Below are 56,655 nucleotides of genomic sequence, written 5' to 3'. Positions count from 1 at the left end.
TCAGCGTGCCTTCGAGTCGATGCGCTCCGAATTGAACGGCCTGCGCGAGCTGCTGGAAGTCCAGCTCGGCTCCCTGGCCTGGACCCAGTTGCAGGGCAGCCGTCCGCAACAGGCCAACCTGTGGCGTCGTCTGCAACGCGTCGGTCTGTCCGGCCCGTTGTCGCGTGACCTGCTGTCGATGATTCCGGATATTGACGAGCCCCGTCAGGCCTGGCGCATGCTGTTGGCCCATCTGGCGCGCATGATTGCCGTGCCCGATGTCGAGCCGCTGGAGGAGGGCGGTGTTATTGCCATGGTCGGTCCTGCCGGTATGGGCAAGACCACCACGCTGGCCAAGCTGGCCGCCCGTTACGTGCTGAAGTACGGCGCGCAGAACATCGCGCTGGTCAGCATGGACAGCTTCCGCATCGGTGCCCAGGAGCAGCTCAAGACACTGGGCCGTATTCTCAACGTGCCGGTGACTCACGTCGATCCGGGTCAGTCGCTGGCACAGGCCCTCGAGCCTCTGCTGCGCAAGCGTGTGGTCCTTATCGACACCGCCGGACTGCAAGCCAGTGATCCTGCGTTGCGCATGCAACTGGAAAGCCTGGCGGGTCGCGGCATCAAATCGCGTAACTACCTGGTACTGGCCACAACCAGCCAGAAGCAGGTACTGACAGCGGCTTATCACAGTTACAAGCGTTGTGGCCTGGCCGGATGCATTCTGACCAAGCTGGATGAAACCGCCAGCCTGGGTGAAGTTCTTAGCCTGGCAATCAGTCACGAATTGCCGGTGGCCTACCTTACGGACGGACCACGGATTCCTGACGATTTGCACGTTCCGCGTCGTCACCAACTGGTGAGCCGCGCGGTCAGCGTGCAAATGCAGGATGAGCCTAGCGAAGAAGCGATGGCTGATATGTTTGCCGACCTCTATCACTCACCTGGCAAAAGGGTAGGTTAAGTGATGGAGACTATTGGAATGTCCCTGCATCGATGGTCTGCCAGGCATTGTTCGTTCGCGAACGTGCAGCCCCCAATGTGGCTTCGGTCTACGCAAGACAAGGTAAAGAAATAACATGGGCAGCATGCATCCCGTACAGGTTATTGCGGTGACCGGCGGCAAAGGTGGCGTCGGTAAGACTAACGTGTCAGTGAACCTCTCACTGGCCCTGGCTGAACTCGGTCGACGCGTCATGCTTCTTGACGCCGATCTGGGTCTGGCCAATGTCGATGTTCTGCTTGGGCTGACACCCAAACGCACGCTCGCCGATGTCATAGAGGGCCGCTGCGAATTGCGCGACGTGCTTCTTCAGGGGCCGGGCGGCGTTCGCATCGTGCCTGCCGCTTCCGGCACTCAGAGCATGGTTCATCTGTCGCCTGCCCAGCACGCGGGTCTGATCCAGGCGTTCAGCGAAATTGGCGACAACCTCGATGTGCTGGTGATCGACACGGCGGCAGGCATCGGTGAATCGGTGGTCAGCTTCGTACGCGCCGCGCAGGAAGTCTTGCTGGTGGTCTGCGACGAGCCCACGTCCATCACGGATGCCTACGCACTGATCAAGTTGCTCAACCGCGACTACGGCATGAATCGCTTCCGGGTGCTGGCCAACATGGCCCAGAGCCCGCAGGAAGGCCGCAATCTGTTCGCCAAGCTGACCAAGGTCACGGACCGCTTTCTGGATGTGGCGCTGCAGTATGTCGGGGCTGTGCCTTACGACGAATGCGTGCGCAAGGCCGTGCAGAAACAGCGTGCCGTCTACGAAGCCTTCCCGCGTTCCAAATGCGCGCTGGCATTCAAGGCCATTGCCCAGAAGGTCGATACCTGGCCGTTGCCGGCCAATCCAAGGGGTCACCTTGAATTTTTCGTTGAACGACTCGTTCACCAGACCAGTGCGGGGCCTGTCCAATGACAGCGAGCGGCTACCAGATGTACAGCAAGGCTTCCCGGAATTCGCAGTATGAGCTGATCGAGCGTTATGCGCCCCTGGTCAAGCGCATCGCCTATCACTTGCTGGCCCGCTTGCCAGCCAGCGTGCAGGTCGAGGATCTGATCCAGGCCGGCATGATCGGCCTGCTGGAAGTCTCTACCAAATACGACTCCACCAAGGGTGCGAGTTTCGAGACCTATGCGGGTATCCGTATTCGTGGCGCCATGCTCGACGAAGTGCGCAAGGGGGACTGGGCGCCTCGCTCGGTCCACCGCAATACGCGCATGGTAAGCGACGCAATTCGCGCAATTGAAGCGAAAACCGGACGTGACGCTAAAGATCACGAGGTTGCTGCCGAACTCCAGTTGAGTCTCGATGATTATTACGGGATTTTGAATGATACCTTGGGCAGCCGCCTCTTCAGTTTCGACGACCTGCTTCAGGACGGCGATCATGAAGGGCTGCACGAGGACGGTGCCAGCGGTTCGCTTGAACCGTCACGGGACCTGGAAGACGAGCGCTTTCAGGCAGCCCTGGCCGATGCGATTGCCAATTTGCCGGAGCGTGAGCGTCTGGTCTTGGCGCTGTACTACGACGAAGAGCTGAACCTCAAGGAAATCGGAGAGGTCCTGGGTGTCAGCGAATCGCGGGTCAGTCAGTTACACAGCCAGTGCGCAGCTCGTTTGCGAGGGCGTTTGGGGGAGTGGCGAGCGCGTTGACAGTCAAGGTGCGGCCTGGTCCGCACAATGACTTCAAGCCGGCTGTGCAGAGCGTTACGTGGTAACAGGATAGACAAGGCAGGAGCCTGTCGGGCGGTGCCTCGATGGGCTGTTCGTTCAGGTCTGTACCTGTCGTTTTGCCAAGCCCGTCGTCGTTTCGTACAGCCGGGGGTGTGCTGTGCCAGTATTGAGTGAACAGCGTGTTCAGGTGCTGAACGCGTTAAAGACTGCTTGGAGGTCGAATTGGACAAGAACATGAAAATCCTCATCGTTGATGACTTCTCAACGATGAGGCGGATCATCAAGAACCTGTTGCGTGATCTGGGGTTCACCAACACATCGGAAGCGGATGACGGTCTGACCGCGCTGCCGATGTTGCAGAGCGGTGCCTTTGACTTTCTGGTGACGGACTGGAACATGCCTGGCATGTCCGGTATCGATCTGTTGCGCCAGGTCCGTCAAGACGAGCGCCTCAAGAGCCTGCCTGTGCTGATGGTCACTGCCGAAGCCAAGCGTGAGCAGATCATTGAAGCTGCACAGGCCGGTGTTAACGGTTACGTGGTCAAGCCATTCACGGCTCAAGCGCTGAAAGAGAAGATCGAAAAGATCTTTGAACGCGTCAATAGCTGATGCATGCCGCGAGGGCGCTATGGATAACAATGATTCGATGGCCGACTTTGAGTCGACCCTGAAAAGACACGCGCAGGAACTCGTTACCAGCCTTGAAAAAGGCCGTTTCGGCGAAGCTGTGCAACTGATCCATGAGCTCAACCAGACACGCGACCGCGGCCTCTATCAGGAAGTGGGCAAGCTGACTCGTGAGCTGCACAGTGCAATCGTCAACTTCCAGATCGATCCGCACATGCCTCAGGCCGAAGAGGTATCGCAGATCACGGATGCCACCGAGCGTCTGGGTTACGTCGTGCGACTGACCGAAAATGCGGCCAACCGCACCATGGATCTGGTCGAGGAAAGCACGCCGGTCATGAACGGTCTGAGTTCCGACGCCAAGGCGTTGAGCGAAGACTGGGGACGTTTCATGCGCCGCGAAATCGGTGCCGAGGAATTTCGCGATCTCGCCAAGCGGGTCGATGGTTTTCTGACGCGTACCGAGAAGGAGACCCACGAGGTTTCCGCTCACCTCAATGACATTCTGCTCGCCCAGGATTACCAGGACCTTACCGGTCAGGTGATCAAGCGTGTCACGCAGTTAGTCACTGAAGTGGAAGGCAATTTGCTCAAACTGGTGCTCATGGCCAGCCATGTCGATCGCTTTGCGGGTATCGAACATGACGAAGAATCCATCCTTGCGGAAAAAGATCCTAAAAAACATCTCGCCAAGGGTGAAGGTCCGCAGATTCATGCCGATAAACGTGAAGACGTCGTATCCGGACAGGATGATGTAGACGATCTGCTATCGAGCCTCGGCTTCTAGGTCTGTTGACGGTTAATTTTAGGGAGCACCCCCATGAGCTTCGGCGCCGATGAAGAAATCCTTCAGGATTTTCTGGTAGAGGCCGGCGAAATTCTGGAGCAGTTGTCAGAGCAATTGGTCGAGCTGGAAAGCCGACCGGATGATGCTGATCTGCTCAATGCAATTTTTCGCGGTTTTCACACTGTAAAAGGGGGCGCCGGCTTCCTCCAGCTTCATGAGCTGGTGGAGTGCTGCCATATCGCCGAAAACGTGTTCGACATCCTTCGCAAGGGTGAGCGTCGCGTTGATTCCGAGCTCATGGACGTGGTCCTGGAAGCATTGGACACCGTCAACAGCATGTTCGGCCAGGTGCGCGAACGTACTGACCTGACGCCTGCGACGCCGGAGCTGCTGGCGGCGTTGTCCCGTCTGGCTGAACCACAGTCCAATGACGAAGTCGCAGTTGCCGAGCCTGAACCTGTGGCTGAAGTCGCCGAATCGGCGGCTCCGGTTGCCGAGGCGGCTGGCGGCGACGACATCACGGACCATGAATTCGAACAGTTGCTCGATTCGCTGCACGGCTCAGGGCCGATTGCGCCACCTGCTGCGGCCCCGGCCGCTCAGGCCTCATCGAGCGACGAGATCACCGATCAGGAATTCGAATCCCTGCTCGATCAGTTGCACGGCAAGGGCAAGTTTGCCGCCGATGCCGCTCCAGCACCGGCCCCTGCGGCCAAGGCTGGCGGCAGCGCACCGGCCAGTGACGAGATCACTGACGACGAGTTCGAAGCATTGCTGGATCAACTGCATGGCAAAGGGTCGTTCGACGCTGCTGTCGTTGCGCCGGTGGCTGTCGAGGCCGTTGCGGCCAAGGCTCCAGCGACGGCAAAGGCTGCGGCTTCCGACGAAATCACCGACCACGAATTCGAAAACCTGCTGGACGAGCTGCACGGCAAGGGCAAGTTCGAGCCTGACGCGGTCGTCGCCAAGGCGCCTGCGCCTGTTGCCAAGCCTGCCCCGGCCCCCGCTGCCAAACCTGCTGCTGCGCCTGCCCCCGCTGCAAAGGCCGAACCTGCGCCAGCCAAGGCTGCCGCACCTGCACCTGCACCCGCTCGTGCTCCTGCCCCAACGGGCGAAAAGCCGGTCGCGACCGAGGCCGAAACCACGGTGCGCGTGGATACTGCGCGCCTGGACGAGATCATGAACATGGTCGGCGAACTGGTGCTGGTGCGTAACCGCCTGGTGCGCCTGGGTCTTAACAGTGGCGACGAAGCCATGTCCAAGGCCGTTTCGAACCTGGACGTGGTGACCGCCGACCTGCAGACCGCGGTGATGAAAACCCGCATGCAGCCGATCAAGAAAGTCTTCGGCCGCTTCCCGCGTCTGGTTCGTGACCTGGCTCGCCAGCTCAAGAAAGAGATCAATCTGGAATTGGTGGGCGAAGAGACCGACCTGGACAAGAACCTTGTCGAGGCACTGGCCGACCCGCTGGTCCACTTGGTGCGCAACGCGGTCGACCACGGTATCGAAACCCCTGAGGAACGCGAAGCCACCGGCAAGTCCCGCGGCGGCAAGGTGATCCTGGCGGCAGAGCAGGAAGGCGACCATATCCTGTTGTCCATCTCGGATGACGGCAAGGGCATGGACCCGAACGTGCTGCGCTCCATCGCCGTCAAGCGCGGTGTCATGGACAAGGATGCTGCGGACCGTCTCAGCGACACCGACTGCTACAACCTGATCTTTGCGCCGGGCTTCTCGACCAAGACCGAGATTTCCGATGTCTCCGGTCGTGGCGTGGGCATGGACGTGGTCAAAACCAAGATTTCCCAGCTCAACGGCTCGATCAATATCTACTCGACCAAGGGCCAGGGTTCGAAAATCGTCATCAAGGTTCCGCTGACGCTTGCGATCATGCCGACCCTGATGGTCATGCTGGGCAATCAGGCTTTTGCCTTCCCGCTGGTCAACGTCAATGAGATCTTCCACCTGGACCTGTCGACCACCAACGTCGTCGATGGTCAGGAAGTGGTGATCGTGCGTGACAAGGCCTTGCCTTTGTTCTACCTCAAGCGCTGGCTGGTCAGTTCGGCCGCGCACGAAGAGCAGCGTGAAGGGCACGTGGTGATTCTGTCTGTCGGCACCCAGCGCATCGGCTTTGTCGTCGATCAACTGGTCGGGCAGGAAGAAGTGGTGATCAAACCGCTGGGCAAGATGCTGCAAGGTACGCCGGGTATGTCGGGCGCCACTATTACCGGTGACGGTCGCATTGCCTTGATTCTCGATGTACCGAGCATGCTCAAGCGTTACGCCGCACGGCGTATTTGATTCTGGGGTTGCGGGCAGCTTCGGCTGCCTGCGGCGCCTATTGGAGTGTTTATGGCAGTCAAGGTCCTGGTGGTGGATGATTCCGGTTTCTTCCGCCGCCGCGTTACGGAAATCCTTTCTTCGGACCCCAACATCCAGGTTGTCGGCACGGCAACCAATGGCAAGGAAGCTATAGAACAGGCCCTCGCGCTCAAGCCTGACGTGATCACGATGGACTACGAAATGCCGATGATGGATGGCATTACGGCGGTTCGTCACATCATGCAGCGCATCCCGACTCCGGTATTGATGTTCTCCTCACTGACTCACGAAGGTGCCCGCGTCACGCTGGATGCACTGGACGCCGGTGCGGTGGACTTTTTACCCAAGAATTTTGAAGACATCTCGCGCAACCCGCAGAAGGTCAAACAACTGCTGTGCGAGAAGATCAACAGCATCTCGCGCAGTAACCGTCGTTTCAGCGGAGCAAGTTCCACCTCCGCCGCTCCGGTTTCTTCCTCCGCTGCGCCCGCTGCCCGTACCGCGGCACCTGCATCGACAACGCCGGCGCGCACGGTTGCGCCGCGCACTGCAGCGCCTGTGCCTCATGCAGCCCATGCCCAGCCACATGCTCATGCGCCAGCCCATCCGACCACCTCGGGAGCGCCCAAGCGCAAGGCCTACAAGCTGGTTGCCATCGGTACCTCGACGGGTGGTCCCGTTGCGTTGCAACGTGTGCTGACGCAATTGCCTGCCAGTTTTCCGGCACCGCTGGTGCTGATCCAGCACATGCCTGCTGCGTTCACCAAGGCTTTTGCCGAGCGTCTGGACAAGTTGTGCAAGATCAGCGTCAAGGAAGCCGAGGACGGTGATGTGCTGCGTCCGGGCCTTGCTCTGCTGGCACCCGGTGGCAAGCAGATGATGGTCGACAGCCGTGGCATGGTGAAGATTCTGCCCGGTGACGAACGCCTCAATTACAAGCCGTGCGTGGACATCACGTTCGGATCGGCCGCCAAGTCCTATGGCGACAAGGTGCTTTCAGTCGTGCTCACCGGCATGGGGGCCGACGGCCGTGAAGGCGCTCGTCTGCTCAAGCAGGCAGGCAGCACGGTCTGGGCTCAGGACGAGGCGAGCTGTGTGATCTATGGCATGCCGATGGCCATCGTCAAGGCTGAGCTGGCGGATGCGATCTACAGCCTGGACGATATCGGTCGTCATCTGGTCGAGGCGTGCCTCTGATGGATGTACTGAGTCTGATCGGACTGATCCTGGCGTTTGTGGCGATCATTGGCGGCAACTTTCTCGAAGGCGGACACCTCAGTGCGCTGCTGAACGGCCCGGCAGCGCTGATCGTGATCGGCGGTACGCTGGGAGCGTCGCTGTTGCAGGCGCCCATGAGCGCGTTCATGCGCGCCATGAAAATCATTCGCTGGGTGCTGTTCCCGCCGCGTGTCGATCTTCCCGGTGGCGTTGACCGCGTGATCGGCTGGAGCATGACTGCCCGCAAGGAAGGCCTGTTGGGGCTGGAAACGGTTGCCGACGCCGAGCCTGACAGCTATGCCCGCAAAGGCCTGCAGTTGCTGGTCGACGGCGCCGAGCCGGAAGCGATTCGCAGCATTCTGGAAGTGGATTTCATCACCCAGGAAACCCGTGACATCCAGGCCGCCAAGGTCTTCGAGAGCATGGGCGGCTACGCGCCGACCGTGGGCATCATCGGTGCGGTCATGGGGTTGATTCACGTGATGGGCAATCTGGCCGATCCGAGTCAGCTGGGCAGCGGCATTGCCGTGGCCTTCGTTGCCACTATCTACGGTGTCGCGACGGCCAACCTGATCCTGCTGCCGGTGGCCAACAAGCTCAAGGCCATCGCCCACCGTCAGGCGCGTTACCGTGAAATGCTGCTCGAAGGTCTGCTGTCCATTGCCGAGGGTGAGAACCCGCGCTCCATCGAACTCAAGCTGCAAGGCTTCATGGAGTAACACCTCATGGCTCGACGTCGTCAGCCCGAAGAACACGAAAATCATGAACGCTGGCTGGTGTCCTATGCCGACTTCATTACGCTGCTGTTCGCGTTCTTCGTGGTGATGTACTCGATTTCGTCAGTCAACGAAGGCAAATACAAAATTCTGTCGCAGGCCCTGGTCGGCGTGTTCAACGACGCCGAGCGCACCATGAAGCCGATCCCCATCGGCGAACAGCGTCCGGTCTCGGTCAAGCCGTCCGAGCCGTTGCTCAAGGACAGCGAGGAAACCGACGCCGGTATCGCCTCGTCAGCCAGTGACCCGTTGCAGACCATTGCCCAGGATGTACGTGACGCGTTTGGCGATCTGATCAAGTCCGATCAGATGACTGTGCGTGGCAACGAGCTGTGGATCGAGATCGAGCTCAATTCCAGTCTGCTGTTCGGCAGTGGTGATGCCATGCCCAGCGACAAGGCGTTCACGATCATTGAAAAGGTCGCTGGCATCGTGAAACGCTTCGACAACCCGATCCATGTCGAAGGCTTCACCGATGACCAGCCGATCAGTACGGCGCAGTTTCCGACCAACTGGGAACTGTCGTCGGCGCGTTCGGCCAGCATTGTCCGCATGCTGGCCATCGACGGCGTCAACCCGGCGCGTCTGGCGTCAGTCGGCTATGGCGAGTTCCAGCCCATTGCCCCGAACACCAGCGCTACAGGGCGTGCCAAGAACCGGCGTGTGGTGCTGGTCATATCCCGTAACCTGGATGTCCGGCGCAGTCTGACCAGCACCGGCACCGCGAATGCGCAGCCGGATGCCGCGTTGAAGCGTGCTGGCACACAAACTGCACCGGTGCCAGCAAAGCCGCCGGTACGTGCGAACACTGTCAATTCTCCGTCACCCGCTCCCTAATATTGTATCGGTACGGTCGTCGCTGTACGGAAGGAAATCATCAATGAGAGTCTGGGCAGTAGCCAACCAGAAAGGTGGAGTCGGAAAGACCACCACGACCATTGCCCTGGCCGGTCTGCTGGCCGATGCGGGCAAGCGCGTGGTCGTGGTCGATCTGGACCCCCACGGCTCCATGACCAGCTATTTCGGGCACAACCCTGACGAACTGGAACACAGCGCGTTCGATCTGTTTCTGCACAAGGGCGCCGTTCCCGACGGGCTTCCGGGCCAGCTCCTGTTGCCGACCAGCGACCAGCGTATTTCGCTGATTCCATCCAGTACGGCGCTGGCGACTCTGGAACGACAGTCGCCAGGCCAGAGTGGTCTGGGTCTGGTGATTGCCAAGAGCCTCGCCCAGCTGTGGCAGGATTTTGACTATGCGCTGATCGACAGTCCGCCGTTGCTCGGGGTATTGATGGTCAACGCGCTGGCTGCGAGTCAGCAACTGGCGATTCCCGTACAAACCGAATTTTTGGCCGTCAAAGGGCTGGAGCGCATGGTCAATACCCTGACCATGATCAACCGCTCCCGCAAGGTGCCGTTGCCTTACACCATCGTGCCGACATTGTTCGACCGCCGTACTCAAGCCTCCATGGGCACCTTGAAGCTGTTACGCGACAGTTTTCCCGAGCATGTCTGGCAGGCCTATGTGCCGGTGGACACGCGTTTGCGCGACGCCAGCCGTGCGGGTCTGACGCCGTCGCAGAACGACAGCAAGAGCCGCGGTGTGATCGCATATCGGGCATTGCTCAAGCATATGCTCGCCGAGCAACTCAATGCTCAGGTGGCCTGACATGTGCGCATATTCTTTCTCTGCTGTCAGCTCAAGTGATGCCTCAATGCGGCCGATAACTCTATCAGGCTGTACTCGCTCCATTTTTTGTTGGGCCCCGGTATGAACCGCCCTGTAGAAGTTGCAACACGACCCAAGCTGGCCCTGCAGTCCTATCTGGACGCGTTGCTTCAGGACGCGACCGAAGAACCGGAGGTTCCGGCCAGCACCATCGACGAGTTTCAGGCGGCGGTGCTTGAAGAGCAGGCATTCGATGCGCGCAGGCAGGCGCAGATAAAACCGGTCGCGGTGGCTGTTGCCGCCCCTGCCGCAGTGGCGGTGCCTGTGGTTGTCGCTGCACCGGTGGTGGCGCCGGTGCTGGACGTTGCACCGGTGATCGTGGCTGAGGTCGAGGCGCAGATTCCGGCAGTCGAGTTGGTCGAGCCGGTTGCCGAGCTGAGCACCATGGTGCCGCAGCGCACGCCCACGCCGCCGCCGACCCGCGATGGTCGTCCGGCCTGGGCTGCCGAGCCGTTCGAATGCCTGTTGTTCGATGTGGCGGGTCTGACACTGGCGGTGCCGTTGGTGTGCCTGGGGTCGATTTATCCGCTGGCAGGGCAGGAGCTGACACCTCTGTTCGGTCAGCCGGACTGGTTTCTCGGGATCCTGCCTTCTCAGGCGGGCAACCTGAAAGTGTTGGATACCGCGCGCTGGATCATGCCTGATCGCTACCGCGACGATTTTCGCCAGGGTTTGCAGTATGTGATTTCGGTTCAAGGGTACGAGTGGGGGTTGGCGGTGCATCAGGTCAGTCGCTCTTTGCGTCTTGATCCGAATGAAATCAAGTGGCGCACACAGCGTGGTCAGCGGCCATGGCTGGCGGGCACAGTGATCGAACACATGTGTGCGTTGCTGGACGTTGCAGAGTTGGCCGAGTTGATAGCCAGTGGCGCGGTCAAGCAGTTGAACAAGTCGAAATAATCATGGGTCGTCGCCAGTCGCGTCGCCCGCAGAGTACACACGTGAGGGGTTAGGGGTATGAATAAGTCGTCTGCACAGGGTTCCGAAGATCCTATCCTGCAATGGGTTACGTTCCGCCTGGACAATGAGTCCTATGGCATCAACGTGATGCAGGTCCAGGAAGTGCTGCGCTACACCGAAATCGCTCCGGTACCGGGTGCGCCAAGCTACGTGCTGGGCATCATCAACCTGCGCGGTAATGTCGTGACCGTGATCGACACCCGTCAGCGCTTCGGCCTGGCGCCGGTTGAAGTCAGCGACAACACACGTATCGTGATCATTGAAGCCGACAAGCAAGTGGTCGGGATTCTGGTCGACAGCGTGGCGGAAGTGGTTTACTTGCGTCAGTCCGAAGTCGAAACCGCACCTAACGTCGGTAACGATGAGTCGGCCAAGTTCATTCAGGGCGTCTGCAACAAGAATGGCGAGCTGTTGATTCTGGTCGAGCTGGACAAGATGATGTCCGAAGAAGAATGGTCCGAGCTGGAGAGCATCTGATTGATTCTTGAGGTTGCAGTCGTCTTTCTGGGCATTCTCTGGGTGGTCACCCTGGGAATGTTCCTGACCCATACCAAGCGTCAGCGCAAGCTCGACGCCGAGCGTGACGAGGCGGCTGCCTTGCGTGATCAGCGTATCAAGGAGTTGGCCCGGCGCGTGGACAACTTCCAGAGCGGTACGGTGCGCATGGGTGAGGATCTGCACGAACTGCGCGCTATCGTCGCGCCGTTGCCGGACAAGCTGACGGCACTGGAACAGCGCGATCCCTCCACGCTGTCCTTTGCCCAGGCAGCGCGTCTGGTCGGCATGGGTGCCAGTATTGACGAGCTGACTCAGTCCTGCGGACTGACTCAGGCCGAAGCGCAGTTGATGACCAAGCTTCACGGCAATCCGGCGAGCTGACTGCTGTCAAGCCTGGTCCATTCGCGACCAGGCTTTTTCCTTCCCTTGATTTTCCTTTCGGCTCGGTCCTGCTGCAGCGATGGCTTACTGTTCGTCCAGCGCGAATTCAGTCAGGCAGAAGGTCGGGATCGCCATGGCCTGAAGACGTTTCGAACCGCCCAGTTCCGGCAGATCAATGATTGCAGCGGCTTCATGAACCCGGGCGCCCATGCGGCGAATCAGGTTGGCGGCCGCGATCAGCGTTCCGCCCGTAGCGATCAGGTCATCGAACATCACAACCGAGTCGCCATCGCAGAGGCTGTCGGCGTGAACCTCCAGATATGCCTCGCCGTATTCGGTCTGATAGCCTTCGCTGAGTACGTCAGCCGGCAGCTTGCCCTGTTTGCGAAACAGCACCAATGGTTTGTTCAGCGCATAGGCCACGACCGAACCGATCAGAAAGCCGCGTGCGTCCATGACGCCGATGTGGCTGAAGTCGGCCTCGATATAACGCTGCACGAAGCTGTCGATCACTTGGCGGGTGGCCTTGGGTGACTGGAAGAGCGGAGTGATGTCGCGGAAGACGACGCCTGGCTTGGGGAAGTCCACGACCGGGCGTATCAGGGATTTGAAGCTCAATTCATCGAAAATCATCAGAAAGTGATCCGGGGCAAGATTGGCCGACAGTTTAAGCCGACCGGCCCCGGATCGCACGTATCAGCTTTGGATGGCGCCACCGGCCAGTGCGCAGAGCTGGATCGGGTCGAGGATATGCACCTCTTTACCTTCTGCGGTGATCAGCTCGTTCTGCTGAAAACGGGTAAATACGCGGGAAACGGTTTCGACCGCCAGGCCCAGGTAATTGCCGATTTCATTGCGCGACATGCTCAGGCGGAACTGGTTGGCGGAAAAGCCTCGCGCCCTGAAGCGTGCCGAGAGATTGACCAGAAAGGTCGCGATGCGCTCATCGGCGGTCTTTTTCGACAGCAGCAGCATCATTTGCTGATCGTCGCGGATCTCGCGGCTCATGACGCGCATCAGTTGCCGACGCAACTGCGGTAACTGCACCGAAAGTTCATCCAGACGCTCGAACGGGATTTCGCAGACCGACGTGGTTTCCAACGCCTGCGCGGATACCGGATACGCCTGTGCGTCCATCCCGGACATGCCGACCAGTTCGCTGGGCAGGTGAAAACCGGTGAGCTGTTCTTCACCCGCATCACTGATGCTGTAGGTCTTCAATGCGCCGGAGCGCACGGCGTAGACGGACTCGAAGGTATCGCCCTGGCGAAACAGAAACTCGCCTTTTTTCAACGGGCGGCCGCGCTTGACGATCTGGTCAAGCGACTCCATATCTTCGAGGTTCAGCGAGAGGGGCAGGCAGAGCGGGGCGAGACTGCAATCCTTGCAATGAGCCTGGGTTGAAGCACGTGACTTGGCGGGCTCGGACATCACTTAATTCCTTGTGGGAAAACACACATAAGTCGTAAGGGTAACTCACCCAAGGCAAGTAGGGCCAGCCTCGCAGTTCTGGTCAGGCATCAAGGTTCTTCCTGGTCTGCCGATACCGGTGTACTCATTCAACGACAGCGGGACGTCCCATCATGACCCTGACCACTTCACCTGTAGGCGCTATTACATTGGCCGTCGCCACACCAGCGGTGACTTCCCGGTCACCGCAGGAGGTCAAGGTCGACGCCGCGCCTGTTGCGTCAGAAGGCGTGAAAGTCGACCTGTCGGCTGCAGGAAGGGCAGCCGCTTCGTCCTCGTCCAAGGATGCGGACATCGAGCAGAGCGGTTTGCCGTCGTCGGTTCAGAAACTGCTCAAGGCCATTCGCGAACTGCAACGACAGATCGCCGAGCTCACCGTGCAGATCCAGCAGACCCTCAAGGATCCGAGCCTCACTGACGAAGAGCGCAAGAGTAAGGCTGCGGGCCTGCAGGCGGTGATGAGTATGCTGCAGGCGCAGATCAGTACATCCAGCGATGACCTTTCCTCACTGATGAACAAGCTCAAATCCAGCAACGACGACAAGGTCAAGGCGGGCATGCTGATCATGACCAAAATGTAAGACGCCTGGCTTGCCTAGATCACCTTCGAAAATTGTTGCGGGTGCTGTCGGGGCAGGTAGGTGTCGAACACTTTGCACACCGCGCGCACCAGCAGCCGTCCCGCAGGCAGCACGTCAAGTCTGTCGGATCCCAGAGCGATCAGCCCGTCTTCGGCCATCGCCTCGAGTTGCGGCCAGATATCACTGAAGCAGGATTTGAAATCGATGGTCAGGGCCTGTCCGATCTTCGCGAAATCCAGGTGGAAGTGGCAGATCAGTTGTTGAATCACTGCGCGTCTGATTCGGTCATCCTCGTTGCAGAACAGCCCCCGTCTGGTCGCTAATTGATCGCTTGCCAGCAGGGCCTGGTAGTCGTTCAGATCGCTGCTGTTCTGACTGTAAAGATTCCCCACCTGACTGATTGCCGAAACCCCCAGCCCGAGCAGATCGCAATGTCCGTGCGTGGTGTAGCCCTGAAAGTTTCGATGCAGTGTCAGTTCTTCCTGCGCGACAGTCAGGTCATCGTCAGGCAGGGCGAAGTGGTCCATGCCGATGTGGCGATAACCCGCCTGAGTCAGTTGCGAAACCGTACGCTCCAGCATCGACAGCCGGGTTTCAGGACAGGGCAGATCGACGCTTTCGATGCGCCTTTGCGGCATGAAGCGCTCAGGCAAATGCGCGTAGTTGAACACCGACAGGCGATCCGGCTGCAGCCTGATGACCTCGTCGACTGTACGGGCAAAACTGTCGAGAGTCTGTTTGGGCAGGCCATAGATCAGGTCGATATTGACCGAGCGAAACTGCAATGTCCGTGCGGCTTCGACCAGCGTCCGGGTTTCCTCAAGGCTTTGCAGGCGATTGATCGCACGCTGTACCGCAGGCTCCAGGTCCTGTACGCCAAGGCTGACGCGATTGAAGCCCAGTTCACGCAGCAAGCCCATCGTCGCCCAGTCGGCTTCACGAGGGTCGATCTCGATGCTGTAGTCTCCCGAGTCGTCCTGCAACAGATTGAAGTGCGCACGCAGATGCGCCATGAGTTGCCGCAATTGGTCATGGCTGAGAAATGTCGGCGTCCCGCCGCCCAGATGCAATTGCTCGACCGCCTGACCGGGATCGAGATGGCAGCCGATCATCTCTATTTCATGCATCAGCCGCTGCAGATAAACCTGCGCCCGACCGCGATCCTTGGTGATGACCTTGTTGCAGGCGCAGTAGTAGCAAACGTTGGCGCAGAACGGGATGTGCACGTACAGCGACAACGGCCGCCGGGCCTTGCGACTGTCACGCAGCGCGTGCAACAGGTCGAAAGCGCCAACATCGGTCCTGAACTGCACGGCCGTCGGATACGAGGTGTAACGCGGGCCTGTGAGGTCGTAGCGGCGGATCAGGTCTGAATCCCAACGAATGACGTCCAGCATGCGCATGTTTCCCGGATGGGGTGATGAGGGCCGGAGCATACGAGGGGCGTGTTTATGGGGTGTTGACGTGGGTCAAGCGGGCTGACAGCGAACAGGTCCGGTCAATCAATGGCCCATCAGCCAATGCTGATGAGGCCCCGGCATTGTCCAGAGTCCGAACAGGATCACCAGCACACCACCGGCCGCGCGGACGCTGCGTTTGCGCAGCAGTGCGGTGGTGCGTTCGGCGGCCAGGCCGGTGGCGAGCAGCACCGGCCAGGTGCCCAGCCCGAACGCCAGCATCAGCAAGGCGCTGTCGATCGCGTTGCCCTGGCTGGCAGCCCAGAGCAGGGTGCTGTAAACCAGTCCGCAGGGCAACCAGCCCCATAATGCGCCGAGCAACAGAGCGCGGGGCATGCTGGAGATCGGCAGCAGGCGCGTAGCGAAGGGTTGCAAGTGGCGCCAGATGCCTCGTCCCAGGCGTTCGATGCGGGTCAGACCACTCCACCAGCCGGCGAGGTACAGGCCCATGGCAATCAGCAGCAGTGCGGCGACCACGCGCAGGGTCGTCGCTCCCGGACTGTTCGCCACTGCCCAGCCGACCAGTCCGCTGAAGAAACCGGCAATCGCATAGCTGATGATGCGACCCAGGTTATAGGCCATCATCAGCCGCAGTCGGCGTGTGCGTTGTTCTCGGGGAATAGCCAGGGTCAATGCACCCATCAGCCCGCCACACATGCCAAGGCAATGGCCGCCACCCAGCAGTCCCAGCACCAGGGCGGAAAGCAGCAGGGGGATGAGGTCAAGCATGCCGGGCTTCAGGCATCGGGCGCTTCGTCACGATTCTGCACCTTGGGTTCGGGAGAGCTGCGTTGCGCCGCAGCCTGATGATCGGGGTCCTGATCATCGAACAGGATGCTATGGGCCGGACCATCCATGTCGTCGTACTGACCACTGTCCACCGCCCAGAAAAAGACGTAGATCGCGACGGCTACCAGCACCAGCGCGGCGGGGATCATGATGTAGAGCGCAGGCATGAAACCTCCGGAGCGAGCTGTTGCCTGGAGCCCGGAATACGGGTCAGGCGCAGGGCGTTGAGCACCACGATCAGCGAGCTTGCTGACATGCCGATGGCAGCCCAGACCGGCGTGATCCAGCCCAGTGCCGCGAACGGCAGCATCAGGCCATTGTACAAGCCGGCCCACAGCAGATTCTCCCTAATCACTCGGCGGGTACGTCGCGCCAGACCGAACGCTTCGATCAGGCTGTGAAGGCGGTTGGACAGCAGCACCGCGTCAGCCCCGGTCTTGGTCAGGTCGGTGGCTGAGCCCATTGCCACACTGACAGTGGCTGCGGCCATCGCCGGTACATCGTTCACGCCGTCACCGATCATCAATACAGCGTGTCCTTGCGCCTGTAACTGCTGCACTATGGCCAGCTTGTCCTCAGGTCGCAGACCGCCGCGCGCATCGTCGATGCCCAGCGCGGTTGCCACCGTCTGCACCATCGGCGAACTGTCTCCGGAAAACAGCAGGGTTTTCCAGCCGCGTGCCCGGCAGGCTTGCAGCAGTTCAACGGCACCGTCGCGCAGTCGATCATCCAGGGCGAACCAGGCCAGCGGGCCTTCGGTGTTGCCTAGCAGCAGCCATTGGCCGGTTTCGTCCGGCATTGTCAGGACGCGGGTATTGCTCAACGCGCAGACGAATTCAGGCTGGCCGATGCGCAGGCGGTGATTATCCACACAGCCTTCCAGACCGCGTCCGGGCGTGCTCGTGACCTTTCTGGCTTGCACTGATGCACGGCCAAATGCCCGGGCGACAGGGTGTTCGGAGCGGCTCTCCAGCGCGGCGGCCAGCGCCAGGCACGTGTCTGCATCCAGCTTTCCCACTGGACGGACAGCCCGCACTGTCAGGCGCCCTTCGGTGAGGGTTCCGGTCTTGTCGAAGATGACGGTGTCGATTGTGTTCAGGCCTTCCAGCACATGGCCGCGTGTCACCAACAGGCCCAGTTTGTGCAGCGTGCCGGTCGCCGCGGTCAGTGCCGTGGGCGTTGCCAGTGACAGGGCACAAGGGCAGGTGGCGACCAGCATCGCCAGAACGATCCACAGGGCGCGGGATGAGTCGAGTTGCCACCAGACGATGCCGATCACCGCAGCGGCGATCAGTGAAATCAGCAGAAAAAGCTGAGCGGCGCGATCTGCCATTTCGGCCAGTCGCGGCTTGTCCGCCTGGGCGCGCTCCAGCAAACGAACGGTGGCAGACAATTGGGTGTCATGACCCAGCGCCAGCACCTGGATCTTCAGGGCGTTCTCGACATTGAGCGTGCCCGCCGTGACGCTGTCACCGACGGTTCTCGTGCGGGGCAGGTATTCGCCGGTCAACAATGATTCATCGACGCTGGACTGCCCGTCGAGAATCCTGCCGTCCACCGGAATCACTGCGCCGGGCTGCACCAGCACCTGATCGTTGATGCCCAGCTCGCTGAGCAGAACGCGTTCGGTCTTTGCCTCGGTGTTCACCCGCAGGCACGAGGCGGGCAGCACATTGACCAGTTGTGCCGTCGCAGCCGCCGTGCGTTCGCGTGCTCGACGCTCCAGATAGCGTCCCGCCAGCAGAAACAGTGCGAACATGCCGACGGCATCGACGTACAGCTCTCCTGTTCCACTGATGGCGGTCCAGAACCCTGCGACATAGGCCGTACCAATGGCCAGCGACACCGACACATCCATGGTCAGATGGCGGCTGCGCAGATCGCGCAGCGCGCCCCGAAAGAACGGCGTACAGCTGTAGAACACGATGGGCGTGGTCAGAAACAGCGCGACCCAGCGCAGGATGGTATGCATCGGCGGGCTGAGGTCCAGATTGAATTCCGGCCAGGTCGCCATGGTCGCCATCATCGCCTGAAACCACAGCAGGCCGGCGACACCCAGTTGCCTCAGCGCCAGCCGATTCTCGCTTGCCAGGCGTTCGGCAGCGCGATCGGCCTGCCAGGGATGTGCGACATAGCCGATATCGCGCAGCATGTTCAGCAGTTGACTGAACGCAACCTGATCGCTGACCCAGCGCACCAGCAGTCGATGGTTCGACAGGTTCAGTCGCGCCTCGAGCACCCCCGGTAACTTCCCTAGCCGTTGCTCGATCAGCCAGCCACAGGCCGCACAACTGATGCCTTCGATGAGCAGTGTGGTGTGCGAAACCTCGGCGTCACGCCGTACGAAACTCGCCTTCACATCCGGGCGGTCGTAAAGTGCCAATTCATCAAGCAAACGTGTGGGCAGGCTTTCCGGGTTGGCAGAGGTTTCACTGCGATGCGCGTAATAGCTTTCCAGACCGCCCGCGACAATGGCCTCGACAACCGTCTGACACCCCGGGCAGCACAGCTCGCGGGTGTCACCGAGCACCACGGCAGTAAAGCGGCTGCCGGCAGGAACAGGCAGGGCGCAGTGATAGCAGAGCAGGGGCGCTTTCACGTCAGTCCTTCCGGCCTTGAACGGCCTGCAACGGCTCGTCACCCAGCGTCAGTGTGCGGTCACGGCCCAGCCATTCTTCTTCGAACAGGCGCCAGGTCTGGCCGCCTTCACTGCCCAGCAGCTCGACGAAGCGGCGGCCTTCGACCCGGTCCTGAAGTTGCCCGACATAGCGACAGGCCTGCGACGGGCTGCGGGTCAGGAACACGCGGCGGTCCTTGTCCGGCTGGGTCGGTGAGATGAGGTTCAATTCGAGCCTTTCGGGATTGCTGTTGCCGCTCAGGTGCAGCTCGGCTTCGCCGGTCACGTCGTCCAGATGCAGGCTGGCGCGCAGCTTGAGGGTCTGAGCGAGCATCTCGCGGTTGATCGAGCGATTGATGCCTTTGCCCGCTTCGTAATAGTTGTCGGTGACCAGATTGTCGGGGTGACTGATGGCGATGCCCGCCATGGTCAGGCTGAGCAGGACCGAGCCGCCCAGCATGGCAATGATGATCCAGGGCCAGAGGTGCTTGTACCAGGAGCTTGCAGCGGTTGCAGCGGGCATGGCGATGCTCTTAGCGAGTGGACGGGCCGATGAACCGGCTTCTGGTTTCGACATGAATCCTGTCGTCATGCACATCCCGGAGGATGAACCTGATCTCCTGCGAACTCGACGGCAGCGATTCTGTCGCGCTGGACAGTTGCACCGGCATGCTGAGGATTTCGCCTGCTTCAACCGTTATTTCACGACGGCCCTGCCATTTCAGATCCGGCAGTCCATGTGCTTCCACTGCATAGGTGTGGGCGACCTGATCCTTGTTCAGGACCTTGAGGCTGTAGACGTTTTCGATCCGACCTTCGGCGTTTTCCCGATACAGCATGCGGTCCTTGCTGACATCCAGCCCCACCAGAGAGCGGGTCAAAAAAGCGCTGATCAGCAAGCCGATCATCAGCAGCAACACCAGCGCATAGCCGATCAGACGCGGGCGCAGTGTACGCGTTGCCCGCCCTGACAATCTGTTCTCGGTGGTATAGCTGATCAGCCCGCGCGGGTACGCCATTCTGTCCATGACCGTGTCGCAGGCATCGACACAGGCCGCGCAGCCGATGCACTCCACCTGCAGGCCGTTGCGAATGTCGATGCCGGTCGGGCAGACCTGGACGCACATCGTGCAGTCGATGCAATCGCCCAGCCCCTGCGCTTGATGATCAGCCTCTTTTTTTCGAGCGGCGCGTGGCTCTCCGCGTTGCGGGTCGTAGGACACGATCAGGGTGTCCCTGTCGAACATCACGCTCTGGAAGCGCGCATAAGGGCACATGTAGATACACACCTGTTCGCGCAGCCAGCCCGCGTTGGCGTAGGTCGCCAGCGTAAAGAACCCGACCCAGAAATACGCCCAGCCATCGGCCCGTCCCGTGAACAGGTCGATGCTCAATTGGCAGATCGGTGAAAAGTAACCGACGAATGTCAGGCCGGTGACAAAGCCGATCAACAACCAAAGGCTGTGCTTGGCCAGCTTGCGCGCCAGTTTTTCGGCGGACATCGGCAGGCTGTCGAGTCTGATGCGCTGGTTGCGGTCGCCTTCGGTGATGTTCTCGCACCACATGAAAATCCAGGTCCACACACTTTGCGGACAGGTATAACCGCACCACACGCGTCCTGCGTAAACCGTCACGAAGAACAGGCCGAACGCCGCGACGATCAACAGGCCCGATAGCAGGATGAAATCCTGCGGCCAGAACGTCGCGCCAAAAATGTAGAACCGGCGCTCAGGCAGGTCCCACCATACCGCCTGATGACCATGACTGTTGAGCCAGACCGTGCCGAAGTAGATCAGCAGTAACACCACGCCGACGGTCATGCGCAGGTTGCGAAAGAAACCCTTGAACGCACGGGTGTGGATCTTTTTCCGCGAGGCGTACAGGTCGACGAACGCGTTTTCGCCATCGGTTGGCGGCGTGATGTTGCGGACCGGGATCCGTTCACTCATTGCGCGGTCCAGCAGTGAAGGGATTCACCGGGCCGCCGTCGAGTCGCTCGCTGACAACGCACCGTCATTGTGAGACCGCCGGTTTTTCCTGACGCGACAGGCTGTACACATAAGCCGCCAATATATGCACGCGGTCATCACCTTGAGTCGCCTGTTGCGCCGGCATCTGGCCCTGACGGCCATAACGGATCGTCTGTTGAAGCTGGGCAAAACCCGATCCGTAGATCAATCCCTCCGGCTGAGTCAGGTCCGGCGCACCGAGAACAGCCAGGCCCTTGCCCTTGACGCCATGGCAGGCGACGCAACTGGTTGAATAGAGCTTCTGCCCGGCAACCGGATCGGCCTTGACGCCCTCGGGCAGGTTCCGACCGGCCATGAGCGTCATGACATAGGCCGACACATCGCGTACGCCTTGCTCGCCCAGCACGTCGCCCCAGGCAGGCATGACCGCGTGACGGCCGTTCAGGATCGAGGTTTTGATTGACTGCGGGTCGCCGCCCCAGCGCCAATTGTCGTCTGTCAGGTTCGGAAAACCATACGCGCCCTTTGCATCCGAACCGTGGCAGACCGAGCAATTGGAGGCAAACAGCCGCGCGCCCATGCCCAGTGCTTTCGGATCCTTGGCAACGTCCTCGATGGGCATTGCGGCATATTTCGCAAACAGCGGGCCATACTGGGCTTCGGCACTCGCCACTTCCTTTTCCCACTCGTGAACGCCGGTCCAGCCTTGCCTGCCGTCGGCAAATCGCAGCTGTTTGTCCTTGTCCAGATAGGTGTAGCCAGGCAGCAGGCCTTGCCAGTTGCCGAGGCCCGGATACAGCACCAGATAACCCACGGCAAACACGATGGTGCCGATGAACAGCTTGAACCACCACTGAGGGAGCGGGTTGTCGTATTCTTCGATGCCATCGAAGGAGTGGCCCATGGTTTCGTCGGTCTGATCCTTTCGCTCGCCCTTGCGGGTCGCCATCAGCAGCCAGACCAGCGCGACCAGCGTTCCCAGCGTCAGGACCGTGACATACAGGCTCCAGAACGTACTCATGGCGCATCGCTCCGGGACGTTTTGGAATGCATGACTTTGCTGATCGCTTCGGGGTCATCGGCAAACGGCAGCAGCGTTGCATCATCGAACTCGACCTTGCGCTTCGGGCTGAATACCCACAGCGCCAGGCCGATGAACGCCACCATCACCACCAGCGTGCCAAGGCCTCGAATCATTCCGATGTCCATCAGGTTCACCGTTTGCTCTTGATGAGGGTGCCGAGACCCTGCAGGTACGCGACCAGCGCGTCCATCTCGGTCTTGCCCTGCACGGCCGCCGCGGCACCCGCGATGTCGGCATCGGTGTAAGGCGTACCCAGCGTGCGCAGCACTTCGAGCTTTTTGGCGGTGTCCTTGCCGTCGAGCACTTTTTCGACCAGAAACGGATAGGCTGGCATTTTCGATTCCGGCACTACGTCGCGGGGGTTGTACAAGTGGGCGCGATGCCAGTCATCCGAGTAGCGACCGCCAACCCTCGCCAGATCCGGGCCGGTACGTTTCGAGCCCCACAGGAACGGGTGATCCCAGACGCTTTCGCCCGCGACCGAGTAATGGCCGTAGCGCTCGGTTTCAGCCCGGAACGGGCGGATCATCTGTGAATGGCAGCCCACGCAGCCGTTGGCGATGTAGACGTCGCGGCCTTCCACCTCCAGCGCCGTGCGCGGCTTCATGCCTTCGATGGGCTGGTTGGTGACGTCCTGAAAGAACAGCGGGACGATCTGCGTCAGGCCACCGATGCTGACGGCAATAACCATGAACAAGGCCAGCAGACCGATGTTCTTTTCCAGCACTTCATGCTTCATCAGTGCGCCCCCACGACGGTGATCCGGGCCGCTGCCTCTGCTTCTTCAGGGCTGGCGGCACGCACGGTGCGCCACACGTTCCAGGCCATCAGGAACATGCCACTGGTGAAAATCGCACCCCCGATAAAACGCACCACATAGCCCGGATGACTGGCTTGCATGGCTTCGACAAAGGAATAAGTGAGCGTGCCGTCGGTGTTGATCGCGCGCCACATCAGGCCTTGTGTGATGCCATTGACCCACATCGAAGTGATGTAAAGCACGGTGCCAATGGTTGCCAGCCAGAAATGCGCGTTGATCAGGCCGACGCTGTGCATCTGCTGCCGACCGAAAACCCTGGGGATCATGTGGTAGGTCGCGCCGATGGTGATCATCGCTACCCAGCCCAGCGCGCCGGAATGTACATGGCCGATGGTCCAGTCGGTGTAGTGCGACAGCGAGTTGACTGTCTTGATCGCCATCATCGGCCCTTCGAACGTCGACATGCCGTAGAACGCCAGCGACACCACCAGAAAGCGCAGAATCGGATCGGTGCGCAACTTATGCCAGGCCCCGGACAGGGTCATCATGCCGTTGATCATGCCGCCCCAGCTCGGCGCCAGCAGAATGATCGACATGACCATGCCCAGCGACTGCGCCCAGTCGGGCAGGGCGGTGTAATGCAGGTGGTGCGGGCCGGCCCAGATGTACAGCGTGATCAATGCCCAGAAGTGCACGATGGACAGACGATACGAGTAGATCGGGCGCTCGGCCTGTTTGGGCACGAAGTAGTACATCATCCCGAGAAACCCGGTGGTCAGGAAAAAGCCCACGGCGTTGTGCCCGTACCACCATTGGATCATCGCGTCGGTGGCGCCCGCGTAGACCGAGTAGGACTTGAACAGACTGACCGGCAGGGCGATGTGGTTGACCACGTGCAGCATGCCGGTCACGACGATGAATGCGCCGTAGAACCAGTTGGCGACGTAAATGTGACGAGTCTTGCGCTGCACGAGGGTGCCGAAGAACACCGCGCCGTAGGCGATCCACACGATGGCCAGCAGGATTGCAATCGGCCACTCCAGTTCTGCGTATTCCTTGGTGGTGGTGTAACCCATCGGCAATGAGATGATGGCGCTGACGATGACGGCCTGCCAGCCCCAGAAGGTGAAGGCCGCAAGCCGGTCGGAGATCAACCGGGTCTGGCAGGTGCGCTGGACCACGTAATAGGACGTGCCGAACAGCGCGCAGCCGCCGAAGGCAAAGATCACCAGGTTGGTGTGCAGCGGGCGCAAGCGACCGAACGTCGTCCACTCCAGACCAAAGTTCAGCTCGGGCCAGACCAGTTGCGAGGCAATGAACACACCCAGCGCCATGCCGACAATACCCCAGACCACGGTCATGATGGCGAACTGGCGAACCACGGTGTAGTTGTAAGCCGTCGGGCTGATTGCTGCGCTCATTACAGACTTCCAGAATTCAGGTTGTTGCGAGGCATAAGCGGGCTTTGGCGAGGCACGATATCGCCGCCGCAGACCGAAAAGGCGGGGCAATTCGAGACCGGCAAATCGCTCTGGCACAAGGCGTTTGCCACAGGTCACTGGTCGGCAAGCTTAACTTTGAAAGGCACACGTGGGAAGCCGATGCACTCATCTTGAGTGGCATCGAGGTGCAGTGGCCGATCGCTCACGGGTATAGTCCGTTTTTTGACGGCCAGCTATATGGAAGAGAAGTACCCATGAGTACCGGGACACACGCCGAATATCAGTGCACGCGTCTGGCGCAGGACAATGGCTGGCTATGGACGGAGGGGCAGCGCGAGGCAGGGCAGGAACCGGTCACGCTGTTGCTGGCTCATGGTGCGGGTGCACCGATGGACAGTGATTTCATGAACAGCATGGCCGCCTTTCTTGGCAGGCAGGGTGTGAATGTCATGCGCTTCGAGTTCCCCTATATGGCCCAGCGACGTCATGGCGGCAGCAAGCGTCCGCCCAATCAGCAAGCTCAGTTGCTCGACTGTTGGCGTGAGGTCTATGGACAGATGCGACCTTGTGTCACGGGGCGGATGGCGATCGGTGGCAAATCCATGGGAGGAAGAATGGCGAGCCTGATGGCCGACGAATTGAGCGTCGATGCGCTGGTGTGTCTGGGCTACCCTTTCTATGCGGTGGGCAAGCCGGAAAAACCGCGGACTGCACACCTGGTCGATCTTCGTACTCGAACGCTGATTGTGCAGGGCGAGCGTGATGCGTTGGGCAATCGTGAGGCGGCGGAGCAGTACACGCTGTCCAGTGCCATACGCCTGCACTGGCTGCCGACGGCCAATCATGACCTCAAGCCATTGAAGGCGGCTGGCTTGACTCATGATCAATGCCTGATGGATTCGGCAGAACAGATTGCCGCATTTTTGCGCGAGTGAGTCATTTGCAGAGCACTTCGAAAGCGCCTTCAGTGACCTCGAATGCCACGGCCGAAATGCTGAAACTGAATTCGCCTTTCAAACGCATCGTGCGGGGATTGGCTTCGATCAGCTTCAGTACGCCGGTCTGAAGATGCCCTGAGTGATAGATCACACTCTGCCAGTGGGGTGTTTCGTTGTAGATCACCTTGATTCGGTCGTGACCGATCAGGTTATGCGTTCCGGGCCGCAGGTCATGATCGAAGAACAGGCCGATGCTGGTTCGCTTGTTGCCGACCTTGCCGTCGGCAATCACTTTCCAGATCCAGTGATCGGGGGCGTGGGACAGTTCCGGACGCTGCGTCAGGCGCCCCAGCAGCGAGGTCAGGGCAAAAGGCTTCTGGTTGACAAGGGCGTCGAAGGTGCCTTCGCTGGACGGCGGACGGACGAAGCGGCGAGTGGGCGTGACGGTATGGCGCATGGTCGGGCTCTTGAAGCGGGATGGCTGTACGCCTGATGTGCATACATGAAAAGAGGGCGCTACGTTGATGACGTAACGCCCTCGTTGATCCTGGCTAACGCTTCAGCAATCGCTTAGCGAATGGCGACGCCAAGACTGGCATTGTGGTGCAGCAATTTGAAGTCTGCGCCTGTGACCAGATTTTTCACGAAATACCACTTCCAGCCCACCAGGTTCACCGCCGCGACGGTCGACGACCAGTATTTGCCGTTGCCCAGCGGCCAGCGGTTGCCGTAGGTGGTGTAGATTTCCTTCAACTCGTTGATCGACGGAATTCGGCCACCCTTGGCCGAAGCCGCGCTGCTCATCTGCGACAGGCTGCCGCTGCCCAGCCCCAGACAGTGAATCACCTTGGTGACAGTCACCTGGTAACTCTTGCTGGTCCCCGACGCATCGGTGACCGAAATGGTTGCCGTACCGTTGCCACGCACGGTGGTCAGACCATTACCGTCCACTTTTGCCACCAGCGGGTTGCTCGACGTGTAACGGTAAGGAGCCTGTCCCCCCGAGGCCTGTCGCCTGACGCTGGTGCCAGCCGGAAGCGAAGGCAGCAGGTCCGGCACGCTCGGGATCAGGTAAACCTTGCCCGCCAGCGTGACGGGCGAGGTATCGAACACCAGCTCCTTTTCAACCGTGAGCCACAGTGGGACCGAGCCTTTGGAAACGCTGTCGCGCGACACGGTATACGTGACGCTCGCAGAGCCGCCTTGTGAAGCGATGATCCATGCCTTGGGAACGTTGAACTGCAGTTCATTGCCTGTCGCAGGTTTCGCCGACGTGTCATGACTGGAAAGACCGCGCCAGTTGAGCACCACACTGTCTTCGCCACTCATGCCCGGGTAACTCACCCGAACCGTTGCCCCGGAGTCGGGAATCAGCGACGGCCTGACCACGCCATCGTGACCGACCGTATCCATGCGCGGTGCCGGGAGCTTCGTCAGACCGGCTAGAACCTTCAACGCCAGTGTCGCGGACGTCTGCACCAGACCGTTGGCGCGGTTGACAGTGTAAAACACGTCCACGACCTGCCCGGCATTGGCGACCACCAGCGCAGAGGCGAACACGGTTTCCAGCGGCTGACCGGCCTCGCTGTCGATGAGGGTCTTTTCCTTGGTATCGCTGCCTTTCGGACCCATCCACTGCACCGTAACGCGGTCACCGGCCTTGAAGCTCGCGCTGGCGTCGATGACGACGGTTGCGCCGTTCGGGGCGTTGGCAGGGTCGAGGGTGTCGCCGGTGGCTTGTTTAACGGTGGGGGTGGGTGTCGCAGGGATGATCATCTCTCGAATGTTGATCAGGAGCTTGTCCGAGAGGGCGACCCTATTGCCTCGCTGCACCTCGTACCAGGCTTCGACGGTTCTGCCGATGCTGGCGTCCACGTAACGTTTGGGAACCCGGAAAATGGCTTCGCGATTGATCATGCCGCTATTGATCACGGTGTAAGTGCTGTAAGTCCCGCCGACAGCACTTGAATCCCAATGCGCAGTGACTTTGTCGCCTTCTGCCATTCCCTGATAAGGCATTACACGCATCAACGCTTCGAGCACGATGTCGGCCGGATCGAGAAACCCATCGGCTCCGACCTTGTCCACAACCGGTGCTGGCAATGGTGTGGTGTTATCGATGTCTACCAAGAGTTGCAACACAGGCGATTTGAAGAACGCTTTTGCGTAAGTCTTGACGGTGTAGTAGACCTCCAGCGAACCACCGGCCAGTGCACTGATCTTGTCGTCCGGGATCAGGAATTCGAGCGTTTTGTCGATATCATCCTGGTTAAGGTTTTTGACCTCGTCATGCATTACGGTTTCGCCACCCGGCGTCCGGCCCATCAGTACGAGCGTGACATCGTTACCATCCGCCATGAAGTGATAGGGCGGTACTTCAGCGATGACGTTACGCAGCTTGGGGTCAAGCAATCCATTGACCGCCGCAGGCACACGAGGCGGCTCAAGCTGTTGAGCTTCGCCGAGAATCGTCAGGGGCAGGCTTTTGGAGCGCAATACATCACCGGATGCCTTGGTGACCTTGTACTTGAGGCGGGCACGACCCTGTGCGATAGGCTGAAACTGATCGTTGGCAATCAGGAACTCGACGAAACTGCCGGGCACCTGCACCACCTTGGAAGCGGTATAGGGTTCCAGAGCAATGCCTTCTGCAGTACTGCGCTCCACGATGAACTCGATGGTGTCACCAATGACGATGTTTGCATTGGAAAGCACCAGTGCCTGCACGTCGCCGCCGGCCAGTTTGTCCAGATCCAGCTCCATATTGGGAGCTTGCGGAGCGATCGGGGCAGGCAGGCTCGAGTTGCCGATTTCCACCTCTGTGTAACTCGGCAACGAGAAGCGCGACCAGTTATTGACGATATCCCGGATCTCGTAGCGCACGACGATGTTTTCCGAGTCGCCAGCTTCGATAACGATCTCTTTATCGATGTCGATCACAACCGGCTTGCCAAGCTGAGTACTGATCAAGGGTGGGCATTCAACTTCAATTCCGTGCCAGTAGACGGCAATGACGTCGCCGACGGTCATGTTCTCGTAAGGCTGAATGGTGATCGATACATTTTCCGGCGTGGTGATAATGCCCGCCGGGTTGATGACTGGCAGTTGCAATTTTTCATTTTCGTAAGGCGTGGCGGGATCGGGGTCCCGGCCGCCGGGCAGGTCCAGTTTTACGATCACCTTTTGGATGGGAGAGTGTTCCGGCGTATTCGATGGGAACGGCAGATAAGCATACCGTACGTCAGTAACCCCCGATTTGATCCAGCGGGTATCTACATACAGTGAAAAAGTGCCGTTGGTATCAGGAGAATCTGAGGAATGGGTGTAGGTGTCGATAACATCATCGTTTGCGCCCCAGAACAATTCCAGGCGATCACGTTGTTTCAACGTTATAGGGCCGATAAGCACTTCCAATGGTTTCGATGGGTCGGCTACGTCCACGTCACCAATGCCCTGCTGGTTATAACTGAGCGGCAAGGGGGCAGGCAGAATGCTCAGTGCCAATGCTGATTTCATCATATATCCTTATTGAGTCGTAACAGATAGCACGAACGCTTAAATGCCGCACAGGCCGCCTAAACGCATGTCCACGTAGGCAGTCGCGCGTTTGGAGTTGCCTTGGCCACGGTCACTTCGAACCTTAAAAGAAACTTCGGTATGCCCATAGCAGTGCTGGTCCAGTGTTGGGCGTGGAACGACTACCGTATAGCCGTTATTGACTTCATTTTGAGTGAGCGCTGGGGAGGTGTGTGTCCATTCAAATTTCTTGATGCCACCGACAAGGTCGTCGTAAGCCTCATAGGTAAAGTCAATGATTTGTCCTTCCTGAATATTGGTGTAAGGCTTGATGAAAATGGATGCGCCGTATTCACCGTTCTCGCGATTGATCGCTCCGTTTTCGTTCAACGAATTGAAATGAGGTGCATCGGGGCCACTCGGTCCGCCTGGAAGTTCATCTTTGGAACGTACGATAATGCCTTGCTCTGGGGAAGTCGTCATGTTGGGGTTTCCTGTCTGTGTAATAGTGTAATAAACGCGGATGTCATTGCCCGTACCGACCGGCTTGAATTTGCTGTTCAATGCGTTGAGTAAAAGCGGTCGACCTGCTGCAACGTCGCTGTTGGTAAGGATGTAGGGTTGTTCGAGAACTTCTTGTCCGCCCCAAAAAACAGTGACGATTTGTGAGGCCTTGAAAAGCGAGTTCCAGTTGATCAGAAGGGTGGCGTCCAGCTCAAAGTCGTTCTCATCAATAAGATTGTCTTCGTTGCTTGGGCTGCCGCTGCTGCCTTTGACGGTGAGTTTGTCCAATGCACCTGGAACAGGGAGTTCAATATTGACATTGATTTCAAGTCTTTCAGACGTGCCGATGATCTGGCCATTTCTGATCACGTCATACCTGAGGTCTCGTAAGCCATTCTGCGCCAGCTCGATCGTCGAGTACTGGACGTCGAAGATAAGAATGAAAGGTTCGCTGATATCCTCTGCTTCCACGGGCACTGGCCCGAGTTTTTCCGAGCCCCAGTAGAGAGCAATTTCATCTCCTCCTTCGATGATGGCGGAGCCAGGAATCTTGACTTCGACGCTGGCCAGAGCATCAGCGTGATCGATGAGGCCGTCGTATCCGTCAATGACGGGGGGCGGCAAGTCAGGTGTCACTTCTATCAGAAGCAGGGGAATCGTGATCTTTTTCGATTCGGCAGATACATTGCCTGCACGGTCTGTGACGGTGTAGTAGGTGGCACCGGCAGGGCTTTCAAGACGGGTCAGGAAGTCCTTTGTGAATGCGATTTCAATTGCTTCATTCTCATCCTCGGTACCCTTTAGCGCCAGCTCCGGACCTGGTACATCGCCCCAGTAGGTTTTGATGGTGTCGCCCTGCTTGAGCCCTGAGTAGCCAAAGATGCTACCCGTCAGTACATCACCCATGGCGCTTAGTTCTTCAAGCGTCAAGCCGTCTTTTGCACTATCCGGAAAATCCATGTAGCCCAGTTGATGGGTACCTGGTGGCGTGCGATCAACGACGATGTTTCTTGGAGGAGAAGACTGTATGGATCCGCTTGGATAGCCTGTGATTCTATACGTAAGCGCGTAGTCTCCATCAGACCGTAGTTCGTCTGCCACTGATATATTCAATTGTAAAAGAGTGCCTTCCGGAGGCAGGGGGTCAAGTTTGGCTTGACTGCCGACCAGTTTGCCATTCAGCTCTAGCTGATATTTATCTAGTGACTGAGCACCTTCCCAGACCGGAAATTCGACAACCACATCGCTTTCCAGGTCGATCGTCTTGATCAGCCCGTCTGTTTCGTCCGCTACTGATACGAAAGGAAGCGCGAGTGAAAGCTCTTTTTTTGGGCGGCGGGTATGTAAGTCTTTACGGTTACGCATGATCATTTCCATATTGGTTATTGATTTCACAGCTTTAATGGCGCCCGGAACATTGGTAGTAAAAGTATCAAGGCATTGCGCATAAGGTGTTGAGTACCTGAAAATCAAGTAATAGTAGGTGTGGGGCTTTGTCAATGATGGATTTACATTTTTTTGGAAGTTCTAGGGAAAACAAAATCCGTGGTTACGACCGTAGGAATCAGACTACTATTTTTTCGGATATGGACGGCTTTGATTTCGGTCTTAGATAAGGCGAATAATGACGAAACTCAAACACAATAGTTCCTTTTGATAAATGAGGTGACCTATTGTGATGAGAAGTTTCTTTGGCAGGAAAAGCGTGGCCAGCACGGGCGTGGGCTTCACACTCTATCTGACGGCCTTGCCTTTGATGGCAGTGCCTGTGGATCGATACATGTATATCGATGCTGACAGTCCAGTGGATGGTTACACGGTAGAACCGGGAGGGCATCTTGTTTCGAACGGCGCGGTGATTAACTCTATCAGGGCGCTAGTGGGACAGGTTGACTTGAGCGGCGGAACGCTTGTGCAGGGTCGCGTCGATTCACGTGGAACCGCTCGAACGATCGTAAAGGATTCCAGGATTTCAAATGACGATTTAATTGCACTGATGGCTGAAAGAGGCTCTTACGCGAAGCTTGATAATAGCGAGGTAGAGGCGTCGGGTATGGCGCTTAGCGTAACGAACGGTTCATCAATGGACATCGAAAATACCCGAGTCACAGCGATGACAACCCACTTTGCTTGGGCAGGTACCGGTGTGGGTATTTTCGGTTCGCAGGCCAATGTCTCGCATCAAAGCTACATCAAAGGCCTGACTAACGGCATCTGGATTACCGACTCCCAGATCGAAGAAAACGGAACCCGTTTCGATCTTGGTCGGCTGACCGTCGACAGCTCTACGGTGGAGGGTGTCAATGGCGCAGCCATAAAAGTGGAAGGACTTGCGGGCATACCGCATTTTGCGGAGATCAATATCCTGAACCGCGCTGCACTGATATCTGGTAACGGAAATCTTGTCGAAAGCGTTATCAACAGTACGTCCACCTTGAACGTCGACGACAGCGTCCTTTATGGCAATCTCTTCGCCGATGACACCAGCACCTTGAACGTCACCCTGCAAAACCGTGCCAGCCTCACTGGCGATATCATCAATGGCAATACCCTGGCTGTGAAGTCCGGTGGCAACTGGCAGATGGTGGGGGATAACGCTATGAGGTCGCTGTCCATGGACGGCGGTAGCGTGAATTTTGCCGAAGAGGGATTTCATACCTTGTCGCTGAATGAGCTGTCGGGGCAGGGCAGCTTTGGGATGCAAGTAAATCTGGACAAAGGCGTCGGCGACCTGATCGATGTCAACGGTCAGGCGAGTGGGCAGTTTGGGTTGCGGGTGCGTAATACCGGATTGGAAGTCGTTTCTTCCGACATGGAGCCCCTGAAAGTGGTCCATACCGAAGGCGGCGACGCGCAGTTCAGTCTGCTCGGTGGCCGAGTGGACCTGGGGGCTTTTTCCTATCAGTTGAAGCAGCAAGGCAACGACTGGTTCATCGTGGGCGAGGACAAGGTGATCAGTCCGTCCACTCAAAGTGCATTGGCGCTGTTCAATGCTGCACCAACGGTGTGGATGAGTGAGCTTTCGACGTTGCGTACGCGCATGGGAGAAATTCGCGGGACGGGCCAGGGCGGTAGCTGGATGCGCGCCTATGGCAGTCGTCTCAACGCCACTACCGGTGACGGCGTGGACTATCGCCAACAGATCAGCGGACTTTCGCTGGGTGCGGATGCGCCGGTCGAGGTCAGCAACGGTCAGTTGCTGTTCGGTGTGCTGGGCGGTTACAGCAAGTCGGACCTGGATTTGAGTCATGGCACTTCGGGCAAGATCGACAGCTACTATGCGGGCGCTTACGGTACCTGGCTGGCGGACGATGGCTACTACCTGGATGGCGTCCTCAAGCTCAACCGCTTCCGCAACAAGGCCAAGGTGGCGATGAGCGATGCCAGCCAGGCCAAGGGTGACTACAGCAACACCGCAGTGGGCGGTTGGGTAGAGTTTGGTCGTCACATCAAGCTGGCGGACGACTACTTTCTGGAACCCTTCGCTCAGTTGTCCAGTGTTGTTGTTGAAGGGAAGGACTACCGTATGGACAACGGCCTGAAGGCGAAGAACGACCGCACGCACTCGCTGTTGGGCAAGGTCGGCACCTCCGCGGGTCGTTCCATCGCGCTCAAGGACGGCGGTGTTCTGCAGCCTTACGTGCGCGTTGCATTGGCGCAAGAGTTCTCGCGCAGCAACGATGTGAGTGTCAATGACGCGAAGTTCGACAACAGCCTGTTCGGCTCGCGGGCAGAACTGGGTGCCGGTGTGTCGGTTTCGCTGTCCGAGCGCCTGCAGGTGCATGCGGACTTCGATTACATGAAAGGCAGGCATGTCGAGCAACCTTGGGGAGCCAATGTGGGTGTGCGCTTGGCGTTTTAACGCTTAGGGCGCAGCAGGTTTCATCTCATCCAAGGCCCCCGGTGATCGCTCACCGGGGGCTTTTCAGTCAGTTATCGGGGAAACGGCGGCTGATCCAGCGTTTTCGTTGTCGTTGTTTGGGCGTCAGCGGGGGCGAGTAATTGACGGTCACCTTCAAGGCAGGTGAAGTGCCGATCAGTTGGTTCTCCCGATGGATTTCATAATAAAGATCGACGAGCCCGTACTGCGGTTCGGCCATGAAGTGGTAGGACAGGCACAGCGCTCGCACGATGCTGTTTGCTCCGACACGGTGATAGACCTGTGTCGAAGATATATTCCTGCCCCAGTAAAAGAAGATGACATCGCCTTCGCATAGTTTTATGGATCCGGGGATGTGAATAACGATGCCCGCAAATACCTGTTCCTGAGTGATGGCGTCAGGGTTTACATGTGGCAGTTGAGGCGGTTTCAACGTGTCTGAAATATCAGAAGGTGGAATGGCTGCAATCAACGGCGTGTTTTCTGCATAGGCAGCAGCGGGTTCTTTGACTGAGTCGGCTGCGTTTTCCTTTTGTTGTTCTTCCGGTATTGTTGTTTTCGAATCATCTTCGCTCATCGCGTTCCCTTGCCTGATATCGATAGTTGTTATGAGAGTGTTGTATGTGCAACGGCGGTTTGTCGTTGCGGCAAATATTACAAGGCAATCTGCGGTCAATATCAAGTCGCTCGCCATTGGCGAAGTGTGCAACAGGTATCTGATTATGATGTTACAGGTTGTGTCCGTTTAAAATGTTTATTTTTGGCTCCTTGGCCTGTATTTAAAGGGCTAAACCTGAGTTCGGATCTTTCGATGTCATCAACTTTTCATACGTAGAGTAGGACGCTTACTACAGTAATTTCTGAAAATAAGTAAAGCGTCCTGCGATCATCCCTATCCCACTTCCGTGTAGGATATTTCGTGCGACATTATCAACGGAATCGTTCACGCGTTCGCGTGGGTGGCGATGTTTCATGTATTCAAATGAATGCATTTTGAGGCTTAACGCTGCATCGAGAGCTCGACGAGTTGCGCCATGATCGAAACATTGCCCGCCCGATCAGTAATCTGGTAGCTGAACGTGATGTGCTCGCTGTCCAGGTTCTTCAGAAATTCACGCTCAAAACCGATTTGCACAGGCCGGTCGGTCAGGTCTTGCGGCGTGACCACGTGAACCGGTCCTTCGAGGCCGTTGCACAGGGTCTGGATACGGTCACCGGGCTGCATGTCAGCGTAGCCGGGGATCGCGCCTTTCAGGAGGTCGCCGAAGTTGATCTGCGGGAAGATGATCGGGGCGAGGAGGGTTGCGCCGGGGGCGGTGCGGTCAACGATCAGCGGAGTGATGGGTGAATCTTCGCTGACTTGATTGATATGATTCGTCACCTCAAATCCTACGTGGTAAAGGCCCGACTTCATTAAGTATCGCTCCTCAAGATGCATGAGAAATGTATCGCCAGGCCCATTCACGTCCGACACGGCCTTGACTTCGCCGACGTTGAAGCCGTTAAGCTTCAGTTGGATAGTGTAGCCGGAACGCACCCCATCCCATAATACGACTTCAACAGCAATCGGTTGATCAAGATTTGCAGTGGGAATCAGCCCGTCAATCGGACTGGCGGCAGGGATTACAGGCGCTGAAAATTCATAGTTCCTATTATTAAAGCTCATGAGTTTCTCCGTTTAAGCAGGGTTGATTATGTTGATCTTGAAGAGCGGTATCACACGATGCTTTCAGCGTCGTTGTGATACCGTTCAACCATCATCAATTGAGCCTTCACGTAATCGGAGTGTGTTTGCGTTGTCAACGCCTGATTGCTTGATTTTCAGGTGACTGAGGTGTTACGGAATAGTCCTACTTGATGTAAATACCATGTTGTAGGAAACGGATCCTAAAAAAATTATGGTTAAAAATAAAAAGCCCCGACAAACCCAAGTCTGTCGAGGCTCTTCCAGACATTATCCCCCTTACCGATTAAACCGCTCCACCAGCGAATATTGCGAATTGGCCGTGTCCGTCAATGCCGCACTCAATACTGCAGAGCGATGTGCTTCATCGGAAGTCTTGTCGGCCAATCCTGCAATGGTCGAGATATTGCGGTTGATCTCTTCAGCCACCGAGCTTTGTTCTTCGGTGGCCGTGGCGATCTGGGTGGTCATGTCGGTAATGTTGGCCACCGCTTCGCTGATGCCCACCAGCGCCTGATCGGCTTCCAGTACGCGGGCTACGCCTTCTTCGGCCTGGCGATGCCCGATGTTCATGGTCTGCACGGCGTCGTTCGCGGTCTGTTGCAGTTTGGCGATCAGGCCATGGATCTGTCCGGTGGATTCGGCCGTGCGTTGCGCCAGTTGGCGGACTTCGTCGGCGACCACGGCAAACCCGCGGCCCATTTCTCCGGCGCGGGCGGCTTCAATGGCCGCGTTGAGGGCTAGCAGGTTGGTTTGATCGGCGATGCCTTTGATCACATCCACCACGCCGCCGATTTCATCGCTGTCCTTGGCCAGTTGCGTCACGGTCAGGCCGGTTTCGCCGACAGAAGTCGACAGGCGCTGAATGGCTTCGCGGGTCTCGCCAGCGATGTCGCGGCCGCGACGGGTCAGTTCGTTGGCCTGTTGCGTGGCCTCGGCGGCGCGATTGACATGGCTGGCGACTTCTTGCGTGGTAGCCGCCATCTGATTGATCGCAGCGGCAACCTGTTCGGTTTCCACGCGCTGACGCTCCAGCCCGGTCGAGCTGGCGTTGGCCAGCGAGTTGGATTGGCGTGCCTGTTGGTTCAAGTGTTCAGCGGTGTCCTGCAGGCGCGTCAGGCAGGTTTTCATGCGCGCCTCCTGACTGAGGATCGACATTTCCAGACGCGCCTGCGGACCGCGACTGTCGGTGTACATCTGCGCAATCAGCGGGTCGGACGTGGTCTGTTCGGCCAGGCGCAGCAGGCGCTTGGTGCCGCGTTGTTGCCATGACAGGCCCATCAGGCCCAGCGGCACCGAGAGCGCGGCGGCCAGGGCAAAGCCCCATGACGAGTTCAGCCATACGCCGATCAGGAAACCGAGTTGGCTGACGAGGATGAACGGCAACCAGTCCTGCAGCACCGGCAGCCATTTATCACGGCCAGGCACTGCGCTCTTGCCTTGGTTCAGGCGTGCATAAAGCCCTTCGGCACGACGGATCTGCTCGGCGGTCGGCTTGATGCGCACCGACTCGAAACCCACGACCTGGCGGTTTTCCAGCATCGGCGTCACATAGGCATTGACCCAGTAATGATCGCCATTCTTGCAGCGGTTCTTGACGATGCCCATCCAGGGCTGACCGGACTTGAGCGTGGTCCACATGTGCTCGAAAACGGCAGGTGGCACGTCCGGGTGGCGCACCGTGTTGTGAGGCGCGCCGACGAGTTCTTCATGGCTGTACCCGCTGATGTCCACGAAGGCTTCGTTGCAGTACGTAATCGTGCCGCGGGTATCGGTGGTGGAAATCAGGCGTTGTTCGGCAGGAAAAGTCCGCTCACGTTGAGTGATGGGCTGGTTATTGCGCATTGGATTTCGGTCCTTCGATCAATAAGACTTTTGCGTGTTATCGGCCGGTGACCCCGAAAATTGAATAGTCTCGACAGTGTCTTATTGATCAAGCCCCTACCGGTCCGGCATGGGAGAGGTAAGCAGCCCGAAATACATCAGGTTCAGCCCGAAGTGGCTGATGACCGAAGGCGGGCGCGCTGGACGTACACGCCAGGCCATGGTCGATACTCAGAGGCGTTCAATCAGCCAGTGCCGTGGGGCCATGGGAAGGGCGCTGATGAGTGAAGCCGGGTGTTCTACAGCGTTCTCAGGGTAAGGGATTGCCTGTGACAAAGTCCGCAGGCACCTGGGAAGTCCCAGGTGCCTGCGCGCTGATCAGGACGCGATCAACTGCCGCAGCACGTAATGCAGGATGCCGCCGGATTTGAAGTACTCGACTTCATTGAGCGTGTCGATACGGCACAGCACGTCGACCGTCTCCTGACTGCCATCCTCGCGGGTGATGTGCAATTGCAGGCCCATGCCCGGACGAATGTCGGCATTGGTCAGCCCGGTGATGCTCAGCGTTTCCTTGCCGCTCAGGTTCAGGCTCTTGCGGGTCTGCCCGTTCTTGAACTGCAGGGGCAGCACGCCCATACCGACGAGGTTTGAACGGTGAATCCGCTCGAAGCTCTCTGCAATCACTGCCTTGACGCCCAGCAGGTTGGTGCCTTTGGCCGCCCAGTCGCGGCTCGAGCCGGTGCCGTATTCCTGCCCGGCAATGATCACCAACGGCGTGCCGTCCTGCTGATAACGCATGGCCGCATCGTAGATCGCCAGCTTCTCGCCGGAAGGAACGTGCACCGTGTTGCCGCCTTCCTCGCCGCCCAGCATTTCGTTGCGGATACGGATATTGGCGAAGGTGCCGCGCATCATCACTTCATGGTTGCCGCGTCGCGAGCCATAGGAGTTGAAGTCCTGATAGTCGACGCCTTTCTCCTTCAGGTAGCGACCGGCCGGGCTGTCGGCCTTGATGTTACCGGCGGGGGAAATGTGGTCGGTGGTCACCGAGTCGCCCAGCAGCGCCAGGACGCGGGCATTCTCGACATCCTTGATAACGGGCAGAGGTCCGCCGATGTCTTCGAAGAACGGCGGATGCTGGATGTAGGTCGAATCGTCCTGCCACACATAGGTAGCTGCTTGCGGCACTTCAATGGACTGCCACTGCTCGTCACCGGCAAATACTTCGGCGTATTCCTTATGGAACATGCTGGTATTGACGCTTTCCACGGCTTCAGCGATCTCTTTCTGGGTCGGCCAGATGTCACGCAGGTAAACCGGCTGGCCATCCGAGCCTTCGCCCAGCGGCTCGCTGCTGATATCGATGCGCACCGAACCTGCCAGCGCGTAGGCCACAACCAGCGGCGGGGAGGCGAGCCAGTTGGTCTTTACCAATGGATGAACACGCCCTTCAAAGTTACGGTTGCCCGACAGCACTGACGCCACGGTGAGGTCCGACTGTTGAATGGCTTTTTCAATCGGCTCCAGCAGGGGGCCTGAGTTACCGATGCAGGTCGTGCAGCCGTAGCCCACCAGATCGAAACCCAAGGCATCCAGGTACTCGGTCAGACCAGCAGCCTTGTAATAGTCAGTGACCACTTTTGAGCCTGGGGCCAGCGAGCTTTTTACCCACGGTTTGCGCTGCAGGCCTTTTTCAACGGCCTTCTTCGCAACCAGCCCGGCCGCCATCATCACGCTCGGGTTGGAGGTGTTGGTGCATGACGTGATGGCGGCGATGACCACTGCACCATCCTTCAGGCGATGGGTTTCACCATTGTGCTCGTAAGAAATTTCGCCGCTGACCTGCGCTTCGTTGCCCACGGCAACGCCGCCTCCGCCTTCGCTTTCGAGTCGACCTTCCTCGACCTTGGCGGGTTTGACCTGCAAACCGAGGAAATCACTGAATGCCTGAGCGACATGGGGCAGCGCAACCCGGTCTTGCGGGCGCTTTGGCCCCGCCAGGCTGGCTTCTACGGTACTCATGTCCAGCTCCAGGCTGTCGGTGAATACCGGCTCCTGACCTGGCAGACGCCACAGGCCCTGTGCCTTGCTATAGGCCTCGACCAGTTTCACCGTGTCATCCGGACGACCGGACAGGCGCAGATAATCCAGCGTCACGTCATCGACCGGAAAGAAGCCGCAAGTGGCGCCATATTCGGGTGCCATATTGGCGATGGTGGCGCGGTCGGCCAGGGGCAGATCGGCCAAGCCGTCGCCGAAGAACTCGACGAACTTGCCCACCACGCCTTTCTTGCGCAGCATCTGGGTCACAGTCAGCACCAGGTCGGTGGCTGTGATGCCTTCCTTCAGTTTGCCGGTCAGCTTGAAGCCGATTACTTCAGGGATCAGCATCGACACCGGCTGGCCGAGCATGGCAGCCTCGGCTTCGATCCCGCCCACGCCCCAGCCCAGCACGCCCAGACCGTTGATCATGGTGGTGTGCGAGTCGGTGCCGACCAGGGTGTCCGGGAACGCATAAGTGCGACCGTCTTCCTCTTTGGTCCAGACCGTACGGCCCAGGTATTCCAGATTCACCTGGTGGCAGATGCCCGTACCCGGCGGCACCACGCTGAAGTTGTCGAAAGCGCTCTGGCCCCAGCGCAGGAACGCGTAACGCTCCCCGTTGCGCTGCATCTCGATATCGACGTTCTGCTCGAAGGCCTGCGAATCGCCGAACTTGTCGACCATTACCGAGTGGTCGATCACCAGGTCCACCGGCGACAACGGGTTGATACGCTGCGGATCGCCGCCGGCCTTGGCCACGGCGGCGCGCATGGCGGCCAGATCGACCACCGCAGGTACGCCCGTGAAGTCCTGCATCAGAACGCGGGCTGGCCGATATTGAATCTCACGGTCCGAACGCCGGTCTTTCAACCAGTTGGCGATGGCCTTGAGGTCATCGCCGGTGACCGTCTTGTCGTCTTCCCAGCGCAGCAGGTTTTCCAGCAGCACCTTGAGGGACATCGGCAGCCTGTCCAGATCGCCCAACGAGCGGGCAGCGTCCGGCAGGCTGAAGTAGTGGTAGGTCTTGTTATCGATGTCGAGCGTTTTCAGGCTTTTCAGGCTATCGAGGGAGGGCATGAACGGCTCCTTGTAGAATAATCTGTGAGCAACGAATCGCGGGTCCGGATGTATCAGGTCGTGGACGCCGCGTGTGGCTTCAAGCTTAGTGGACTGCCGGGCCGCGCCAGTGGTTCCTGATTCCGTTATCATGCGCGGCTTTCAAGTCCGCCGGGTTACGCCCGCGTGTCGTTGTCCCAGGAGTCACCATGAATACGCTGTTTATGCATTGCCGGCCCGGTTTCGAAAGCGAGGTTTGCTCGGAGATCGCCGACCATGCTGCGCGCCTGGAGGTGGCCGGTTACGCCAAGGCGCGCCCCAACACCGCCTGTGCGGAGTTCATCTGCAGCGAGCCTGATGGTGCCGAACGGCTGATGAATGGCCAGCGCTTCGATCAGCTGATTTTTCCTCGGCAGTGGGCACGCGGCGTCTTTCTGGATTTGCCGGAAACCGACCGTATCAGCGTGATCCTCGGTCAGATGGCCGATTTCCCGGTCTGCGGCAGCCTGTGGCTGGAGGTCGTGGACACCAACGACGGCAAGGAGCTGTCGAATTTCTGCAAGAAGTTCGAAGCGCCGCTGCGCAAGGCTCTGTCCCAGGCCGGCAAGCTGATCGACGATCCGCACAAGCCGCGTCTGCTGTTGACCTTCAAGAGTGGTCGCGAGGTGTTTCTGGGGCTGGCCGACGCGGGCAATTCGGCGATGTGGCCGATGGGCATTCCGCGCTTGAAGTTTCCTCGCGAGGCACCCAGTCGCTCGACCTTGAAGCTGGAAGAAGCCTGGCATCACTTCATTCCCAGAGATCAGTGGGACGAGCGTTTGTCCGGCGACATGACGGGTGTGGATCTGGGCGCTGCGCCCGGCGGCTGGACGTATCAACTGGTGCGCCGCGGCATGCTGGTGACCGCCATCGACAACGGGCCGATGGCGGAGAGCCTGATGGACACCGGGCTTGTGCAACACCTGATGGCCGACGGCTTCACCTACAAGCCTCGCCAGCCGGTTGACTGGATGGTGTGCGATATCGTTGAAAAGCCTGCCCGTAATGCTGCACTTCTGGAAACCTGGCTGGGCGAAGGCCTGTGCCGTGAGGCCGTGGTCAACCTCAAGTTGCCGATGAAACAGCGCTACGCTGAAGTGCGCCGTTTGCTCGACCGGATCGAAGAAGGGTTCAAGGAGCGGGGCGTTCGTGTATCGATCGGTTGCAAACAGCTTTATCACGACCGTGAAGAAGTGACCTGCCATTTGCGCAGACTGGACGTCGCCAAGACAGCGCGTCCGCGCAAGGGCTGACGTGGTTGTGCGAATTAGGTAACAATGACCACCCGTTTCTGGAGCCCCCCATGTCTGAATCCCTCGAAAGCCTCACCGTTGATGCCGTGCTGGATGCCAGCGGACTGTTCTGCCCTGAGCCGGTCATGATGCTGCATCAGAAGGTGCGCGACCTGCCGGCTGGCGGGCTGCTGAAGGTGATTGCGACCGACCCGTCGACCACCCGTGACATCCCCAAGTTCTGTGTTTTCCTCGGTCATGAGCTGATCGAACAACAGGCCGGTGACGGGACCTTCCTGTACTGGATTCGCAAGAAGCTGGACTGATCAGCTGTCGCTGCCTCTCACCCTTGCTCGCACTGAGCAAGGGCCAATGCCCGCCCTCAGAGAGACCTCCATGCGCATTGTCGCTGATGAAAACATTCCCCTGCTCGACGCCTTCTTTGCTCACTTTGGCGAGATCCGTCGTCTGCCGGGCCGCTCCATTGACCGTGCCGCCGTTGCCGACGCCGATATCCTGCTGGTGCGTTCCGTGACGCAGGTAACCCGCGAGTTGCTGGAAGGCAGTGCGGTGCGTTTCGTCGGAACCTGCACCATCGGCACCGATCATCTGGATCTGGCCTATTTTCTGGAAGCCGGAATCCAGTGGTCCAGTGCGCCGGGCTGCAATGCCCGAGGGGTGGTGGACTATGTGCTGGGCAGCCTGCTTACGCTGGCGGAAATCGAAGGTGTCGACCTCGCGCAGCGCACCTATGGCATCGTTGGCGCCGGGCAGGTGGGCGGGCGACTGGTCAACGTATTGAAAGGGCTCGGCTGGAACGTGCTGGTCTGCGACCCTCCGCGTCAGGCGGCTGAATCGAGTGATTTCGTCACGCTTGATGAGATTATCCAGCGCTGCGATGTGATCAGCCTGCATACGCCCCTCACCAGAGCCGTCAATTTGCCGACCTGGCACCTGTTCGACGAGTCGCGCCTGCGCCGGCTCAGGCAGGGTGCATGGCTGATCAACGCCAGTCGTGGGGCCGTGGTCGATAACGTCGCACTGCACGACGTGCTTCTTGATCGCGAAGATCTGCAGGCCGTGCTCGACGTCTGGGAAGGCGAACCGCAGGTCAACGTGCCGCTGGCTGATCTGTGCGTGATCGCCACGCCACACATCGCCGGTTACAGCCTCGACGGCCGACAGCGCGGGACTGCCCAGATCTATCAGGCGCTGTGTGCCTTTCTCGGACAGCCCGCTTCCATTTTGCTTGAAGATTTGTTGCCCAGCCCCTGGCTTGCCCAAGTGACGCTGGATGAGAGAACCGACCCGGTCTGGGCCTTGAACATGCTGTGCCGGGGCGTTTACGACCCACGCCGGGATGATGCCGATTTCAGGCGCAGTCTGGTGGGTGATACCGCCAGTCAACGTCTGGCCTTCGACGCGCTGCGCAAGCACTATCCGCCGCGTCGGGAGATCGAAGGGCTCAGGGTCGGTCTGGGAGGCGGCTCGGAGACTCTGGCGAAGCTTGTCAGGGCGCTTGGCGCAGTGGTCATCCCGGCAGCCAGTTAAGCCGCGCCGCGTCCGTTCATGGATGACAGAAAGAAAAAACCCGACTGTCGAGTCGGGTTTCAAGGCATTCGGTGTTGCTCAGTTTTGTTCTTCAGGGGTGACCCAAAGCTTGTCACACGCCTGGCAGGCTGCCTGAACCATTTCCTCGGTGATCACAACTTCGCGCCCATCCTGGTCGAGAATCGCGCCGCCAACAGGCAGGTCAGGGGTCGCTCGAACGATGGTGACTTCGCTGTTGCTGCGTTCTTGCAGGCTCATGGTTTTTCTCCTCTCATCAGGGTTGCGCTTTGAAATTATCGACGCTTGATGACCGCCCGATGACACTGTCGGGTCGCTCAAGCGTGTCTGCAGTCCAGCAGAAATAGAATACATCTGCCAGCCGTTGCTTATATCGATCCCTTATAGCGATTTCGTAAAGCTGTCATACCACATGACCCTCCAGACGCCGATCTAGTTCAGCGAATTTCGCCAACATCCTTAGGCGTTTTCGTCGCCTGAGAGGTGTAGGCTGACGGATCAGTCAATCCAGACGTACAGACAGGTTGGTTTTTCATGACTTCAGTGGTTCCCCGTCGTCAGCGTCAGGCCATTCGTCTGGCTGTGGGTTTTATCGCACCTTATCGATGGCAGGCGCTGGGTGCCTTGCTTGCGCTGGTTGTCACGGCAGGCATCACGTTGTCCATGGGGCAAGGTATCAAACTGATGGTCGATCAAGGGTTCATGACCCGCTCGCCCGAATTGCTCGAACGCTCCATTGGCCTGTTCATGTTGCTGACGGTCGGTCTGGCCGTCGGTACGTTCACGCGTTTCTATCTGGTGTCATGGATTGGCGAGCGAGTTGTTGCAGACCTGCGCAGGAGCGTATTCGATCATCTGATCGAGTTGCATCCCGGCTTTTACGAGAACAATCGCAGTTCCGAGATTCAGTCGCGACTGACGGCCGACACCACCTTGCTGCAATCGGTCATCGGCTCTTCATTGTCGATGTTTTTGCGCAACGCCTTGATGGTGGTGGGCGGCGTCATATTGCTGTTCGTGACCAACCCCAAGCTGACCAGCATCGTGGTGGTCGCGCTGCCATTGATCATCGCGCCGATTCTGATGTTCGGCAGGCGCGTGCGCAGTCTGTCTCGCGAAAGCCAGGACCGGGTGGCCGAGGTCGGCAGCTATGTGGCCGAAGCACTGGGGCAGATCAAGACCGTCCAGGCCTACAACCACCAGCAACAGGACAAACAGCGCTTTTCAATGACGGCCGAACAGGCTTTCGACACTGCCCGCAAGCGGATCCTGCAGCGTTCGTGGCTGGTCACAGTGGTGATCGTGCTGGTGCTGGGCGCTGTCGCGGTGATGCTCTGGGTCGGCGGGATGGACGTGATCAGTGGCCGCATTTCCAGCGGCGAACTGGCAGCATTCGTGTTCTATGCGCTGGTGGTCGGCATGGCCATCGGTACCTTGAGTGAGGTGATCGGTGAGCTGCAGCGGGCAGCGGGTGCTGCTGAGCGGATCAGCGAACTGCTTCAGGCTCGTAGCGAGATAACGGCGCCGACCACTGATCTGCAACGCCTGCCTGCACGTGTTACCGGGCGACTGGCGCTTGAAGACGTCTGCTTTGCCTACCCGTCACGTCCGGAACGCAATGCGATCGACCACTTGACCCTGGCTATCCAGGCGGGTGAAACCCTCGCCGTCGTGGGGCCGTCAGGGGCGGGGAAATCAACGCTCTTTGACCTGTTGCTGCGCTTCTATGATCCTCAGCATGGACGTGTCCTGCTGGAGGGTGTGCCGGTTACCGAGGTCGACCCTCTGGACCTGCGCCGCTGTTTCGCGTTTGTCTCACAGTCGCCTGCACTGTTTTTCGGCAGCGTCGAAGACAATATCCGCTACGGCAATGCTGCCGCTACGTCCGAACAGGTCGAGGCCGCCGCACGCATCGCTCATGCTCATGAGTTCATCCTCGACATGGCTGACGGCTACCAGACTCACCTGGGAGATAGCGGGATGGGGCTGTCAGGCGGACAGCGTCAACGTCTGGCCATTGCCAGAGCGCTGCTGGTCGATGCGCCGATTCTGTTGCTGGATGAAGCCACCAGCGCACTGGATGCGCAAAGTGAACACCTCATTCAGCAGGCGTTGCCGAGCCTTATGAAAGGGCGTACGACGCTGGTGATCGCCCACAGGCTGGCTACTGTCCAGAATGCCGACCGTATCGCGGTGATGGACAAGGGGCGGCTGGTGGCAGTCGGTACACACAAACAACTGATCGCCAATAACCCGCTGTACGCGAGGCTGGCGGCGTTGCAGTTCAATGTCGGGATGGATGAAGCGGGGTAGGGTGCGAGAAGCCGTGGGAGGACAGGCCCTCCCACGTCGGTCCGTCAGCGATACTCGCACAGGTAGGCAGTGTCGACGCTGACCTTGAGCTGGAATTTGCTGTTGGCGGGGACGTCGAACTGACTGCCGGTGGCAAAGGTTTCCCAGTCGGTGCTGTCAGGGAGTTTTACGCTCAGCTCGCCCGAAAGCACGTGCATGATTTCTTTTTGCGCTGTTCCGAACTCGTATTCTCCCGCAGCCATCACACCGATGGTTGCCTGACCTTCAGCCTGGCTGAAAGCGATGGATTTGACGGTGCCGTCGAAGTACTCGTTAACCTTGAACATGGGCGATTCCTTTATGAAAGGGTTAAAAAGGCTCGCCAGTATGCCCAACGGGCGAAATGCCGTCACTTTTAATACCAAGGGCTTAATACCAAGTGACTGACGGTAGTTCGCGGCGTCTTGCGGCAGACACCGGACCGCGGGGGGCGGCTTCCCATCGATGCAGTCGACGCGGCATATCGGAAGAACCGCATAATCGTTCATCATCAGGGAAACCGTTTTTCAGTTGGGCAGAATCAAGGGCAGCAGCCTGGCCGTGTTGCGGGCGTCGACCAGCGCGCGATGCTGTTGCCCTGTGAATTGCATCCCGGCCAGTTGCAATGCGCTGTTGAGTCCGACCGGGCGTTGCAGCTGGCGAGCCTGGGCAAAGCGTTGTTTGAGATTGACGTAGGGCATGTCGGACAAGGCGCTGGTCATGTCGTGCTGACGCCATTGTTCCTCCAGTTGCTTGCGGTCGTAATCGCCCCAGCTCGCCCAACCCACCATCCGGGCCCGGTGATGACTCAGCCAGCGCTCGAACAGTGGCCACACAACGGGGAATGTGGCTGCACCGTCGATATTGTTCTGGCTGATGTGCGTCAATTCACGGCAGAAATGAGTCAGCACAGGCCTGCGTATCGGGCGCACAAAGCGCTCGAAGTGATCCAGTTCCCGGCCGTCCTGATTGACCAGCGTCGCGCCTATTTCGATGACTTCCATTTCCGTGACGGGCCAACCACCTTCTTCAGTGGTTGCCTCAAGATCAATCACCAGCCAATGCGGCATTATCAATGCTCCCGTCAGTATGCGTCAGGTTGAGCGTAGCCATTTACGGACGGCTGTGCCCGGTGCTCTCGTCAGCCGGCAATCATGCGGACGCTTCTTGATGCGCCCTCACTCTTGCATCGACCCTGCCAGCCATTATTCGTGCGTTTTTCGTAAGTCTGAAGAACTCTTGGGAAGCACTCTACTGAATCGATACTTGTTCGCTGATTTATGGAGTTGTTTAACGCGACGAAACCGCATAGCTTGTGCGGTTTTAATCGATGTCGTTTTTATGAAGAAACATGCAGTGATAATCGAGCTGTTTGCGCGCAGGGCAGTGGTGGGAACGCTTCTGGTGGCGTCGCTGCTGGCTGCATCGCAGGCTGCCGCCGTTCAGATCGTTCGCGTTGCTGCGGTGCATTTCCCGCCCTACATGGTCCGCCCCGAAAAAGGCGAGGACGCGGGGCTTCTGCCGCAGTTGGTGAAAGCCTTGAATGCCGAGCAAGACGATTATCAGTTCATCATGGTGCCCACCTCGGTGCCGCGCAGGTTCCGAGACTTTTCGGAAGGGCGTTTCGACATCGCGATCTTTGAAAATCCTGACTGGGGCTGGAAGGAGATCGCTCACGAGACCGTAGACCTGGGTCTTGAGGATGCTGAAGTCTACGTGGCCCGTCGAGCCGAAGGGCGTCAGCAGGACTATTTCAATGACTTGCATGACAAGCGTCTGGCGATCTTCAGTGGGTATCACTATGGGTTTGCCAACTTCAATGCCGATCAGAAATACCTGGCTGAGCATTTCAACATCACGTCCACCTATTCCCACGACAGCAATCTGCTGATGGTGCTACGTGGACGTGCCGACATCGCGCCCGTCACGCGCTCCTACCTTATCGATTTCATGTCACACAACAAGGACGAGGCCTCACAGTTGCTCGTCTCTGAACGTGTCGATCAGGTTTACCGGCAGTACGCACTCATGCGTCCGCATGGCGCCATAAACGGCGTGCGCTTCAGTGAGCTGCTGCAGAAGCTGCGGGAGGACGGGGAGTTGGACATTATCTTCAGGCCGTTAAACATCAAGGTCTTGCCGATGCAGGCCGGGGTCGTTCTGGAATGAAGCAGGGCTGACGGGCTCAAGCGCCTTTCAACCCTGAGGGTCAGCGGTCCTTGGCGTCCTTGGCGTCCATTTCGGCATTGCGCTCATGGACACGCTTGAGTTGTTCTTCGGTCAACGGCAGCTTTTTCGCCGTATCGCGCAACATCATCAGGCCACCTACGATCGAGCCGATTGCAACCAACAGAATTAACCAGGCATACCAGGGCATAACGCTCTCCTTCTTGTGATACCGGTTTGAGCTGCGGTGCAGCTCATTGGTTCAAGTGTAAGCGTCATGCAGAGGCCGCGCGCGATCAATTCGCGTGCGGCCTCATGGGTTTGCGCAAGGGTAACGTCAGAGGCCGGTCAGCATGGCGTCGGCAGGTGCATCGGCGCGGGACTTGGCGGTCAGGCTGAAGTAGATAAAACCGATCGCCATCAGGCCGAGAAAGATCAGACCTATCAGCATGTTGAACCAGGCCATCGCGATCAGGCACACCACCGCCAGGGCCAGTGCAATGCCTGGAACCACAGGGTAGCCGGGTGCACGGAACGAGCGCTCGAGTAATGGCTCGGCCTTGCGCAGCTTGAACAGGCTGAGCATGCTCATGATGTACATCACGATGGCACCGAATACCGCCATGGTGATCATCGCAGCGGTCAGTGTCATGCCGCCCAGGTTGATCAGTCCGTCGCTGTAGATGGCGGCGATCCCGATCAGGCCACCGGCGATGATTGCCCGGTGCGGCGTCTGGAAGCGCGACAGTTTGGCCAGGGACGCCGGAAGATAGCCGGCGCGGGCGAGGGCGAAGAATTGACGCGAGTAGCCCAGGATGATCCCGTGAAAGCTGGCGACCAGACCGAACAGACCGATCCACACCAGCATGTGCAGCCAGCCGGAGCTGTCGCCGACCACGGCCTTCATTGCCTGCGGCAGCGGGTCGTTGATGTTGGACAGGGTGCGCCAGTCGCCCACGCCGCCTGCAAACAGCATCACGCCCAGTGCCAGAGTCACCAGTGTCAGGATGCCGCTGATGTAGGCCTTTGGAATGGTGCGCTTCGGATCTTTCGCTTCCTCGGCCGCCATGGCTGCGCCTTCGATGGCCAGGAAAAACCAGATGGCGAACGGAATGGCTGCGAACATGCCCGCGATAGCCTCTGGGCCGAATGTCTGCGAACCCGCCCAGCCGTTCAGAGCGAAGTTGCTGAAGCTGAAGGCGGGCGCGACCACACCCATGAACACCAGCAGCTCGGCCACGGCAAGAATGCATACCACCAGCTCGAAGGTCGCCGCCAACTTCACGCCCATGATATTGAGGGCCATGAACACAATATAGGCACCGACTGCGGCATGCTTGGGATCAAGTCCGGGATACTGCACGTTGAGGTACGCACCGATCGCCAGTGCAATGGCCGGTGGTGCGAACACGAATTCGATCAACGTTGCCATGCCGGCGATCAGGCCGCCTTTCTCTCCGAACGCGCGACGGCTGTAGGCAAACGGTCCGCCAGCGTGGGGAATGGCGGTGGTCAGTTCGGTGAAGCTGAAGATGAAGCAGGTGTACATGGTCGCAACCATCAGCGCTGTTACCAGAAATCCCAGGGTGCCTGCCACACCCCAACCGTAGCTCCAGCCGAAGTATTCGCCGGAGATCACCAGTCCGACAGCGATCCCCCATAAATGCAGCGTGCCCAGCGTTGGCTTGAGTTGAGTGCTCATTGTTATCTCCCTGAGGTTCGAAGTTCGTCGAAACATTTTGTTGCAGGGACTTGCAGAGGCCGTGCCAGTGCACGACAAACCGTCGTATTGCTTCAAAAGAGGTCGTTTGCAGAACGGATCGATGAATCGTTTCAGGTAGGTGTGCGGCTTTGGTGCGTGCCGGTCTATGGGTGTTCTCTGCAAGTGCGGTCGCAGGTGGTTTTCATGGCAACCAAGCTGACGTCTGAAATGGTGACCACACGCGTGGCAAATACCGATCTACGGGTCCCGTCCATCCGCAGGTTCGGCTACAATGCGCGCCGATTTCGACTTACCTGAGAACCCGCCCATGTCCGCCTGCCAGACTCCCGTTATCGTCGCCCTGGATTTCCCGACCCGAGAAGCCGCCCTGCGTCTGGCTGATCAGCTCGACCCTAAGCTGTGCCGGGTCAAGGTCGGCAAGGAACTGTTCACCAGCTGTGCGTCGGACATCGTCGAAACGCTGCGTAACAAGGGTTTCGAAGTGTTCCTTGATCTCAAATTCCACGACATTCCCAACACCACTGCGATGGCTGTCAAAGCCGCAGCAGAGATGGGCGTCTGGATGGTCAATGTTCACTGTTCGGGTGGCTTGCGGATGATGGCTGCGTGCCGTGAAGTCCTGGATCAACGCAGTGGCCCGCAGCCGCTGCTGATCGGCGTCACGGTACTGACCAGCATGGAGCGCGAGGATCTGGCCGGTATCGGGCTGGATATCGATCCGCAGGTGCAGGTGCTGCGTCTGGCGGCGCTGGCGGAAAAGGCGGGTATGGACGGTCTGGTGTGTTCGGCGCTTGAAGCGCAGGCCCTGAAGACTGCTCACCCGTCATTGCAACTGGTGACGCCCGGCATTCGCCCGGCAGGCAGCGCGCTGGACGATCAACGCCGTATCCTGACCCCGCGTCAGGCACTGGACGCAGGTTCGGACTACCTGGTGATCGGCCGCCCGATCAGCCAGGCAGCCGATCCGGCCAAGGCGCTGGCGGCAGTGGTTGCCGAACTGGCATAACGGGCGACAAACCCAATGGGTTGCAGCAAGACCCGTATATAAAGATGGCTGCTCGGCGTGGCTTGACTCAACGTGACGTCGCGTGCCAACGCCGGGCGTTGGCACGTTCATCTGACCCGGATGACGTCAATCCACCTTCAGCATCAACTTGCCGAAGTTCTCGCCACTGAACAGCTTGAGCAGGGTTTCAGGGAAGGTTTCAAGACCTTCCTCGATGTGTTCCTTGCTCTTGATCTTGCCTTCCTTGACCCAGCCCGCCAGTTCCTTGCCAGCTTCGCCGAAGCGGGCAGCGTGGTCCAGGACCACGAAGCCTTCCATCCGGGCACGGTTGACCAGCAGCGACAGGTAGTTGGCCGGGCCTTTGACGGCCGTGGTGCTGTTGTACTGACTGATTGCGCCGCAGATCACGACGCGCGCGCCAACGGCCAGTTGGCTGAGCACTGCATCCAGGATGTCACCGCCCACGTTGTCGAAGTAAACGTTCACGCCATCCGGGCATTCACGCTTCAATGCCTTGTGAATGTCGCTCTCCGCCTTGTAGTCGATGGAGGCATCGAACCCCAGCTCTTCGGTCAGCAGGCTGCATTTTTCCTTGCCACCGGCAATCCCGATCACACGGCAGCCCTTGAGCTTGGCAATCTGCCCGGCAATGCTGCCCACGGCCCCGGCTGCGCCTGAAATCACCACGGTGTCGCCACTCTTCGGCAGACCGACGTCCAGCAGCGCAAAGTAAGCGGTCATGCCGGTCATGCCCAGCGCCGAGAGGTACAGCGGCAGCGGTGCGAGGTTGGTGTCGACCTTGTAAAAGCCCTTGGGCTCGCCGACGAAGTAATCCTGAACGCCGATGGCGCCCTGCACATGATCGCCCTTGGCGAATTTCGGGTTCTTCGACTCGATGACCTCGCCCACACCCAGTGCGCGCATCACTTCGCCAAGCTCGACGGGAGGGATGTAGGACTTGCCCTCGTTCATCCAGCCACGCATGGCAGGGTCCAGCGACAGGTATTTGTTTCTCAGCAGAATCTGGCCGTCTGCCAATGCCGGGACAGGGACTTCCTGGTAAGTGAAGTCATCCCGGCGCACGGCACCGGAAGGTCGTTTGGCGAGCAGGAATTGGCGATTGGAAAGATCAGTCATGGCAGGGCCTCCTAATAGAGTCAAAAAGGGATTCAAGCCTCGGACGGTAGCTGAGGCAAGCGGCGGTCGTTGAGCGAATGCCGCCTGATCCATATGGTTGATAGGAGTCCCTGTGGGCGACGGCGTTCAAATTGATGAGCGTTGCTGTCCCAGAGCACGTGGCTGCGCCTTGAGTCGGCCAGGCGAGTGCTCTACATTGGCCGTTCATTGAAGTACGGATCACTGGCATGTCCTCGACAAACTCGAACACCCTTTACCCCACGGTTCTGCGTGCAGGCGACGCCGTCGCACTGGTGTCTCCGGCCGGACCCGTTGACCCGCGCAAGATCGAATCGGCGGTCGAGGTTCTCAAGAGTTGGGGTCTACGCCCGCGGGTCTATCCTCATGCACTGGGTCAATATTCGTTTTATTCCGGCACGGACGAAGAGCGCCTTGCCGACCTCAACGCCGCGCTGGCTGATCCTGAAATCAGAGCCGTGATCTGCAATCGTGGCGGTTACGGCATGCAGCGGATCGTTCGCCAGGTGGATATGGATGCGGTACGCCGTGATCCGAAGCTGGTCACCGGTTTCTCTGACATCACCGCCTTGCACGGCGCGCTCTGGAGTCATGCACGTCTGGCGAGCATTCACGGTCCGGTCGCCACCCAGCTGGAACGCGGCGGGCTGTTTGCCAGCGGTATGCGTCACGTGTTGATGAGCACCGAACCTGTGCTGCTCAAGGCTGATCCTGCCGCGCCAAATGCCAGCGTGCGAACCGGCGGAACGGCTCAGGGTGTGCTGTTGGGCGGGAATCTGTGCATGTTGAGCACATCGGTTGGCACGCCGTTCATGCCAGATCTGACAGGCGCGATTCTGTTGCTCGAAGAGGTGAGCGAGGCCGCGTATCGGGTCGATCGGATGCTCACTCATCTGGGTAACTGCGGGATTCTCGAGCGTCTGGCAGGTATCGCGCTCGGTGAGTTCAGCCCTGCACCCAACACGGGGGGCACGATCAGTCCGGCCCATGTGTTGGCGGAACGCCTGAACAGCCTGGGTATCCCCGTGCTGGGCGGGCTGCCTGTGGGGCACGGTGATGCCAATCAGGCCGTACCTTTGGGAACACAGGCCGTTCTGGACGCCGATGCAGGTACACTGCTGGTGGCGGCAGCTGCTCGCGATTGAGCCTGTTTCAAGCTGCCCGGCGTGGACTCAGAATCAGCAGCGTCAGCACACCCGCCACAATGCCCCAGAACGCTGAACCGATGGAAAACAGCGTCAGCCCGGATGCCGTCACCATGAAAGTGATCAACGCCGGTTCACGTTCGCCGGGTTCGGCCATTGCGACCGTCAGGCCGTTGATGATCGAGCCAAACAACGCCAGTGCTGCAATCGACAGTACCAGTTCTTTGGGAAAGGCGCTGAAGAGCGCGGCCAGCGTAGCGCCGAACACGCCCGCCACTGCGTAGAAAATCCCGCACCAGATCGCGGCCGTATAGCGCTTGTCCCGATCTTCGTGGGCATGCGGGCCTGTGCAGATCGCTGCACTGATGGCCGCCAGATTGACGCCATGGGCACCGAACGGCGCGGTCAGCAACGAGGCGATACCCGTCACGGAGATCAGTGGCGAGGCAGGCGTCTGATAACCATCGGCTCGCAGTACCGCAATCCCCGGCATGTTCTGTGACGTCATGGCCACCACGAACAACGGGATGCCGATGCTGATGGTTGCCGCCAGTGAAAATTCGGGATTCGTCCAGACTGGCAAAGCCACTTCCAGTGCCAGCCCATCAAAATCGAGCAATCCGAGCAGGTACGACAACGCGACACCAGCGAGCAGTGCCGCCAGCACCGAATAGCGGGGAGAAAGGCGTTTGATGACCAGATAGGTCAGAAACATGCCGATTACCAGACCGGTACGATGCTGCACTGCGATGAAAATCTCGCTGCCGATCCTGAACAGAATGCCTGCCAACAGCGCCGCAGCAAGCGAGGCGGGCAGGCGTTTGACCATGCGTTCGAAACTGCCGGTCAGACCGCACAACGTGACCAGGATTGCGCACGTGATGAACGCGCCGATCGCTTGTGGGTACGTCACGCCGCCCAGACTGGTGATCAGCAGTGCGGCCCCGGGCGTTGACCAGGCAACAGTGACTGGGGCGCGATAACGCAGTGAAAGGCCGATGCTGCACACCGCCATACCCATGAACAGCGCCCACAACCATGATGAAATCTGCGCGCTGGTCAGCCCTGCTGCCTGACCCGCCTGAAACATCAGCACCAGCGAACTGGTGCAGCCAGTCATCATGGCGATGAAGCCTGCCACAACGGAGGAGGGCGATGAGTCTGCCAAAGGACGCAGAGGCAGCTTCAGGTGAGGGTTCATGCGGGTCTTCCTTGAACGGCAGGCAGCAAAAGGCGCACAGCCTATACGGATCGCCTGACAGGCGTGCGATACAGCGGCATGAGCAATCGCCGGAACAGTTATGTCGGTGATCAGACGAGCTGAATCAGTCGGTGTCCGAATGGGCGGGGCGAGCGCTGGACTGCAGCGTCTGGCCAAGCGCTTCATTGACGGTCATCCAGCCGTCCACTGCGTCCTGGCCCGCGTCGGCGAATACGCGTTGCAGCAGTTTGACCTGTTCGCGGCGCAACGCCTGTTCAAATCTGATGCCTTCTTCGGTCAGCGCGAGCAGTCGCTTGCGCTTGTCGGTTTCGGGCGCCTCGCTGTGCACCAGATCCATGGCGATCAATTGCCGCAGCGGGGCGTTTAGGGCCTGTTTGCTCACGCCCAGGACCGTGAGCAGCTCTTTGACGCTCAGGTCGGGATAGCGCGCGATGAAAAATACGATGCGCTGGTGCACGCGACTGAAGCCGCGTTTGTCCAGCATTTCATCGGCCTTGGCAGTGAAGGCCTGGTAGCCGAAGAAAAAGGCTTCCATGGCACGTTGCTGATTGGCAGGATTTTTAAGGTCAAGCATATTGACGTATCCGGGTAACGCAGCGTAATTTGAGTCAACAAGTTTGACTTATTTATATTGGGCTTTGCCAGGGATATTGTCATGCCATTCTCCGAACGCGTTTCCCGCCTCAAAAGTTCTCTGATCCGCGAGATTCTTGCCGCTGCCCAGCGTCCGGAAGTCATGTCGTTCGCCGGTGGCCTGCCTGCCGAGTCCATGTTGCCCAAGGTCGAGTGGGCGCAGATGCCTGTCGCGCTGGGCCAGTACGGCATGAGCGAAGGTGAGCCGGCGCTGCGTGAGGCTCTGGCGGCGGAAGCCAGAGCGTTGGGCATTCAGTGCGAAGCCAGTCAGGTACTGGTGGTCAGCGGCTCGCAGCAGACGCTGGACCTGGCCGCCAAGCTGTACATAGACAAGGGCACGGAAATCCTGCTGGAAGCGCCTACCTATCTGGCTGCGTTGCAGATATTCCAGCTGTTTGGGGCTAACTGTATTACGGTGCCTTTGCAGGTTGATGGCCCTGACCTTGTTGCCATGCGCCAGCGTCTGGAGCAGCACACGCCTGCCTTCGCTTACCTGATCCCGACCTTTCAGAATCCTTCCGCCGTGCGCTATAGCGGAGACAGTCGCGAAGCCGTGGCGGCATTGCTCGACGAATTCGGCGTAACCCTGATCGAGGACGAACCCTACCGCGAGCTGAGTTTCGACGGTGGCAGTGCCAGGCCCATCGTCAGCCGTTTGAAGACGTCCAGCTGGATCTACACCGGGACTGTCTCCAAGACCTTGCTGCCCGGCCTGCGCGTGGGGTATCTGATCGCCAGCCCCGATCTTTTCCCGCACCTGCTGCGCCTCAAGCAGTCGGCCGATCTTCACACCAACCGCCTCGGGCAATGGCAGGCCCTGCAGTGGATCGGCACCGATCACTATCGTGAGCACCTGACGACGCTGCGTGAGTTCTATCGCAGCCGACGGGACGCGTTCGAACGTGCGCTGCAGGAGCACTTCAGCGATCTGGCTGAATGGAACAGCCCACAAGGTGGCCTGTTCTTCTGGCTGACCCTGCGCCAGCCGCTGGATACGCGCACATTGCTGGATGCCGCGCTGGCGCAGGACGTCGCCTTCATGCCCGGCGAACCGTTCTTTGCCGACCCTGACGCCAATCACGGCCATCTGCGACTCAACTTCAGTCACATTGATCCATCCCGGCTGGACGAAGGTGTGAAACGACTGGCGTCTGTCGTGCGCGCGGCACAGAATCTCAAGGCAGCCTGAATCGATTCGATCAGCAGGAACTTCGTTCATAGAAGGGGCAGGGCGATGTACAAGGTTTATGGCGATTACAACTCGGGCAACTGCTACAAGATCAAGCTGATGCTCAACTTGCTGAATATTCAGTACGAGTGGGTGCCGGTCGATATCCTCAACGGTGAAACCCAGACGCCGGCCTTCCTGGCGAAGAATCCCAACGGCAAGATCCCGGTTCTGGAACTTGAAGACGGCACGTGCCTGTGGGAGTCCAACGCGATTCTCAATTTCCTGGCCGACGGCACGGCTTACCTGCCGACCGAGCCACGCCTGCGTACACAGGTCCTGCAGTGGCAGTTCTTCGAACAATACAGTCACGAGCCATCCGTGGCGGTTGCGCGCTTCATTCAGTTCTATCTGGGCTTGCCTGCCGAGCGCATGGTCGAGTACCGCGCCATGCAGAAGTCCGGCTACCGTGCGCTGGCCGTGATGGAGCAGCAACTGGATCGCACGCCGTTTCTGGTCGGCGAGCACTTCTCCATTGCCGACATCGCGCTCTACGCCTACACCCATGTCGCGCATCAGGGCGGTTTTGATCTGGCGCCTTATTCGGGCATCCGCAAGTGGCTGGATCGGGTCAAGGCCCAGCCGGGATACGTGGGAATGCTGGATTGATTGCAACTGAGTGAGCTGGCTTGTCCACGACAACCGTCAACCGATACACCGAGAAAAGGAACATTTCCATGCGTTTCGCGATAACTGTCCTGGCCGCCCTGATGGCGCTGGGCGTTGGCTGTTCAGCCCAGGCCGAGGACTGCGATGCCACGCAGGCAAGCATGAACCAGTGCGCGGCCAAAGAATTGGCAGCTCTGGATGCCGAACTGAACACGCAGTACAACGCGCAGATGAACTGGCTGAAAAGCCCGGCAAAGAAGCAGGCGCTCAAGGACGCTCAGCGCAAGTGGATTGCGATGCGTGATGCCGACTGCTTGTATCAGGTGGGCAGGCGCGAAGACTCAGGGTCGATCTGGCCATTGCTTCAAACCCGGTGTCTGGCCGAGCAGACCAGGGTACGGGTCAAGCAATTGAACGCTTACGTGGCCTGTCGGCAGGACGGTTGCCCGCGCTGACATTGCGCGGGCGCCGGGTTCAGACTGCGCCGAAGCGCTTGTCCAGATAGTCAATGATGATGTTGGACTCGTACATCCAGACCGTCTTGTCGCCTTCCTCGATGCGCAGGCAAGGCACCTTGATTCTGCCGCCTTCGGTGAGCAGTGTCTGGCGATCCAGCTCATTGTTCTTTGCGTCGCGCAAGGCGACCGGAACGTTCAGGCGACGCAGCGCGCGGCGGGTTTTCACACAAAAAGGGCAGGCGTGGAACTGGTACAGCGTCAGGTTCTGCGCAGATTGATCCGCTGCAGCCTGAGCTGCCGGATCACGTTTCTTCTTGCTCGGGCGAGTGAGGAAATCGATGCCGATGACCAGTTGGCCGAGACCGACCCTGAGTGCTTTCATGAACACGATCACAACCTCTTGCGATAGGGGGATGGAGCAGCAGCCCCGCCGGAACGCGTGACTGCCAGCCGGGGATCACTTGATCAGGCTGAGAAACTCGCTGCGGGTCGCTGCGTTTTCACGGAACTCACCCAGCATCACTGAAGTGATCATGGCCGAGTTCTGCTTCTCGACGCCGCGCATCATCA

The 56,655-nt window shown here is 59.0% G+C and carries 55 protein-coding genes (2 of these 55 running past the window's edge); 26 read left to right on the top strand and 29 right to left on the bottom strand.

Going from position 1 to position 56,655, the window contains the following annotated elements; translation table 11 throughout:
* The 13 genes from flhF to JTJ32_RS18700 form a co-directional block, all read left to right on the top strand.
* Positions 1-943: the 3' portion of a flagellar biosynthesis GTPase FlhF gene (flhF, locus tag JTJ32_RS18760; protein ID WP_099229031.1), read on the top strand. It extends 386 nt beyond the left edge of the window; only the last 943 of its 1,329 coding nucleotides appear in the window; its start codon lies off the left edge, out of view; the stop codon is at positions 941-943.
* Between the two features lie 115 nt (positions 944-1,058).
* A complete protein-coding gene (fleN, locus tag JTJ32_RS18755; protein WP_003412391.1) occupies positions 1,059-1,892 on the top strand; it encodes a flagellar synthesis regulator FleN in 834 nt (277 codons plus the stop codon).
* Positions 1,889-2,629 (top strand): RNA polymerase sigma factor FliA, encoded by a 741-nt coding sequence (gene fliA / locus JTJ32_RS18750; protein ID WP_002554271.1) that lies wholly within the window; start codon positions 1,889-1,891, stop codon positions 2,627-2,629. Before fleN ends, fliA begins: the two co-directional genes overlap by 4 nt.
* Before the next feature lie 255 nt (positions 2,630-2,884).
* Positions 2,885-3,259, top strand: coding sequence for a chemotaxis response regulator CheY (locus JTJ32_RS18745; RefSeq protein ID WP_161627625.1), 375 nt, complete (start codon positions 2,885-2,887; stop codon positions 3,257-3,259).
* A gap of 19 nt (positions 3,260-3,278) precedes the next feature.
* The gene (locus tag JTJ32_RS18740) at positions 3,279-4,064 is read left to right on the top strand and encodes a protein phosphatase CheZ (protein WP_099229030.1); all 786 of its coding nucleotides are present in this window, start codon (positions 3,279-3,281) and stop codon (positions 4,062-4,064) included.
* A 33-nt stretch (positions 4,065-4,097) separates the two neighbouring features.
* Positions 4,098-6,368: a chemotaxis protein CheA gene (locus tag JTJ32_RS18735; protein WP_210042925.1), complete on the top strand. Its 2,271-nt coding sequence runs from the start codon at positions 4,098-4,100 to the stop codon at positions 6,366-6,368.
* A 51-nt stretch (positions 6,369-6,419) separates the two neighbouring features.
* Positions 6,420-7,586: a protein-glutamate methylesterase/protein-glutamine glutaminase gene (locus JTJ32_RS18730; RefSeq protein WP_210042924.1), complete on the top strand. Its 1,167-nt coding sequence runs from the start codon at positions 6,420-6,422 to the stop codon at positions 7,584-7,586.
* Entirely contained in the window at positions 7,586-8,326 is a 741-nt protein-coding gene (locus JTJ32_RS18725; RefSeq protein WP_004880794.1) for a flagellar motor protein, read from the top strand. Before JTJ32_RS18730 ends, JTJ32_RS18725 begins: the two co-directional genes overlap by 1 nt.
* A gap of 6 nt (positions 8,327-8,332) precedes the next feature.
* Positions 8,333-9,220 carry a flagellar motor protein MotD gene (gene motD / locus JTJ32_RS18720; protein WP_099229027.1) on the top strand — a complete coding sequence of 296 codons (888 nt, stop codon included), beginning with the start codon at positions 8,333-8,335 and terminating at the stop codon, positions 9,218-9,220.
* A 43-nt stretch (positions 9,221-9,263) separates the two neighbouring features.
* Positions 9,264-10,052: a ParA family protein gene (locus JTJ32_RS18715; protein ID WP_099229026.1), complete on the top strand. Its 789-nt coding sequence runs from the start codon at positions 9,264-9,266 to the stop codon at positions 10,050-10,052.
* 102 nt (positions 10,053-10,154) lie between these two features.
* Complete coding sequence (locus JTJ32_RS18710) at positions 10,155-11,012, top strand: CheW domain-containing protein (protein WP_184323191.1); 858 nt, start codon at positions 10,155-10,157, stop codon at positions 11,010-11,012.
* Positions 11,013-11,069: 57 nt separating this feature from the next.
* Positions 11,070-11,549, top strand: a complete 480-nt coding sequence (locus JTJ32_RS18705; RefSeq protein ID WP_002554262.1) for a chemotaxis protein CheW — start codon at positions 11,070-11,072, stop codon at positions 11,547-11,549.
* Positions 11,550-11,951 (top strand): DUF2802 domain-containing protein, encoded by a 402-nt coding sequence (locus JTJ32_RS18700; protein ID WP_099229024.1) that lies wholly within the window; start codon positions 11,550-11,552, stop codon positions 11,949-11,951.
* Between the two features lie 84 nt (positions 11,952-12,035).
* Here JTJ32_RS18700 and JTJ32_RS18695 read toward each other — a convergent pair whose 3' ends face one another.
* Positions 12,036-12,584: an adenine phosphoribosyltransferase gene (locus tag JTJ32_RS18695; protein ID WP_210042923.1), complete on the bottom strand. Its 549-nt coding sequence runs from the start codon at positions 12,582-12,584 to the stop codon at positions 12,036-12,038.
* A 63-nt stretch (positions 12,585-12,647) separates the two neighbouring features.
* The gene (gene fnr, locus JTJ32_RS18690; RefSeq protein ID WP_099229022.1) at positions 12,648-13,382 is read right to left on the bottom strand and encodes a fumarate/nitrate reduction transcriptional regulator Fnr; all 735 of its coding nucleotides are present in this window, start codon (positions 13,380-13,382) and stop codon (positions 12,648-12,650) included.
* A 152-nt stretch (positions 13,383-13,534) separates the two neighbouring features.
* Here fnr and JTJ32_RS18685 point away from each other — a divergent pair, with 152 nt between their 5' ends.
* Positions 13,535-14,002 carry a FlxA-like family protein gene (locus tag JTJ32_RS18685; RefSeq protein WP_184323193.1) on the top strand — a complete coding sequence of 156 codons (468 nt, stop codon included), beginning with the start codon at positions 13,535-13,537 and terminating at the stop codon, positions 14,000-14,002.
* 14 nt (positions 14,003-14,016) lie between these two features.
* Here JTJ32_RS18685 and hemN read toward each other — a convergent pair whose 3' ends face one another.
* The 10 genes from hemN to ccoN form a co-directional block, all read right to left on the bottom strand.
* Complete coding sequence (gene hemN, locus JTJ32_RS18680) at positions 14,017-15,399, bottom strand: oxygen-independent coproporphyrinogen III oxidase (protein WP_184323194.1); 1,383 nt, start codon at positions 15,397-15,399, stop codon at positions 14,017-14,019.
* 105 nt (positions 15,400-15,504) lie between these two features.
* Positions 15,505-16,188 carry a sulfite exporter TauE/SafE family protein gene (locus JTJ32_RS18675; protein WP_184323195.1) on the bottom strand — a complete coding sequence of 228 codons (684 nt, stop codon included), beginning with the start codon at positions 16,186-16,188 and terminating at the stop codon, positions 15,505-15,507.
* An 8-nt stretch (positions 16,189-16,196) separates the two neighbouring features.
* A complete protein-coding gene (gene ccoS, locus JTJ32_RS18670; protein WP_184323196.1) occupies positions 16,197-16,415 on the bottom strand; it encodes a cbb3-type cytochrome oxidase assembly protein CcoS in 219 nt (72 codons plus the stop codon).
* Entirely contained in the window at positions 16,394-18,847 is a 2,454-nt protein-coding gene (locus JTJ32_RS18665; RefSeq protein WP_210042922.1) for a heavy metal translocating P-type ATPase, read from the bottom strand. The genes ccoS and JTJ32_RS18665 overlap by 22 nt, the downstream gene beginning before the upstream one ends.
* Position 18,848: 1 nt before the next feature.
* Complete coding sequence (locus JTJ32_RS18660; RefSeq protein WP_210042920.1) at positions 18,849-19,388, bottom strand: FixH family protein; 540 nt, start codon at positions 19,386-19,388, stop codon at positions 18,849-18,851.
* A gap of 10 nt (positions 19,389-19,398) precedes the next feature.
* Positions 19,399-20,814 carry a cytochrome c oxidase accessory protein CcoG gene (gene ccoG, locus JTJ32_RS18655; RefSeq protein ID WP_210042919.1) on the bottom strand — a complete coding sequence of 472 codons (1,416 nt, stop codon included), beginning with the start codon at positions 20,812-20,814 and terminating at the stop codon, positions 19,399-19,401.
* A gap of 64 nt (positions 20,815-20,878) precedes the next feature.
* A complete protein-coding gene (gene ccoP, locus JTJ32_RS18650; protein ID WP_210042918.1) occupies positions 20,879-21,856 on the bottom strand; it encodes a cytochrome-c oxidase, cbb3-type subunit III in 978 nt (325 codons plus the stop codon).
* On the bottom strand, positions 21,853-22,044 hold the full coding sequence (locus tag JTJ32_RS18645) for a cbb3-type cytochrome oxidase subunit 3 (RefSeq protein WP_210042917.1): 192 nt from the start codon (positions 22,042-22,044) through the stop codon (positions 21,853-21,855). Before JTJ32_RS18645 ends, ccoP begins: the two co-directional genes overlap by 4 nt.
* A 5-nt stretch (positions 22,045-22,049) precedes the next feature.
* Positions 22,050-22,658: a cytochrome-c oxidase, cbb3-type subunit II gene (gene ccoO, locus JTJ32_RS18640; RefSeq protein ID WP_004880829.1), complete on the bottom strand. Its 609-nt coding sequence runs from the start codon at positions 22,656-22,658 to the stop codon at positions 22,050-22,052.
* Positions 22,658-24,100 carry a cytochrome-c oxidase, cbb3-type subunit I gene (ccoN, locus tag JTJ32_RS18635; RefSeq protein ID WP_210042916.1) on the bottom strand — a complete coding sequence of 481 codons (1,443 nt, stop codon included), beginning with the start codon at positions 24,098-24,100 and terminating at the stop codon, positions 22,658-22,660. The genes ccoO and ccoN overlap by 1 nt, the downstream gene beginning before the upstream one ends.
* Before the next feature lie 275 nt (positions 24,101-24,375).
* On the opposite strand from ccoN, the gene JTJ32_RS18630 reads away from it, so the two are divergent.
* Complete coding sequence (locus tag JTJ32_RS18630) at positions 24,376-25,056, top strand: alpha/beta family hydrolase (protein ID WP_210042915.1); 681 nt, start codon at positions 24,376-24,378, stop codon at positions 25,054-25,056.
* Position 25,057: 1 nt separating this feature from the next.
* Here the strand turns inward: JTJ32_RS18630 and JTJ32_RS18625 are convergent, their stop codons facing one another.
* The 3 genes from JTJ32_RS18625 to JTJ32_RS18615 all read right to left on the bottom strand — a co-directional run bounded on the left by JTJ32_RS18625 (position 25,058) and on the right by JTJ32_RS18615 (position 30,444).
* Positions 25,058-25,516: a hypothetical protein gene (locus tag JTJ32_RS18625; RefSeq protein ID WP_099229011.1), complete on the bottom strand. Its 459-nt coding sequence runs from the start codon at positions 25,514-25,516 to the stop codon at positions 25,058-25,060.
* Positions 25,517-25,629: 113 nt separating this feature from the next.
* Positions 25,630-28,575, bottom strand: a complete 2,946-nt coding sequence (locus tag JTJ32_RS18620; protein WP_210042914.1) for an immunoglobulin-like domain-containing protein — start codon at positions 28,573-28,575, stop codon at positions 25,630-25,632.
* A gap of 39 nt (positions 28,576-28,614) precedes the next feature.
* Positions 28,615-30,444: a hypothetical protein gene (locus JTJ32_RS18615; RefSeq protein ID WP_184323202.1), complete on the bottom strand. Its 1,830-nt coding sequence runs from the start codon at positions 30,442-30,444 to the stop codon at positions 28,615-28,617.
* 631 nt (positions 30,445-31,075) lie between these two features.
* Here JTJ32_RS18615 and JTJ32_RS18610 point away from each other — a divergent pair.
* Positions 31,076-32,941, top strand: coding sequence for an autotransporter family protein (locus JTJ32_RS18610; protein WP_236059369.1), 1,866 nt, complete (start codon positions 31,076-31,078; stop codon positions 32,939-32,941).
* A 67-nt stretch (positions 32,942-33,008) separates the two neighbouring features.
* Here JTJ32_RS18610 and JTJ32_RS18605 read toward each other — a convergent pair whose 3' ends face one another.
* From JTJ32_RS18605 to acnA, 4 genes are all read right to left on the bottom strand, one after another.
* Positions 33,009-33,536 (bottom strand): hypothetical protein, encoded by a 528-nt coding sequence (locus tag JTJ32_RS18605; protein WP_236059363.1) that lies wholly within the window; start codon positions 33,534-33,536, stop codon positions 33,009-33,011.
* A gap of 423 nt (positions 33,537-33,959) precedes the next feature.
* On the bottom strand, positions 33,960-34,625 hold the full coding sequence (locus JTJ32_RS18600) for a hypothetical protein (protein ID WP_210042913.1): 666 nt from the start codon (positions 34,623-34,625) through the stop codon (positions 33,960-33,962).
* A gap of 297 nt (positions 34,626-34,922) precedes the next feature.
* Complete coding sequence (locus JTJ32_RS18595; protein WP_184323203.1) at positions 34,923-36,488, bottom strand: methyl-accepting chemotaxis protein; 1,566 nt, start codon at positions 36,486-36,488, stop codon at positions 34,923-34,925.
* Between the two features lie 357 nt (positions 36,489-36,845).
* Positions 36,846-39,590: an aconitate hydratase AcnA gene (gene acnA, locus JTJ32_RS18590; RefSeq protein ID WP_210042912.1), complete on the bottom strand. Its 2,745-nt coding sequence runs from the start codon at positions 39,588-39,590 to the stop codon at positions 36,846-36,848.
* 188 nt (positions 39,591-39,778) lie between these two features.
* On the opposite strand from acnA, the gene rlmM reads away from it, so the two are divergent.
* From rlmM to pdxB, 3 genes are all read left to right on the top strand, one after another.
* Complete coding sequence (gene rlmM / locus JTJ32_RS18585) at positions 39,779-40,861, top strand: 23S rRNA (cytidine(2498)-2'-O)-methyltransferase RlmM (protein ID WP_210042911.1); 1,083 nt, start codon at positions 39,779-39,781, stop codon at positions 40,859-40,861.
* A gap of 50 nt (positions 40,862-40,911) precedes the next feature.
* Positions 40,912-41,166 (top strand): sulfurtransferase TusA, encoded by a 255-nt coding sequence (gene tusA / locus JTJ32_RS18580; protein ID WP_099229004.1) that lies wholly within the window; start codon positions 40,912-40,914, stop codon positions 41,164-41,166.
* Positions 41,167-41,236: 70 nt separating this feature from the next.
* Entirely contained in the window at positions 41,237-42,391 is a 1,155-nt protein-coding gene (gene pdxB / locus JTJ32_RS18575; RefSeq protein WP_210042910.1) for a 4-phosphoerythronate dehydrogenase PdxB, read from the top strand.
* 78 nt (positions 42,392-42,469) lie between these two features.
* On the opposite strand, the gene JTJ32_RS18570 is transcribed toward pdxB, so the two are convergent.
* The gene (locus JTJ32_RS18570) at positions 42,470-42,649 is read right to left on the bottom strand and encodes a PA1571 family protein (protein WP_029242830.1); all 180 of its coding nucleotides are present in this window, start codon (positions 42,647-42,649) and stop codon (positions 42,470-42,472) included.
* A gap of 294 nt (positions 42,650-42,943) precedes the next feature.
* Between JTJ32_RS18570 and JTJ32_RS18565 the strand changes: the two genes are divergently transcribed.
* Positions 42,944-44,722 (top strand): ABC transporter transmembrane domain-containing protein, encoded by a 1,779-nt coding sequence (locus tag JTJ32_RS18565; RefSeq protein WP_210042909.1) that lies wholly within the window; start codon positions 42,944-42,946, stop codon positions 44,720-44,722.
* Between the two features lie 44 nt (positions 44,723-44,766).
* Here the strand turns inward: JTJ32_RS18565 and ppnP are convergent, their stop codons facing one another.
* Positions 44,767-45,048 carry a pyrimidine/purine nucleoside phosphorylase gene (ppnP, locus tag JTJ32_RS18560; RefSeq protein WP_099229001.1) on the bottom strand — a complete coding sequence of 94 codons (282 nt, stop codon included), beginning with the start codon at positions 45,046-45,048 and terminating at the stop codon, positions 44,767-44,769.
* A gap of 219 nt (positions 45,049-45,267) precedes the next feature.
* A complete protein-coding gene (locus JTJ32_RS18555; RefSeq protein WP_099229000.1) occupies positions 45,268-45,810 on the bottom strand; it encodes a 3'-5' exonuclease in 543 nt (180 codons plus the stop codon).
* Between the two features lie 271 nt (positions 45,811-46,081).
* Here JTJ32_RS18555 and JTJ32_RS18550 point away from each other — a divergent pair, with 271 nt between their 5' ends.
* Complete coding sequence (locus JTJ32_RS18550; protein WP_184323310.1) at positions 46,082-46,909, top strand: substrate-binding periplasmic protein; 828 nt, start codon at positions 46,082-46,084, stop codon at positions 46,907-46,909.
* A 40-nt stretch (positions 46,910-46,949) separates the two neighbouring features.
* Here JTJ32_RS18550 and JTJ32_RS18545 read toward each other — a convergent pair whose 3' ends face one another.
* Positions 46,950-47,117: a DUF2897 family protein gene (locus tag JTJ32_RS18545; RefSeq protein ID WP_003378661.1), complete on the bottom strand. Its 168-nt coding sequence runs from the start codon at positions 47,115-47,117 to the stop codon at positions 46,950-46,952.
* Between the two features lie 126 nt (positions 47,118-47,243).
* Entirely contained in the window at positions 47,244-48,608 is a 1,365-nt protein-coding gene (gene eat, locus JTJ32_RS18540) for an ethanolamine permease (protein WP_184323208.1), read from the bottom strand.
* 328 nt (positions 48,609-48,936) lie between these two features.
* On the opposite strand from eat, the gene pyrF reads away from it, so the two are divergent.
* Positions 48,937-49,635, top strand: coding sequence for an orotidine-5'-phosphate decarboxylase (gene pyrF, locus JTJ32_RS18535; RefSeq protein ID WP_180274380.1), 699 nt, complete (start codon positions 48,937-48,939; stop codon positions 49,633-49,635).
* Positions 49,636-49,761: 126 nt separating this feature from the next.
* Here pyrF and JTJ32_RS18530 read toward each other — a convergent pair whose 3' ends face one another.
* A complete protein-coding gene (locus tag JTJ32_RS18530) occupies positions 49,762-50,772 on the bottom strand; it encodes an NADP-dependent oxidoreductase (RefSeq protein ID WP_099228996.1) in 1,011 nt (336 codons plus the stop codon).
* Between the two features lie 227 nt (positions 50,773-50,999).
* Here JTJ32_RS18530 and JTJ32_RS18525 point away from each other — a divergent pair, with 227 nt between their 5' ends.
* Positions 51,000-51,935: a S66 peptidase family protein gene (locus JTJ32_RS18525; RefSeq protein WP_210042906.1), complete on the top strand. Its 936-nt coding sequence runs from the start codon at positions 51,000-51,002 to the stop codon at positions 51,933-51,935.
* A 7-nt stretch (positions 51,936-51,942) separates the two neighbouring features.
* Here the strand turns inward: JTJ32_RS18525 and JTJ32_RS18520 are convergent, their stop codons facing one another.
* Positions 51,943-53,136: a benzoate/H(+) symporter BenE family transporter gene (locus JTJ32_RS18520; protein ID WP_210042905.1), complete on the bottom strand. Its 1,194-nt coding sequence runs from the start codon at positions 53,134-53,136 to the stop codon at positions 51,943-51,945.
* A 124-nt stretch (positions 53,137-53,260) separates the two neighbouring features.
* A complete protein-coding gene (locus JTJ32_RS18515; RefSeq protein WP_210042904.1) occupies positions 53,261-53,731 on the bottom strand; it encodes a MarR family winged helix-turn-helix transcriptional regulator in 471 nt (156 codons plus the stop codon).
* Between the two features lie 81 nt (positions 53,732-53,812).
* Here JTJ32_RS18515 and JTJ32_RS18510 point away from each other — a divergent pair, with 81 nt between their 5' ends.
* The 3 genes from JTJ32_RS18510 to JTJ32_RS18500 all read left to right on the top strand — a co-directional run bounded on the left by JTJ32_RS18510 (position 53,813) and on the right by JTJ32_RS18500 (position 56,082).
* Positions 53,813-54,979, top strand: coding sequence for an aminotransferase-like domain-containing protein (locus JTJ32_RS18510; RefSeq protein ID WP_099228992.1), 1,167 nt, complete (start codon positions 53,813-53,815; stop codon positions 54,977-54,979).
* A gap of 45 nt (positions 54,980-55,024) precedes the next feature.
* Entirely contained in the window at positions 55,025-55,627 is a 603-nt protein-coding gene (locus JTJ32_RS18505) for a glutathione S-transferase family protein (RefSeq protein WP_184323213.1), read from the top strand.
* 68 nt (positions 55,628-55,695) lie between these two features.
* Positions 55,696-56,082: a lysozyme inhibitor LprI family protein gene (locus tag JTJ32_RS18500; protein ID WP_210042903.1), complete on the top strand. Its 387-nt coding sequence runs from the start codon at positions 55,696-55,698 to the stop codon at positions 56,080-56,082.
* Positions 56,083-56,101: 19 nt separating this feature from the next.
* Here the strand turns inward: JTJ32_RS18500 and JTJ32_RS18495 are convergent, their stop codons facing one another.
* Both JTJ32_RS18495 and folE read right to left on the bottom strand, forming a co-directional pair.
* Positions 56,102-56,473, bottom strand: coding sequence for a glutaredoxin family protein (locus tag JTJ32_RS18495; RefSeq protein WP_210042902.1), 372 nt, complete (start codon positions 56,471-56,473; stop codon positions 56,102-56,104).
* 69 nt (positions 56,474-56,542) lie between these two features.
* A protein-coding gene (gene folE, locus JTJ32_RS18490; RefSeq protein WP_002552836.1) for a GTP cyclohydrolase I FolE crosses the window boundary here: on the bottom strand, positions 56,543-56,655 show its final stretch. The gene runs 433 nt beyond the window's last position; the window shows 113 of its 546 coding nt (coding positions 434-546); its start codon lies off the right edge, out of view; its stop codon occupies positions 56,543-56,545.

The sequence above is a fragment of the Pseudomonas alliivorans genome (assembly GCF_017826695.1).
Taxonomy (GTDB): Bacteria; Pseudomonadota; Gammaproteobacteria; order Pseudomonadales; family Pseudomonadaceae; genus Aquipseudomonas; species Aquipseudomonas alliivorans.
The sequence above is the reverse complement of the archived record's forward strand: the minus strand, read 5'-3'. Positions and strand labels throughout refer to the sequence as shown.

Coding starts and splice junctions, on each gene's coding strand:
- JTJ32_RS18735 (WP_210042925.1), top strand. CDS start 4,098: ATGAGCTTCGGCGCCGATGAAGAAATCCTTCAGGATTTTCTGGTAGAG.
- ccoO (WP_004880829.1), bottom strand. CDS start 22,658: ATGAAGCATGAAGTGCTGGAAAAGAACATCGGTCTGCTGGCCTTGTTC.
- hemN (WP_184323194.1), bottom strand. CDS start 15,399: ATGCTGGACGTCATTCGTTGGGATTCAGACCTGATCCGCCGCTACGAC.
- ccoP (WP_210042918.1), bottom strand. CDS start 21,856: ATGAGTACGTTCTGGAGCCTGTATGTCACGGTCCTGACGCTGGGAACG.
- ccoG (WP_210042919.1), bottom strand. CDS start 20,814: ATGAGTGAACGGATCCCGGTCCGCAACATCACGCCGCCAACCGATGGC.
- JTJ32_RS18620 (WP_210042914.1), bottom strand. CDS start 28,575: ATGAAATCAGCATTGGCACTGAGCATTCTGCCTGCCCCCTTGCCGCTC.
- pyrF (WP_180274380.1), top strand. CDS start 48,937: ATGTCCGCCTGCCAGACTCCCGTTATCGTCGCCCTGGATTTCCCGACC.
- JTJ32_RS18520 (WP_210042905.1), bottom strand. CDS start 53,136: ATGAACCCTCACCTGAAGCTGCCTCTGCGTCCTTTGGCAGACTCATCG.
- eat (WP_184323208.1), bottom strand. CDS start 48,608: ATGAGCACTCAACTCAAGCCAACGCTGGGCACGCTGCATTTATGGGGG.
- JTJ32_RS18705 (WP_002554262.1), top strand. CDS start 11,070: ATGAATAAGTCGTCTGCACAGGGTTCCGAAGATCCTATCCTGCAATGG.
- JTJ32_RS18725 (WP_004880794.1), top strand. CDS start 7,586: ATGGATGTACTGAGTCTGATCGGACTGATCCTGGCGTTTGTGGCGATC.
- JTJ32_RS18500 (WP_210042903.1), top strand. CDS start 55,696: ATGCGTTTCGCGATAACTGTCCTGGCCGCCCTGATGGCGCTGGGCGTT.
- JTJ32_RS18625 (WP_099229011.1), bottom strand. CDS start 25,516: ATGCGCCATACCGTCACGCCCACTCGCCGCTTCGTCCGTCCGCCGTCC.
- ccoN (WP_210042916.1), bottom strand. CDS start 24,100: ATGAGCGCAGCAATCAGCCCGACGGCTTACAACTACACCGTGGTTCGC.
- JTJ32_RS18645 (WP_210042917.1), bottom strand. CDS start 22,044: ATGGACATCGGAATGATTCGAGGCCTTGGCACGCTGGTGGTGATGGTG.
- JTJ32_RS18630 (WP_210042915.1), top strand. CDS start 24,376: ATGAGTACCGGGACACACGCCGAATATCAGTGCACGCGTCTGGCGCAG.
- JTJ32_RS18615 (WP_184323202.1), bottom strand. CDS start 30,444: ATGCGTAACCGTAAAGACTTACATACCCGCCGCCCAAAAAAAGAGCTT.
- JTJ32_RS18550 (WP_184323310.1), top strand. CDS start 46,082: ATGAAGAAACATGCAGTGATAATCGAGCTGTTTGCGCGCAGGGCAGTG.
- fleN (WP_003412391.1), top strand. CDS start 1,059: ATGGGCAGCATGCATCCCGTACAGGTTATTGCGGTGACCGGCGGCAAA.
- JTJ32_RS18715 (WP_099229026.1), top strand. CDS start 9,264: ATGAGAGTCTGGGCAGTAGCCAACCAGAAAGGTGGAGTCGGAAAGACC.
- JTJ32_RS18660 (WP_210042920.1), bottom strand. CDS start 19,388: ATGCCCGCTGCAACCGCTGCAAGCTCCTGGTACAAGCACCTCTGGCCC.
- JTJ32_RS18570 (WP_029242830.1), bottom strand. CDS start 42,649: ATGAGCCTGCAAGAACGCAGCAACAGCGAAGTCACCATCGTTCGAGCG.
- JTJ32_RS18525 (WP_210042906.1), top strand. CDS start 51,000: ATGTCCTCGACAAACTCGAACACCCTTTACCCCACGGTTCTGCGTGCA.
- JTJ32_RS18515 (WP_210042904.1), bottom strand. CDS start 53,731: ATGCTTGACCTTAAAAATCCTGCCAATCAGCAACGTGCCATGGAAGCC.
- JTJ32_RS18510 (WP_099228992.1), top strand. CDS start 53,813: ATGCCATTCTCCGAACGCGTTTCCCGCCTCAAAAGTTCTCTGATCCGC.
- JTJ32_RS18555 (WP_099229000.1), bottom strand. CDS start 45,810: ATGCCGCATTGGCTGGTGATTGATCTTGAGGCAACCACTGAAGAAGGT.
- fliA (WP_002554271.1), top strand. CDS start 1,889: ATGACAGCGAGCGGCTACCAGATGTACAGCAAGGCTTCCCGGAATTCG.
- motD (WP_099229027.1), top strand. CDS start 8,333: ATGGCTCGACGTCGTCAGCCCGAAGAACACGAAAATCATGAACGCTGG.
- JTJ32_RS18565 (WP_210042909.1), top strand. CDS start 42,944: ATGACTTCAGTGGTTCCCCGTCGTCAGCGTCAGGCCATTCGTCTGGCT.
- JTJ32_RS18745 (WP_161627625.1), top strand. CDS start 2,885: ATGAAAATCCTCATCGTTGATGACTTCTCAACGATGAGGCGGATCATC.
- JTJ32_RS18710 (WP_184323191.1), top strand. CDS start 10,155: ATGAACCGCCCTGTAGAAGTTGCAACACGACCCAAGCTGGCCCTGCAG.
- acnA (WP_210042912.1), bottom strand. CDS start 39,590: ATGCCCTCCCTCGATAGCCTGAAAAGCCTGAAAACGCTCGACATCGAT.
- ppnP (WP_099229001.1), bottom strand. CDS start 45,048: ATGTTCAAGGTTAACGAGTACTTCGACGGCACCGTCAAATCCATCGCT.
- JTJ32_RS18685 (WP_184323193.1), top strand. CDS start 13,535: ATGACCCTGACCACTTCACCTGTAGGCGCTATTACATTGGCCGTCGCC.
- JTJ32_RS18740 (WP_099229030.1), top strand. CDS start 3,279: ATGGATAACAATGATTCGATGGCCGACTTTGAGTCGACCCTGAAAAGA.
- rlmM (WP_210042911.1), top strand. CDS start 39,779: ATGAATACGCTGTTTATGCATTGCCGGCCCGGTTTCGAAAGCGAGGTT.
- ccoS (WP_184323196.1), bottom strand. CDS start 16,415: ATGCCTGCGCTCTACATCATGATCCCCGCCGCGCTGGTGCTGGTAGCC.
- pdxB (WP_210042910.1), top strand. CDS start 41,237: ATGCGCATTGTCGCTGATGAAAACATTCCCCTGCTCGACGCCTTCTTT.
- JTJ32_RS18505 (WP_184323213.1), top strand. CDS start 55,025: ATGTACAAGGTTTATGGCGATTACAACTCGGGCAACTGCTACAAGATC.
- JTJ32_RS18530 (WP_099228996.1), bottom strand. CDS start 50,772: ATGACTGATCTTTCCAATCGCCAATTCCTGCTCGCCAAACGACCTTCC.
- JTJ32_RS18675 (WP_184323195.1), bottom strand. CDS start 16,188: ATGCTTGACCTCATCCCCCTGCTGCTTTCCGCCCTGGTGCTGGGACTG.
- JTJ32_RS18730 (WP_210042924.1), top strand. CDS start 6,420: ATGGCAGTCAAGGTCCTGGTGGTGGATGATTCCGGTTTCTTCCGCCGC.
- JTJ32_RS18695 (WP_210042923.1), bottom strand. CDS start 12,584: ATGATTTTCGATGAATTGAGCTTCAAATCCCTGATACGCCCGGTCGTG.
- JTJ32_RS18595 (WP_184323203.1), bottom strand. CDS start 36,488: ATGCGCAATAACCAGCCCATCACTCAACGTGAGCGGACTTTTCCTGCC.
- JTJ32_RS18600 (WP_210042913.1), bottom strand. CDS start 34,625: ATGAGCTTTAATAATAGGAACTATGAATTTTCAGCGCCTGTAATCCCT.
- JTJ32_RS18605 (WP_236059363.1), bottom strand. CDS start 33,536: ATGAGCGAAGATGATTCGAAAACAACAATACCGGAAGAACAACAAAAG.
- JTJ32_RS18610 (WP_236059369.1), top strand. CDS start 31,076: ATGGCTGAAAGAGGCTCTTACGCGAAGCTTGATAATAGCGAGGTAGAG.
- JTJ32_RS18545 (WP_003378661.1), bottom strand. CDS start 47,117: ATGCCCTGGTATGCCTGGTTAATTCTGTTGGTTGCAATCGGCTCGATC.
- tusA (WP_099229004.1), top strand. CDS start 40,912: ATGTCTGAATCCCTCGAAAGCCTCACCGTTGATGCCGTGCTGGATGCC.
- fnr (WP_099229022.1), bottom strand. CDS start 13,382: ATGTCCGAGCCCGCCAAGTCACGTGCTTCAACCCAGGCTCATTGCAAG.